A 57,485-nucleotide genomic window follows, 5' to 3' on the forward strand; every position below is an offset into this window, starting at 1 on the left:
GACAGCCCCCCACGCCCTCCCCACCGAGGGCCGTGGCTCCGCCGACCGTGCTTCCCGAGCCGACCCGACCGCACCCCTCGAAGGCGGCCGGTACGCCGAGCCAGAAGCCGAAACAGCCGGAGCGGGCGGCGCCGGCCCCGCAACAGGTCAAGCACCGGACGTACCAGGCCCCGCCGCGCAGAGCGAAACGCGGCGGGACCCCGTTGATGACCCTGGCCCTAGTGCTCATCGCTCCGGCGGTACTGGCCGCGGCGGCCCTGCGCACGCGTTCCTCGTCCGGGGGCGGCGGGCGCGGCCGTTAGGCGCCCACCCGGGTCCGCCCCCCTCACCACCGCCACAGGTTGACACGCAGCGACCGGACCAGGTCCCCGCTGCAAGCCCCACCGACCCTGCCGCTCTACGGAGGCTCCATGTCGCAATGGCTGGTCCTGGCCCTGGTGATGGCCTCGGCCTGCGTGGTGGTCCTGGCCATCACCCTGCTCAAGCACCGGCGTATCGCTGACGACGACGATCCCACCGAGACCCCCGACGTCATCGAGTACATGACCATGATGATCGGCGTTGTCTACGCGATCGTGCTCGGACTCGCCATCGCCGGTGGCTGGGAGGCGCGCAGTGCCGCGCATGACAACGTACGCGCCGAGGCCCAGGCCCTGCACGAGGTCAACGAACGTGCTCAGGCCTACCCGGCGGCCGTACGGGACCGCATCAAGAAGGACATCGACGCCTACGTGCGGTACGTGGTCGACGAGGAGTGGCAGGTCATGGCCGATCACGGCGAACTGTCCGACCGGGGAACCGAACTGTTCTCGCGGGTACGCAAGGACGTCGCCGGCTACGAACCGCGGACCGACCAGGAGGACCGGGCCTACCAGCCGATGGTCGACCAGGTCGCCGTTGCCGATGACGCCCGGGGTTCCCGGGGCGACAGCGCGGGTGGGGCGATGCCGGGCGTGGTCTGGTTCGGTCTCATCGCGGGTGCGCTGGTGACGATCGGCATGATCTTCACCCTGCAGATCCGCGCCTCGCCACCGGAATTGCTGCTCGCCGGCCTGTTCAGCGCCCTGATCGCCTTCCTGCTCTTCTTGATCTGGGAATTCGACTCGCCCTTCAGCCGCGACGCCGGCACGGCGGTCGGCCCCTTCCTCGACCTCTTCCCCGCCGTCGACTCAGCCGCACCCTGACCGCCGTCGACGGCGACGCCGTCCCGGACATCCCGTCGTCCGAAAGTCCGGAAGAGCGACGCATCCGGAAAGCAGCACCTCCACAGAGAGGAACGAGAGGCAGACCATGTCACAGCCCTTCAAACTTCCGGACTTCTACGAGCCGTACCCGGCACGGCTCAGCCCCCACCTGGAGACGGTGCGGCAGGACTCCAAGACCTGGGCCCGCAGAATGGGGATGATCGAGGGATCGGAGGTCTGGGACAGCCGTGACTTCGACTCCCACGACTACGCCCTGCTGTGCTCGTACACCCATCCCGATGCCCCGGCCGCCGAGCTGTCCTTGGTCACCGAGTGGTACGTGTGGGTGTTCTTCTTCGACGACGACTTCCTGCGGCGCTTCAAGCGCAGCCAGGACCTTTCCGGAGCCCGCGCCTACCTCGACCGGTTGCCGGCCTTCATGCCGATGGAGCCCGGGGGTGCGCCCGCGGAGCCGGCGAGCGCGGTCGAACGCGGCCTGGCCGACCTGTGGGCCCGCACCGTGCCGGCCATGTCCCAGGACTGGGGCCGCCGTTTCGCGACGAGCACGAAAGCCCTGCTCGAGGAATCCCTGTGGGAGCTGCGCAACATCTCCGACGGCCGTGTCGCCAATCCGCTGGAGTACATCGAGATGCGGCGCAAGGTGGGCGGTGCCCCCTGGTCCGCGGGTCTCGTCGAGTACGCCGCTGGCGCCGAGGTGCCGGAGCCGATCGCGGCCTGCCGTCCCATGCTCGTGCTCCGGGACGCCTTCTCCGACGCGGTGCACCTGCGGAACGACCTGTTCTCCTACCAGCGGGAGATCGAGGACGAGGGTGAACTCTCCAACGGCGTACTGGTCTTCGAGAGGTTCCTGGGCTGCGACACCCAGCAGGCCGCCGACGCCGTCAACGAGCTGCTCACCTCTCGGCTGCAGCAGTTCGAGCACACCGCGCTGACCGAGCTGGCACCGCTGTTCGCCGAGCACGGCCTGCCCCCGCAGTCCTGCGCCGACGTCCTGGCCTACGTCAAGGGACTCCAGGACTGGCAGGCGGGCGGCCACGAATGGCACATGCGCTCCAGCCGCTATATGAACGGTGCGGCCGGGGGCTCAACGACCGCAGGCTCAACGGCCGCAGGCTCACCGGTCACGGCGAGCGCGTCAGCCGTCCCGGGCGGTCTGGCGGGCGGCCTGGCGGATGTCCTGCACGGGCCGACCGGTCTGGGCACCTCCGCGGCCCGCATCACGGCCTCGGTTGCGGCAACGATGCCGAAGCGGCTGCGCAGCCACACCCATGTGCCGTTCCAGCGGGTTGGGCCGGTCCCCGTCCCCGAGCTGTACATGCCGTTCACCACAGAGCTGAGCCCTCATCTGGACGACTCACGCGAGCACGTCGTCGACTGGGCCCACACGATGGGGATGCTGGAGCCGCTGCCCGGCGTGCCCGGTCCCGGCATCTGGGACGAACACAAGCTGCGGGCCTTCGACTTCGCCCTGTGCTCGGCGGGCATCCATCCGGACGCCTCCCCCGAAGAGCTGGACCTGACGACGGGCTGGCTCGCCTGGGGAACGTACGCCGACGACTACTACCCCGCCGTGTTCGGGCCCAGGTCCGACATCACCGGCGCCAGGCTGTGCAACGAGCGGCTGTCCGCGTTCATGCCGGTGGACTCCACGGCGGTCCCCACCCCGGCGAACGCGCTGGAACGCGGGCTCGCGGACCTGTGGTCCCGTACGGCCGGCCCGATGACGACCGCCGCACGCCGCGCGTTCCGCGGCACCATCGAGGACATGACCGGCAGCTGGGTGTGGGAACTGTGCAACGCGGCGGAGAACCGCATCCCCGACCCGGTCGACTACATCGAGATGCGGCGCAAGACCTTCGGGGCGGACCTCACCATGAGCCTGTGCCGCCTGTCCCACGGGCGCACGGTACCGCCGGAGGCGTACCGGAGCCGTCCCGTCCAGGCGATGCAGAACTCGGCGGCGGACTACGCGGCCCTGATCAACGACCTGTACTCGTACCAGAAGGAGATCGAGTTCGAGGGTGAGATCCACAACGCCGTCCTCGTCGTCCAGGACTTCTTCTGCTGCGGCCGCACCGAAGCGCTCGGCATCGTCGCCGACCTGATGACCTCACGGATGCGGGAGTTCGAACGCGTGGTGTCCACCGAGCTGCCGGAGATGTTCGACCAGCTGAATCTCGACTCCGACACACGGGCCACGCTCACCGGGTACGCACAGGAGCTCAAGCACTGGCTCGCCGGAATCCTCATCTGGCACCAGCAGTGCCACCGGTACGAGGAGGCCGAGCTGCGCCGCCCGGTGGGTGGCTGGACCAGCCCGCCCACCGGTCCCACAGGTCTCGGCACATCGGCGGCTCGTATCCCGGCCTTGTCATGTGGGGGCAATTTCATGCCCGAAAAGAGCCCGTCAAATCGGAAGTAGCCCTCTGGGGAATGCTCGGTGGTGCCCGTTCGGTGGCATTTCATTCCCACTCGTTTGAGTTATGGCAAAGCGCCAGTTTCAAATGTCACGCTTTTCCAGCACGTCGAAAAGCTGTCGAAAAACTGATTCTCCATCACAAACGCTTGGGGGAAATACATGTCGGTCGAGGCGGGCAGCGAGAACCGCACGGAGCAGGACGGGAGCCAGCAGAGCCTGGCGACGTCGGCCGCGCGGAACCTGGCCACCACCACCAAGTCCGTCCCGCAGATGCAGGAGATCACCTCCAGGTGGCTGCTGCGGATGCTGCCCTGGGTCCAGGTGGAAGGTGGAACCTACCGGGTGAACCGCCGCCTGAACTATGCGGTCGGGGACGGGCGCGTGACCTTCGTGAAGACGGGGGACCAGGTGGAGGTGATCCCGGCCGAGTTGGGGGAGCTTCCGACGCTGCGGGACTACGGCGACCTCGAGGTGCTCGGCGAACTGGCGCGGCGCTGCCGGCAGCAGGAGTACGAGCCCGGGGAGGTCCTCGCGTCCTTCGGCAGCCAGGCGGACACGGTCTTCCTGCTGGCGCACGGCAAGGTCGAGAAAGTGGGCTCCGGGCCCTACGGAGATGACGCGGTACTCGGACTCCTGGCCGACGGGGCCTACTTCGGCGACCAATGCCTCACCGCCTCCGACGGCATCTGGGAATTCACGGCACGTGCCCTGACCCATTGCACCGTTCTCGCACTCACCCGGCAGGATGTCCTGACACTGGCGGACCGTTCCGCATCGCTTCACGCCCACCTGGAGCAGGTGCGGTCCGTTCCCGAGCAGCGCACCAACAAATACGGGGAGGCCGCGATCGACCTGTCGGCCGGCCACGTCGGAGAGGCCCTGCTGCCGCACACATTCGTGGACTACGAGTCGGCCCCGCGCGAGTACGAACTGAGCGTCGCGCAGACGGTGCTGCGGATCCACACCAGGGTCGCCGACCTCTACAACCAGCCGATGAACCAGACGGAGCAGCAGTTGCGGCTCACCGTGGAGGCGCTCAAGGAACGCCAGGAGCACGAACTCATCAACAACCGCGAGTTCGGCCTGCTCCACAACTGCGAGTACGACCAGCGGCTACAGCCACACGCCGGTGTGCCCAGCCCCGACGACATGGACGAACTGCTCAGCAGGCGCCGCGGATCCAAGCTGTTCCTCGCCCACCCCAGGGCGATCGCCGCGTTCGGGCGGGAATGCAGCAAGCGGGGTCTCTACCCGGACACGGTGGACATGCACGGCCACCAGGTGCCCGCCTGGCGCGGTGTGCCGATCTTCCCCTGCAACAAGATCCCGGTCTCCGACGCCCGTACGACATCGATCATCTGCATGCGTACGGGCGAGTCGGAAGCGGGCGTCATCGGACTCAGGGCTAGCGGCATCCCGGACGAGATCGAGCCGAGCCTGTCCGTTCGCTTCATGGGCATCAGCGAGCAGGCGATCATCTCGTACCTGGTCACGGCCTACTATTCGGCGGCAGTCCTGGTGCCGGACGCCCTGGGCGTCCTGGAGAACGTCGAAATCGGCCACTGGCGCTGACACAAGTACGAGTGCCAAGACCTGAAGCTGGACCGGACAGTCCTTGGACGATCGCGGATCGTCCAAGGACTGTCCGGCACCCCCAGCGGGTCCCTCGACGCCGGCTACGGCCACTCGCGGCCATTCACCCGCGGGGACGCGTTGGGCGATCGCCTCCCAGGGAGCGAGTTCTGGAGGTGGGGGCTGCCTCCACCTTGGTGGTCCTGCCGAGGGGACCCACCTCTGTGTCCGGGCGGGCTTGGACGGCTGCCTCGCACTGGCCGCGCAGTACTTCAGTCCGGCGCCGATGACGGGACCGTACATCCGTACTCCGCCCGGGAACTCGTCCACCCCGGGTATCTCCGCCGGTTGGCGGCGGTGGCCGGTGCGGCCCGTCGAAACGGGAGACTGGGGCATTGCCCCATCGTGCCTAGGTCAGGCCTAGAGGCGCGGCACGTGGTCCACCCACGCCATGTCGGCCGTATCGACGAGCGACTGGCCGGCCACGGTTGCGGGTGTCACACCGGTGAACGCCACGACGTCCCGGTGCAGGTGCGACTGGTCGGCGTAGCCGCAGTCGGCCGCGACCCTGGCCGCCTCCTGGCCCCCGGCCAGGCGGGTGGCGGCCCAGTCGTAGCGGACGAGCTTCACGGCGCGCTTGGGCGGCAGGCCGAGCTGCGCGTGGAAGCGGGACCACAGGCGCTTGCGGCTCCAGCCCAGCTCGTCGGCCAGCCCCTCGACCCGCACCTGGCCGTGCCCGGCGACGATACGGTCCCAGGCCCAGGCCAGCTCCGGCTCGATGGCGGGCCCCGTGGCGGTCAGCCGGGCGAGGAACGCTTCGACGAGTGCGAAACGTTCCTCCCACGAGGCGGCCTGGGCCAGCTGCTCGCGCAGCCGGGCTGTCCGCCGCTCTCCCCACAGGTCGTCCAGGGCCACCACGGAGCTCTCCAGCTCAGCAGGGCCCACGCCCAGCACGGCGCGCGCGATGGCGGGGGACAGGCGTACCTGCATCCACTCGACGTTCGCGGCCCGCACCCGCGCCGCACCGCCGGCGCCGAACCCGAGCCCGGTGACAAGGCTGCCGCGGTGCTGCCGCCCCGTCGGCTCGTCGATGCCGAGCGCCGCCTCGCCGCATGCCAGCGCCAGCGTCAGCACGGGGTGCGGGTCGAGCCGGTGGTCGACCGGAGCCGGGCCGCGGTCGCGCAGCCCCGCCAGGACGACGCCGGGTACGCGGCCGGGCCGGGCCGGGCGCGTGACCTGCCATACGGGGGCAATGACGCGCTGGCGCACGGCAGTTGACATGCGTCCATGCTACGGCGCCCGCCCGGACGGAACATTTCTTCAATCCAGCGGGCCGCAGCCGCGGCGAAGGTGAGCGCATGACTTCCACCGGAACCACCGCGCCGCCACCACCGGGCGTGGACCGTCTGTTGCGCCCGTACGCGGGCGGCTTCGCCGTCGTCGTCGTCCTGCAGGTCATCGGCGCTGTCGCCGGCCTGGCGCCGCTGCTCGCGGTCGTCGAGCTCGGCCGTACGCTGCTGGCGCCGGGGCCGGCCGACGACGGGCACGTGCGCAACGTCGTGCTCGCGGGCGCGGCAGGGCTGCTCGTACGGCTGCTGTTCACGGCCGCCTCGTCCGGCGTCGGACACCTCCTCGACACCCGGGTGCAGCTGTCGCTGCGCAGGCAACTCGCCGCGCGGCTCGGGCGGGTGCCGATCGGCCGGCTGGCGCGGCGGCGGACCGGGGAGCTGGCGAAGCTGGTGGGCGAGGACGTCAGCGCCGTGCACCCGCTCATCGCGCACACGCCGGGCGAGCTGGTCTCCGCCTTCGTGGTGCCACTGGTCTCGCTCGGCTACCTCCTCACCGTGGACTGGCGGCTGACGCTGATCACGCTGATCCCCGTGCTGCTGGCGGTCGCGCTGGTGCCGCTGATGATGACCCCCGCGCGGCTGCGCGAGCAGAAGGAGTTCGACGCGGCGATGGGGCGGATCTCGGCGTCGGTGGTCGAGTTCGTGCAGGGCATCGCGGTGGTGAAGGCGTTCGGCGGGTCGGAGCGGGCGCACGGCACGTTCCGTACCGCGGTGGGCGACTTCACCCGGAGCTTCTACCGGATGGTGCGCGGTCTCTCCAGGATCGCCGCCGGGATGCAGGTGGCGCTGTCGCCGCCGTTCGTGCTGCTGGCGGTGCTGGTCGGCGGCGCGTACCGGATCACCGGAGGCGGGCTCGCCCCGGCGGACCTGCTGCCTTTCATACTTCTCGGCCTCGGGCTGACCGCGCCCGTGGCCGCGCTCGGGCACGGCTTCGACGACCTGCAGGCCGCGCGGCGCGCCGTAGGCCGCATCCGGGACGTACTCGCCGAGCCCTCGCTGCCCGAGCCCGTACGGCCGGTGGCGCCCGAGGGACACCGGGTGGAGCTGCGGGACGTCCGCTTCGGGTACGAGGGGGCCGGGGCCGGGCGCGAGGTGCTGCGCGGGATCGACCTGGTGCTGGAGCCGGGGACGATCACGGCCGTGGTCGGGCCGTCCGGCAGCGGCAAGTCCACGCTGGTGCAGCTGCTGCCGCGGTTCTACGACCCGACGCACGGCTCCGTGCTCCTCGGCGGCGTCGACCTGCGTGAGGTGGGCAACCAGGAGCTGTACCGGCGGGTGTCCTTCGTCTTCCAGGACGTCCGGCTGCTGCGCGCCTCGGTCGCGGACAACATCGCCCTCGCCGTCCCGCACGCCGACCGCGACGCCGTTGTCCGCGCCGCCCGCCGGGCGAGCATCCACGACCGCGTTCTCGAACTGCCCCGCGGCTACGACTCGGTGATCGGCGAGGACGCCCGCCTCTCCGGCGGCGAGGCGCAGCGCATCTCGATCGCCCGCGCCCTGCTCGCCGACGCCCCCGTCCTGGTCCTCGATGAGGCCACCGCCTTCGCCGACCCGCAGACCGAGCAGGCGGTGCGCGAGGCGCTGGCGCAGACCCGGGAGAAGCGGACGACGCTGGTCATCGCCCACCGCTTGGAGACGATCGCCGACGCCGACACCGTCGTGATGCTGCGCGACGGCGAGATCGTGGAGCGGGGCACGACCGCGGAACTCCTCGCGCGGAACGGCGCGTTCGCCGAATTCTGGAAGATCCACGCCGGTGCCATGGAAGCCCGTGCCGCGGAAGCCGATGCCATGGAAGGGGAAGAGGCCCGATGATCAGCACACTGCTGCGTGTGCTCGGCCACGAGTACGCCGGGCCGGTGCGCCGCACCGTCGCCCTGATGACGGCGACCGCCCTCGCCGAGGGACTGTCGTACGCCCTGCTGGTGCCCGTGCTGCGCGCCCTCTTCGGCAGCACACCCGAGGACGCCCGGCCCTGGCTGGCCGCCTTCGGCGCGGCGGTCGCGGTCTACGCGGTGCTGCGGTACGTCAGCGACCGCTCCGGTTTCCGCGTGGGCACGACGATGCTGCACGGCATGTACGAGCGCCTCGGCGAACACCTCGCCCGGTTGCCCATCGGCTGGTATCAACCCGGCCGCACCGGCGAGGTGTCCGTCCTCGCGAGCCAGGGCGTGTTGCAGGCGATGAGCGTGATCGCGCACCTGCTGGCGCCCTTCATCTCCGCCTGTGTGACGCCGCTGACGATCGTCGCCGTGATGCTCGCCTTCAACTGGCAGCTGGGGCTTGCCGGCCTGGCCGCCGTGCCGTTGGTAGCCGCGGTCCAGCTGCGTACGGCCCGCGCGACGACGGCGACCGACGCGGAGCGTGTGGAACGCGAGCGCGCGGCCACCGGCCGCGTCATCGAGTACCTCCAGGCCCAGCCGGTGCTGCGCGCCGGCGGCCGCACCGGCGAGCGATTCGGTTTGCTGGACGACTCCCTGAAGGAACTGCGCCGCGCCTCGCGTCGCTCCACCCTTTCGGCGCTGCCAGGTGTGCTGGGTCTCGCGGTCACCGTGCAGGCGGTGTTCACCGCGCTGCTCGCACTCGGCGCGTACCTCGCCCTCGGCGGGGACATCGGCGCGGCCGAGGTGCTCGCAGTCCTGGTGCTCGCCGCCCGCTGCGCCGACCCGCTGCTGTCCCTCGCCGAGATGAGCGGCGGCATCCGCGCCGCCCGCGCCGAACTCACCCGCCTCGACGACGTCCTGAACACCAAGCCGCTGCCGGAGCCTCGCGCGCCGCGCGAACCGGCCGGTCACGACATCGCGTTCGACGCGGTCACCTTCCGGCACGGCGACCGCGCGGTCGCCGACGGGGTCACGCTGTCCGTACCCGAGGGCCGGCGGCTCGCCGTCGTCGGGCCGTCGGGCGCGGGCAAGACGACGCTGCTGCACCTGCTCGCCCGCTTCTACGACGTCGACGCGGGCGCGGTGCGGATCGGCGGCGTGGACGTACGGGAGATGGACACCGCGGCGCTGATGGCGCGGATCGCCATCGTCTTCCAGGACGTCTACCTCTTCGACGCCACGATCGAGGAGAACGTGCGCCTCGGCCGCCCGGACGCCACCGACACCGAGGTACGGGCCGCGGCCGCCGCGGCCCGTCTCGACGAGGTGATCGAGCGGCTGCCCGGCGGCTGGTCGACGGACGTGGGCGAGGGCGGGGCGCTGCTGTCGGGCGGCGAGCGGCAGCGCGTCTCCATCGCCCGCGCGCTGCTGAAGAACGCGCCGATCGTGCTGCTCGACGAGGTCACTTCGGCCCTGGACCCGGTGAACGAGGCGGCCGTGCACGCCGGCATCGAGGAGCTGATGGCGGGCCGGACCGTGGTGCTGGTGGCACACCGCATGGGGACCGTGCACCGGGCCGACCGCGTCGCCTTCCTGGACGCCGGGCGGGTGGTCGAACAGGGCAGCCACGAGGAGTTGCTGCGCCGCGCCGGACGGTACGCCGCGTACTGGGACCTGTCCCTGGCCGGGGCGGTGCGGGACTGAGACGGCCGTGCGGGTTGTCGCCCCGGCCGTGCGGGGCCTCGGTGGGAAGGCGGAGAAGACGACGCAACGGCCGACGAGGAAGCCCTCGGGATCCTTCAGCGGAGATCGGGCCACGGAGATCACCGGGCAGCGGCCCTGCCGTCCATCAGGACGGCAGGTGCCCCTGACCTGCTGTTGGAGGTGCGGGCTTACGCCTCCCGCGTTGTCCGATCAAGTGGCGCAGCAGGAGCGTAGCCCAGGTGGCGCAGAGCGCCTCCAGCCCCTCCCGAGCATGGTGATCATTCACAGGTAGCCGACGATGCCCGCCGGCATGGAGGCCAGCACGGCTCCCACGGTCCATCGGCCCCACAGGGTCACCGGGCCAGGCAGTGATCGCTGTCGTGCGCGGCGTATCGCCGTGACTCGGGGCCGAGGGCACGGATTGCCCGGGGGAGCCGACGAGTGGTCGTAGTGAGGTGCGGGTGGCGGCTCGTCAGACCTTCGACTCGTACGGAGTGACGGACCGCACTGCCCAGTTCCTCGGAGACGTTCTCGCTCCTGGGCGGCGAAGCCGTCCGGGGCATCCCCGATGACTGTGGAGGTTCCTGTCGAGTTGCTGTCTTCGACGTGTGAACTCTCAACAAAAGCAGGCCTCTTGTGCAAAGCTGGCGATCATTTTCCCGCCTGTCGGGGCGCCGACGGGGAGTGCTCGTTGGCGCCTCGACTTCTTCAGGTCAGCGCGCGCACGTTCCCGACGTCGTACTCGGCCACCGAGGCGGTGAGCATCGCAGCGCTCTGCTCGTCGCCGGGGCCGCTACCTCGGAACGCCTCGACTGCCGCCTGCGACTCCCAGCGCTCGAAGATGTTGATGCGACCGGCATCCACCAGACCAGCGGCGATGGTGAAGTCGAGGCAGCCGGGGCTGCGGCGGGCCTGTTCAACAACGCTCACGCAGTTCGCGAGATATGGTCCGCGCTGGTCCGGGGCGACGACGATGTGTCCCGCGACGATGACCATGTGCTGCTCCTCTGCTGGGTTCGGCCGGCTGTCGCGGAGTATGACCGTCGAACAGTGCCGAACTCATCTGTGGGAGCGGCGATGGATGGATGCGTCATTCTCCTTCCCGCTTCTTTCTCGGGCCGACGCACAGCAGGACGAGGAAGACGATGGCGCCGATCAGGCCGAGGTCACTCCAGAGCGCCGAAGGCTGAAGCGTGCTGGCCGGCATGTTCGCCATCTGCACGATCACGAGGCAAACGACAAGACCGATTGCGGACTTTCGACGTGTCATCATGCGGGCGAGCATCCCAGGCGCCGCCGGGACCCCTCCCGAAGCGAGGGGCATCCGCGGTCGACTTCTGGGGAACGCAGGGGTGCCTGATTCGTCCTCGTATTTGAGGAGCGTCGCCCCGTTCTGATCCGGCCATTTTTCTGAACCGCTGACGCGCTCCCGAATCGGGATTTGTCGTCGACGACCGCCGTCCGCAAGCAGATCAGTCCTTCGCTTCGCGGACGCCCTTTCCCAGCTCGGCGAACGCCTTGAAGTCCTGCATGTGCTGTTGCGACTGCTTGCGGAAGGCACCGGGCATCAGGACCCCTACCACCCGCATCAGCACGCCGCTGAACCGGTACTCGCTCTCGCTCACCCAGAGCGTCTTCTCCGGACCGGCTTCGGTCAGCCGGTCGCGCACGGCGCTCCACATGCCCTCGCCGACGATCTCGCGGTCGAAGTGAACGACGTTCCCTATCGGGATCTCGCGCAGGTCTGCAGGATCCCGGTGCGTGATGGTCTCGGTGCACTCGATCTTCTGCCGCCCCATCTGCATCACGACCCGCGACTTGGTACCGACCTGCCCGTGCACCCCACTCAGCGGCTCGTGCAGCACCAGGCCCCGCAGCCACTTCGGCAGGTGTGCCCGGTCGGCGAGCAGCTGGAAGGGCGGTGCGGGCGAAGGACTCGGTGCCGGCGAGCCTGACGCCGTCAGGACCGGGGCCTCGTCCATGGTGAAGCCGTGCGGCCCGGTGCCGTAGGCGACATGGAGGATTTCCTCCATCGGGTCCTGGTCGGCTTCGGGGTGGTGGTCGGGGTCCCAGCCGAGGGTGAAGGCGCCGATGCCGGTGATGGCGTAGACGGCTTGGCCGGTGTCGAAGTCGGCGAATTCGGTCGCCTCGAGGGCCGGTCCGCTGCCGAGGGTGAAGGTGAGCACAGAGGTGCCTTTCTCCTGGTTCAGGTATGGGTGAGGTAGGGGGCCGGCCAGCGACGTCGTGGGCGCGGCCCCCTGCGGTGCTGTGGTGTGGAAGGGCGGCGCTATCCGCCGTGTTCAGCGCGCCAGCCGCTGACGTAAGACGCCGTCGTCGTCGACGGACGGGGAATCCGGTTTGGGAACAAGTGACCGAATGCGGCCTTGCCCGCACCACTGGTCTCGGTCACCGTCGTGAGGCACCACCATCCACGTCAGCCACCCGATGACCTCCCACCATCGGAGACCCTCCATGCTGCGGGTTCACTTCACCAACGAAGACGTTGCGCGTGTCCGCGTCGCCGCCACCCCCGACCCCCTCTGGGAGATCACCAACAGCTTCCAGGTCCTGATCAGCGAGGACAGCGGCCCGGTGTTCGGGCAGTGGCGGCGGCTCGTCAGGCCCCGCCTCGGCCCGGCGGACGGTCTGCTCGGCGCGCTGCTGCCGCCCCACGGCTACTCTCCCGACTTCCTCACCCCGAACCTGGCCGGCGCGACCGACCTGGACTTCGCGGTCGACACTGTGCTCCGCACCCCGCGCTCCGCTCTCAGCGCCGACCTCGCCCTGCTCGCCGCGTCTCCCAGGCGCTCCCGCTCGCCGCTGCCCACCGAGGTTCGCGCCTTGGCCGACGGCGCGCCCGAGGACCTGCGCCGCCTGGGTACCGCCCTGCACGACTACCACCGGCGCATGCTCGCCCCCGTCTGGCGGCACGTCCGGGCCCAGGTCGACGCCGACCACTCGATGCGCGCCCGCGTGGTACTGGCGGGCGGCACCGAGGGGCTGCTGGCCGACTTCAGCCCGGTCCTGCGCTGGAATCCGCCGGTGTTGGAGGCGGATTACCCTGTCGACCGTGAACTCCGCCTGGGAGGAAGGGGCTTGGTGTTACAACCCTCCTTCTTCTGCCGTCGAAGACCCGTCATGCTCGCGCACCCCGCCGCCGACCGCACCCCAGTCCTTGTCTACCCCATCCAGCACACTCCCGGCTGGGCCCACCCCGGCACCCCCGCCCACGGCGCGGAACTCGGCGCGCTGCTCGGCCGGACCCGCGCCGCGATCCTTGCGGACGTCGTCACCGGCCGCACGACCGGCGAACTCGCTCAGCGCTTCGGCATCTCCGGCGCGGCAGCCAGCCAGCACACCGCCGTACTCCGCCGGGCGGGACTGCTGCTGAGCGTCCGCCGCAGCAAGTACGTCCTGCACACCATTACCCCCGTCGGCCTGGCCCTTCTCAACGGCGCCCCGGCTTCCGTTTAAGGCAGAGCTTCAACCTGTGGCGCCGGGGACGTTTCCGGCAACAGCGTGGGGAGGTCAACGCAGCGTTCTGGCAGGGGGTTTGACGGCATGTGCAACAAACAACGTTCCCTTCTCGGCGTCTTCGGCGCCCTGTTGCTGGCACTGGTGGCAGTGTTCGCGGCCGGTCCCGCACAGGCGGCGGTTCCGCCGGACCGTGACCTGAACCAGGTCCTGACGCTGCCGGCGGCGCCCGCGTCGACGCTGTCGGCAGCCGCGGTGTCCCCGACGATCACGCCGGCCGTCCGCACGGAGCACGGCCGGCCCGGCGACGACTACACGTGCCCCAGCGGAAACCTCTGCCTCGTCGTCTGGGATCCGACGACGGTGGACTACAAGGTGTTCTTCCTCTACACCTGCCAGTTGTACGCGCTGCACTACTGGCAGGGCTGGGGCAACTTCTACGACGCTCAGACGGGCGGTGTCACCTCGTACTTCTACGACCAGAACATGGGGGAGCTCAGACGCTTCACCCCGGAGGGGTCCCACAACATCGACCAGAACTGGGACCCGGTCTGGTACGTCCGTAACTGCTGACCCCGCTCACCGCGTACCGGCGGCTCGCACGTTCCACCGCTGCTCCACCTTCGCGACCGCCAGTACGCCAGCACGGTGTCAGGCCAGTCAGACGGTGGTGTCCGGATCCAGCCGCCCGTCGTCCGCGGTCGGGGTGCTGCGCCACAGCACCGCGCCCGGGATCAGCGCTTCGGACGTACGGTCATGGAGAAACCGGCGTTCAGGAGTTCCGCCGCGAACGCTGCGACATCCTCCGCCGAGTCCTGGCCGGTCCGGAACGTCCGCGCAGACCCAGGGGATCTCCGTCAGTCCGACGATGTCAGGCAGTTCGGCCGCGTCGACGACCTCGTAGCCGCCATCGATACCGACCTTGTGCTCCTTCAGCCGCCCCGGCAGGTACTCCCGTGCCCCGTCCCCGGCGAGCCCGAGCACGGTCGGCAGCAGCCAGTAGGGATTCCCGGAGATAACGGCTCCGGCTCTCCGAGCACGCGGTACGGGAAGCGCTTTGCCGCCATGCCCGACACCTCAAGATCCTCACGATCACCCGGTGTCCTGTCTCAGCGGGCTGGGGCGGTGGGGGGGGATACGCACGTTCAGCGGTCATTTATTCGATCTTCGTACGGCCTGTCCAAGCTGACACACAGCACGGGGGAAATGATGATCAGGACACTATTCCGGACCGATGACCTACCGTCGGCGGAGCGGTTCGAGGCGTGGCGTGTGATGTCCGACCAAGGGTCGGTGCCCATGGAGATCCGCTGCGACCACGAGGACGACTTCCGCGCAGCCGCAGGCAGCGTGCTCCTCGACGCTGTCGACGTCTCTCATACGTCCATTCCGTCCATACGGGCCTACCGAACACCAAGGCACATCCGGCGATCGGATCCGGAGCTGTACCACCTGCGGTTGAACTTGACCGGAGAGACGGACCTGTCCCAGGCGAACCGGGAGTCCACGATCGGCTTTCGGCAGTTCGCGCTCCTCAACACCTCGCGGCCCTACGAGGGAGCCAATACCCGTGGCAGGGTCGACGCGGTCGTCGTCCGCTTCCCGCGGGCGGTTCTGCCGCTCCCGGAGACCAGGGTCGACGAGTTGGTGGCCCGGTGCCTCTCCGGGCGTGCGGGAGTCGGGGCCATGCTCGCCGACCTCCTCACCCGCTTCATCAAAGAGACAGATACCTATCGGCCGGCCGATGCCTCCCGTCTGAGCATGGTCCTGCTCGACCTGGTCACCGCGCTGCTCGCCCACGAACTCGAAGCCGACAGCCCCGTGCCGCCCGAGAGCCGCCCGCGCGCCCTGCTTCTGCGCGTTCAGGCGTTCATCCAGCAGCACCTGGCTGACCCGGAACTCAGCCCGGCCATGATCGCAGCGGCCCATCACATCTCGCTCAGATACCTGTACCGCCTCTTCGAGCAGCAGGGGCACACCGTGGCCGCGTGGATTCGCTCCCAACGCCTGGAGCGGTGCCGCGCCGACCTCGCCGACCCCACGCAGTGCGCCACCGCCATCCAGACCATCGCCAATCGCTGGGGATTCACCCACCCGGCCGACTTCAGCCGCGCCTTCCGTACCGCATACGGCGTGCCACCCCGGGACCACCGCCGAGCGGCGCTCAGTTCGTCGGTGTGCAAGCAGGGTTAAGTACCTGTGCACGCCGTGCCGAGGACTTACACGCGGCGGGACGGAACCATGAATGACCACAGGAATTCGCCACAGGCAGTTGCTGGGAGACGGCGTATTCCGGAATTTTCACCAGGCACACCCTTTGAGGGGGAAAACCATGAACCTTCGCAAGACCCTGGCCACGGCGGCGTTGGGCTCCGCCCTGGTCGTCGGTCCACTCATGGCACCAGCGGCACAGGCCGCGGAAAAGCCCGAAACCGCTTCCGCGACCGTTGCGCAGAAGGCACCAGCCCCGCTCACCGCTCAAGGGCAGTGGGAATACCACAGTTGGTATTGGACTTACGCCAACTGCCATGAGGCCGGCAAGGACTTGGTGAACGACCCACGCTGGACGGACTACACGTGCACCGACCACTCCAGTGGCGTGACGGTGCTGCTCTGGATGTGGAAGCCGTAGACCAGTTCAGTTCGCCAAGACCCGAACGCAAAGGGCCGTAAGTGCCGCGTGAGCAGGGGCGGCTCGAAATGTGCCTCGTCAGCCGCCGCTGACATATCAGGGTCTGTCCCCCTGGCGGGGGACAGACCCTGACCGTGCGAGCCCCACGCGGTCGAGTGCGGCATCAACCGCCTGGAGATGCGCGTCCGCTCGAAATTCTCAGGACATCAGGATGCGCACCAGGAACCAGAGCGAGAAGCATGTCCAGGCGACCGTGAAGATCGCGCGTACAGGACGAATGTGGGCGCGGCACCAGTCGCGGATGCCGGTGTTGCCGTCCTCGGTGTCGACCAGGGTGTCCCTTGCCTCACGGCGTGTCGGACATCGGAGCCTCAGCTTCGTGTCGCTTCTTCGGCGGTCTGTCTTGATCGGAGCAGACCGCCGGGCTTGTGACCTGGGCTGTCGCGCACCTTCCGAGTCAGCAGCCCGCAGGTCTCCCACCTGTGCACGAGCGCGGTGTCGGGTCAGAAGTGCGGGCACGCCTCGACGCCGCCGGCGAGGGCCTGCCGACCTGGTCGCGGGCTGCCGGAGCGGAACTCGCGTGGACAAGTCTCCGGGTGTGTGACGCGCTCGATCGTGCCGTGCGGTCGATGAGCTTTCCCGAGCTCCGCTCCGGATGGGTGGATCAGCGCAGTCCGGCGAAAAGATCGTTCTCGGGTACGGCCGCGCCGGTGGCGTCCTGGACGCGTACGAAGGTCTCCATGCCCATCAACTCGCCGAACCTCTCCTTGCCCATCTTGAGGAAGAAGATGTTCTCGCCCTGACTGGCGTGCGCGGCCAGCGCGTCGAACTTCTGACCGCTGAACGCGATGGTGTCCACCCACGTGGTGATCTCATCGTCGGGGAGGCCGATCTCGGCCAGCGCGGCGGCCTCGGCAGGATCCGGCTCCGGCATGTCCGGATGAAACTCGCGCATGATCTCCCCGAACCGCTGCATCCCCGAGCGGGGCATCGTGGTCCAGTACACCTTCGGCGTCAGCGCGGTCATCTCCAGCGCCGCCATCGTGATGCGGTGGGCCTGGATGTGATCGGGATGGCCGTAGAAGCCGTTCTCGTCGTAGGTGACGACCACATCAGGTCGGTAGTGCCGCATGAGTTCCGCGAGTCGGGCCGCGCCTTCCTCCACGGGGGTCTGCCAGAAGGATCCGGGGACGTCGTTGCTCGGCCAGCCCATCATCCCGGAGTCGGCATAGTCCAGCATCTCCAGATCGCTGACCTTCAGGACGTCACAGCTCGCCTCAAGTTCTTGACGGCGCATCAAGGAGACGGCCGCCGGATCGTGTCCGGGGTCGCCCGGCTTGACGCCCCCCGGTCCGTCACCGCAACCGCCGTCGGTACACGTCACGAGAACCGTGCGGATGCCCTCCGCCGCGTACCGCGCGAGGACCCCTCCGGTTCCGGTGGCCTCGTCGTCGGGGTGGGCGTGTACTGCCATGAGCGTCAAGGGCCGGTCAGTCATCAAGCAGTCCTCCTGCAGAAATACGTCTTGGTCCGAGTGCGCAGCGGGCTACCGCACCCCGGGGCCCGGATCCTGGTGGGGCGGACGACCTTGTGGTCTCCGAGTCTCCCGCCCGTGCGGCGCCGGTCCCTCGATCGCTGCAACCGTGCCGACCGGACCGGCTGTTCCCGCCGCGGCCGCTTGTTCCAGGCGTCGGCGTTCAACCCGAACGAGGTACAGGCCGCCGATCGTCGGCTATGTTCCGCCCGCTTACCGGTCAGCGTCTGCGGCTGGAGTCGTTCACCGCGCTGGTCGCCGGTTGTGTGGTGGGCGCTGGGGACGGGGTGGACGGTCCTGACGGAGGTGGCGGTGTCGCTTGCACGATCGAGCTGAAGAACGAGCTGAGCGCCGCCCTCGACTACGCCAAGAACACCGAGAAGCTCATCAGCGAGAACTGGGCCCAGTACCTCGTGCTGCCGAAGTACACCCCGCCCAAGCCGCTCGTGTGGACCGACGAGCGCGTCGCCCGTTGGCAGGAGACGGGGGAGAGGGCGGGCCCGGTCATGGTCTGGACAGCCGAGCAGACCGGTGCCTTCCTCGACGGTGTCGCCGAGCACCGGCTCTACCCGATGTTCCACCTCATGGTCTTCCGCGGCACCCGCCGCGGCGAGTCCTGCGGCCTGCCCTGGCGCGAGACCGACATGGCCGCGGGCACCGTCCACATCAGGGAGTGCTCGTCGCGGCCTCCTACGACGTCTGGGAGGACACCCCGAAAAGCAGCAGCGGCGCGCGCACCGTACGACTCGACAGCCAGACCCACGAACTCCTCAAGTTCTGGCGGCGGCGCCAGCAGGTCGAGCGCGCGGAGTGGGAGGAGAAGCACCACAAGGAGCCGGAGAAGTACGACCCATATGTCGACTCCGGCCGCGTCTTCACCTGGAAGGACGGACGCCCGTACCACCCGGAGTACCTCTCCCAGATCTTCAACCGGCTCGTCCAGAAACTCGGCCTACCGCCCATCCGCCTGCACGATCTGCGGCACTGCGCCGCCACGCTGTCCCTCGCCGCCGGCATCCACATGAAGACCATCCAGGTCATGCTCGGGCACTCCTCGTACAGGCTCACCGCCGATACGTACACCAGCGTCCTTCCGCAGCTCGAATAGGAGGCCGCAGACGCGCCCGTGGCGATCGTCCCGCGCAAGGCGCAGCAGAAGCCCGGCCAGGGCGGGGACGAGGCGCCGCGACGTCCTCAGGTCGTCTCGGCCGCCGAGCCCCCAGCCACGGACGAGGAGTCCGCCGCGTAGCCAGATGGCAGGCAGCAGCGAGCAGCACACATTCAGCACACGCGCTGCCGCTGGCCTCGGTCCCACATTGGTCCCACTAGCCATGAAACAGCCCCCTCGAAGATCACTTCGAGGGGGCTGTTCGATTCATATTGCCTGGTCAGACCCTGTGCCCCCGGCAGGATTCGAACCTGCGACACCCGCTTTAGGAGAGCGGTGCTCTATCCCCTGAGCTACGAAGGCCGGGGCTTGTAGGAGACCTTGTTGAAAATCCAGGCTGTGGATCTTCGGCGAGGAGTACAAGCCCGCTGGTCAAGCGTGGTGCGACGCCCTCCGTGCCGTTGCCAGAGCGGACAACGCGACGTACCAACGATTGACCAGGGACAGCGTAGCGGATGTGTCAGCGAGGGGCCTCCGTATAGGGGGCAGGGGGAGGGCGGGCTGGTCAGCTTGTCACGCGGAACGTGGCGTCGCTGCGGGCCGTCGCGGTGGTGATCGGGTCGAGGCGGAGCTGGAAGCCGTAGTGGCGGATGTAGCGGTCGGGGTGGTTGTAGGACTGGAAGGACGACCATGCCGAGTCGGCTAGGCCGGCGACCCGGCGGAAGGTGGCGTCCTGGGCGAAGGTGCTGGTGCCGTCGTTGTGGACGAGTTGGAAGTCGGATCCGTTGTGGCGCAGGAAGTATCCGGGGAAGTTGACCGACTCGAAGGAGACGGTGCCGGAGCCGGTCAGGCCGGGCCTCAGGCGGAACTTGGCGTCGTCGGCGGGGCTGACGTTGGGGTCGATGCGTACGTCGAGGTTGGCGTGTCGTACGTACCGGTCTTGGTAGTTGAACGACTGGAGGCGGTTGGCCGGCGTGTTGGGCCAGCGGCCGAGTACGCGGCTTTCCTCGGCGGCCGTCAGGTTCAGGATTGAGCCGTGGCGCTTCTTGGTCCCGCCCATGTCGTAGCTGCCCGACGCCGGGAGGCGGTAGGTGCCGGAGGCGGACGGGTTGGTCGTGGTGACCGGCATGTAGCCGCGGCTTGAGGCGTACTGGTCGAGGTACAGGGCCCACTCGTTGCGGTCCCGGAACTTCATCCACATCGGGCCCTCGACCTGGGAGCCGGTCAGGCCGATGCCGGAGAGGTTGCCGAGGTTGGTCCACGTTCCGAGGATCGAGTTGCTGCCTTCGAGGGTGATCTGGCCGTCGCCGGAGGCCCGTACGTAGCGGTGGCTGCCGATGCCTGCCGGCATCTCCACGATCTGGGTGTCGATGAGGCCCTGGGTGCCGGGGCGGTCGATGTAGACCTGCGGGGTGGTGATGGAGCGGAAGTCCGTCGTGCGGGCGTAGTAGATGCGGTGCTTCAGTACGCCGTTCAGCGTCGCGTTCGTCGCCCAGTACAGGACGTAGTCGTTGGTGGCCGGGTTCCAGATCGCTTCCGGCGCCCAGGCGTTGCGCCCGTCGGGGATGGCGCCGGCGACGTTGAGCAGCCGTGGCGCGGACCAGTTGACCAGGTCGGTCGACTCCCACACCACGAGGTTGCGGCTGCCGCGGTTGATGGAGTCGTCCCACGACTGACCGCAGCCGATGCACAGGTCGGTCGCGATGATCCAGTACTTGTCGCCGCCCGGGGAGCGGACCAGTGCGGGGTCCCGCACGCCCTTCGTGCCCACCGTGGAACGCAGCGCCATCCCGCCGCCGTTGAGGTCGTTCCAGTGCAGGCCGTCCGTGCTGTGGGAGAAGTAGATCTGCTGACCGGTCGCCCCCTCACCGACGAAGTGCGTCATCAGGTAGCCGGGGTCGGCGGCATCGGCCTGTTGGGGTGCGGTCAGGGCCTGGCCTGTGAACAGCAGGCAGGCGGCGATCCATATCGCCGCCAGCCGTGCGAGAAACGCGGACATGTTGGCTCCTGTCTTTCTTCGGGTGCCCGCACGATGTGGGTCTCCGCGTCGATTCACCCTGCGAGCAAGGCGAGTGCGGGGCCGCGCCCGAGTGATTGAGCGGGCTCACGAACGACGCCGTGGCCGCTTGCACGCATACGGAGGCAGCTGAGGCAGCTACATGCCCATGACAGACGTACGGGCATATGGGCCGTTCCCGTCTTGGCCCGGAGATCGGTGGTGGTCGGCTCTTCGTGCGGTCGAGGAGGTAGAGAAGGTTGCGGACGAGAAGGCCGGCGCGGCGGCCGCTTACGCGCAGGCAAGAGCGGTGAGCGGGAGAGCGCCGGCGACCCCCATGTCCGATATATAGAACAGTGTTCGGAAAGTCGGCCAGACGCTATAGGTGGCCGCGAAAGGGTGTCAAGAGGTGGGACAAGGGCTGGATTGCGTGAGCAACGCAAATCCCATGAGGAACGCCAGAACCATTGACCTGCGATTGCCCCGGCTCTACCTTCTGATCGACTTCCCGAACTCGGTCCGGTATATCGGACGCCCGACGCTGGCTGTCCATGGCGTCACCCGCCGGGCCTTGGCTCTCCCGCTCTCCCCGACCGCCCGTTTTCCTTCCCCCCACGCCTCCTTGGAGAGCCGCATGTCCCGCACCGTTGCCAGAAGTTGGACCAGACGTATCACCGCCCGACTTCTCGCCGTCGTACTCCTCGCCGTGGGCCTGGCGACCCTCGACCGGCAGGAGCCGCCGGCGTCGGCGGCGCTGTCCGCCGAACCGGCCGCCGTGAGCACCAGTCAGATCGGCGTCACTCCGCCGCCGATGGGCTGGGCGTCCTGGAACAGCTTCTTCAGCAGCATCGACCACAACGTCATCAAGCAGCAGGCCGATGCCCTGGTCTCCTCCGGGATGGCCGACGCGGGCTACAAGTACGTCAACCTCGACGACGGCTGGTGGCAGGGCCAGCGCGACGCGAACGGGAACATCGTCGTGGACGAGGACCTGTGGCCCGGCGGCATGAAGGCGATCGCCGACTACATCCACAGCAAGGGCCTGAAGGCCGGCATCTACACCGACGCGGGCAAGCAGGGCTGCGGCTACTACTTCCCCACCACCCGCCCGGCCGCGCCCAACACCGGTATGGAGGGCCACTACCAGCAGGACCTGGAGACCTTCCAGCGCTGGGGCTTCGACTACGTCAAGATCGACTGGTGCGGCGGCCGTGAGGAGGGCCTGAACCAGGAGGCGACGTACAAGCAGATCGCCGCCGCCAATGAGGCCGCGTCGGCCGAGACCGGCCGCAAGCTGGTGCTGTCGTTCTGCGAGTGGGGCACCGGACTGCCCTGGAACTGGGCCACCGGCCACGGCGACCTGTGGCGCACCAGCCACGACGTGCTCCTGCACCAGGAGACCCCGGGCCTGACGAAGATGTACCGCAACTTCGACGAGGCCCTCCAACCCGCCGCCCAGCACACCGGCTACTACAACGACCCCGACATGCTGATGGTCGGCCTGAACGGCATGACCGCCGCACGCAACCGGCTGCACATGAGCCTGTGGTCGATCGCCGGCGCCCCGCTACTGGCCGGCAACAACGTGGCCACGATGACGACCGAGACCCGCGACATCCTCACCAACCCCGAAGTCCTCGCCGTCAACCAGGACCCGCGCGGTCTGCAAGGCGTCAAGGTCGCCGAGGACACCCGGAACTTGCAGGTGTACGGCAAGGTGCTCTCCGGCACGGGCAAGCGCGCGGTGATGCTGTTCAACCGCACCGGCTCCGCCGCGAACATCACCGTCCGCTGGGCCGACCTCGGCCTCACCCCGGCCTCCGCCAGCGTGCGCAACGCCTGGACCCGCACCAACGCCGGATCGCACGCCACGAGTTACACCACGTCCGTCCCAGCCAACGACGCGGTCCTGCTGACCGTCTCCGGCACCGAGGCCTCCGGCTCGACGTACGAGGACACCACCACGGCCGCCACCCCGACGTTCGGCAACGTCACCGCCGGGGCGGCGGGCACCAAGCTGGTGGACATCACCTACGCCAACGGCGGCAGCACGGCACGTAAGGCCACCATCCAGGTCAGCGGCCAGTACAGCTACCGCGTAGCCTTCCCGCCGACCGGCTCGGCCACCACCTACCGCACCGTCTCCGTGCTCGCACACCTGGCCAAGGGCGCCAACACCGTGAAGTTCGCGGCGGTTTCGGGCAGCACGGCCCCCGACGTCGACGCTGTCCGCGTCCAGGGCATCCCCGGCACCAACGGGGCAGCGCTCGTCGGCGGAGCCTCGGGCCGCTGCGCGGACGTCGACAAGAACACGTACATCAACGGCACCCAGGCACAGCTCTGGGACTGCTCCGGCGGACGCAACGAGACCTTCACCCAGACCTCGCGCGGTGAACTCGTCGTCTACGGCAACAAGTGCCTCGACGCCGACAACAACGGCACCACCAACGGCACCAAGGTCATCATCTGGGACTGCACAGGCGGCACCAACCAGAAGTGGACCGCCAACTCCAACGGCACCCTCACCAACAACCTCTCCGGCCTGTGCCTGGACGCCTCCAACGCGGCAACCGCCAACGGCACCAAGCTGATCCTGTGGACCTGCAACGGCCAGGCCAACCAGAGGTGGACGCTCACCTGACCCATCCATTGACCCATCCATCGAAGGAATCGAAGGACGGGTAGATCGCCCTAAGACGCGCTCTCCTGCCAGCCGGTAGTCGAACTGGCAGGAGAGCGCTGTCACTTACTCATGTCACCCCGACGTGCCCGTGCCCTACCCACGGACGCCGAAGCTGTACGAGCCCGACCCGACCTCGAACACGGAGGCCCCGTCCTCCATGCGCAGGAACCGAATGCCCTTCGCCGCGTCGACCGGTCGGCCGCCCTCGGTGACCGCCCCACGCGTCTTCGCCGGTACGTGGATCTCCGCGACGGTGTTGACCGGCACCGTCACCTTCAGGTCGAACTCGCCGTCGCGGGCGCTCCACTTGGACGACAGAAGGCCGTAGACGGTCTTGAGTGTTCCGGAGCCTTCCCTCAATTTGCCGCCGGGCATCGGCGCGATCCGCGAGCGCCTGTAACCGGGCTCGATCGCCGAGAGGCCGCCGATGTTCTGGAACATCCAGTCGCCCACGGCGCCGTACGCGTAGTGGTTGAAGGAGTTCATGTCGACGGGGCCGAAGCTGCCGTCGGGCATGATCGAGTTCCAGCGTTCCCACATGGTGGTGGCGCCGTTGGCGACCTCGTAGCCCCAGGACGGATAGTCCTTGTGCAGCAGCATCTTGTACGCCAGGTCGTCGCGGCCGATCTTGCTCAACGCGGGCAGCAGCAGCGGTGTGCCGATGAAGCCGGTCCTCAAGTGGTAGTCGGTGAGGGCCAGTTTGGCGACGAACTTCTCGCCGGCCTTCTCGACCAGTGCCGGATCCGAGATCAGGTCCATGCCGAGGGCCAGCGCGTACCCGGTCTGCGAGTTGCGTTTGACCGTGCCGTCAGCTGCGACGTAGGCCTTGGTGAAGGCGTCGCGGATGTCGGCGGAGAGCTTGCGGTAGTCGGACGCCGCGGCGTCATCGCCCAGGGCCTTGGCCACCTCCGCCATCATGCGGGCGTTCTCGGCGTAGTAGGCCGTGCCCAGGATGCCCTGCTCGGTCGGGTCGTCCAGATGCAGCCAGTCGTCGGTGAAGAATGTGGTGCGGCCGGGCTCGAGCAGATCCGCTCCGGCGCTGTCGCGCACGAACTGGAAGAACTTCCGCATGGCGGGGTAGTTCGCGCGCAGGATGCTGGTGTCGTCGTAGGAGCGCCACACGTGGTACGGCACGGTGATCATCACGTCCGACCAGCCGACACCGCTGTCGCCGAACTGGCCCTGAGGGGTCGGTACGACCGCCGGCAGATCACCGTTCGCGTACTGGGAGTTGCGCACGTCCGCCATCCAGTGGGACAGGAACGCGCGGGTGTCGACGAGGTAGTTGGCCGTCGGCGCGAACAGGCTGATGTCTCCTGTCCAGCCGAGGCGTTCGTCGCGGGCGGGCGTGTCGGTGGGGATGGAGAGGAAGTTGGCGCGCTGGCTCCAGGAGATGTTGCTCACCAGTTGGTTGAGCATGCTGTCCGAGGTCTTCAGCGTGCCGGTGGACGGGAGGTCGGATCCCCAGACGACGCCCTTGACGTCGGAGAGCGCGGGCGGCTCGTTGACCCCGGTGATCTCGATGTAGCGGAATCCGTGCTGGGTGAAGGTGGGTTCGTAGGTCACCGTTCCGTTCTTGGCGAAGGTGTAGCGGTCGGTGACCTTGGCGCTGCGGAAGTTGTCGGTGTAGAGGGTGCCGTTCTTGTTGAGGACCTCCGCGTAACGGATCTTGACGATCTGGCCGGCGGAGCCGGTGAGGGTCAGCCGTGACACGCCGACCATGTTCTGGCCGAGGTCGTAGACGTACGTTCCGGGGGTGGGCTCGGTCATCTTCCGGGCCTTGAGCACCTGGGTCCGGCGCACCGGCTCGTCGCTCTGCGGGACCAGCAGGGCAGTACGGGACTCAAGGCTCGCGGCGGGCTCCCACTCGGCGTCGTCGAATCCCGGCCGGCTCCAGCCCGACGGCTTCAGACGGGCGTCGTACGTCTCGCCGTCCTGCAGATCGGCCTTCACGTACGGCCCGTCCGCCGCCTTCCACGAACCGTCCGTGGCGATCCACTGGACCGTCCCGTCGGTGTAGGTGATGCGCGTCTTCGCCACGAGAGCGGGGGTGTCCCCGTACTGGCGGCTCCAGCCGAGCCCGACCTTGCCGGCCCACCAGCCGTCGGCCAGGGACGCGCCGATCACGTTGTCGCCGCCGGCGAGCTGCTTCGTCACGTCGTACGTCTGGGACTGGACGCGCTTGTGATAGTTCGTCCAGCCGGGGGCGAGCACCTGGTCGCCGACCGGCTTGCCGTTGAGCTCCAGCTCGTAGAGGCCGAGGGCGGACGCGTACACGCGCGCGGAGGCGACCCTCTTGCCGGTCTTGGTCGCGAAGTCCTTGCGCAGCAGCGGCTGCGGCCGGGCCGTGGGTTGGTACAGGGCGTCGGCGGTGCCGGACACGACCAGGGCGGAGTCGGCTATGTCGCCGCCGGTGAACGGGTTCCGGCCCGACGCGAAGTCGGTGTCGAGCAGGGTGTCGCCGTCGGCGCTGGTCACGACGGCTTCGTGGATGGTTCCCCGTTCGTCGCAGCACGCGTGGGTGCGGAAGCCGATGTAGCCCTTGGCGAACGTGGAGTCCGTGAAGGTGTTGACCAGCTTGCCGTCAAGGGTGGTCTTGATGGTGGTGCCCGCCACGTCGTAGCGGACGGTGTGCCGGCCGGCGAGGAGACCGGCGTTGGTGAAGCCGTGGGGCGCGAGATCCACCTGCTCCACCACGGAGTACGTGCCTTTGACCTGCTTGTGGAGTCGCAGCATCGGGGTGGAGCTCGTGACGCTGAACTGCCACATGTACCCGTTGCTCACATCCGGGGAGCGCAGGAACATGCCGAAGGCAGAGCTGTCGAGCTCGAACTCGACCGTGGCGGTGTAGTCGGTCCACTTGTCCAACTCGCTCGGAGCCGCCGGGCGGGTGATCCACTGGGCGCCGTCCCAGTCGCCGGCATCCAGCAGGCCCGTCTCGAAGTGCGCGGCCGCGCTCCATGGGCTCGCGACTCCCTTGTCGTCCCAGGCCCGCACGCGCCAGGAGTAGCGGGTGCCCGCCTCCAGGTCAGGACCGCCGTACCGCACGCCGACCTGACGGCCGGACGCCACCTTGCCGGACGACCACACATCGGCAGCCCCTGGCGTGCGCCCGACCTGGATCTCGTAAGCCTTCTGCGAGGTCGCCCGTCTGGTCGACGCCGACTGCCAGCCGAAGACCGGGTCCTCACCACCGATGCCCAGCGGGTTCACCCGGCCGTTGGTGGTCAGAGCCTTCACGGTGAATGGCGCGTCCGAGGCCGATGCCGCGGGGGAGGCGGCCGCCGGAAGGACCGCCAGGCCTCCGACCACGGCGAATACGACCAGGCCTCTCAGGAGTACGCGGAAAAGTGAGCGTTTACGAAGCATGCCATCTCCGTTTTGAATCGTTTCAGTCCGCGGGTGTTCGCGGTCGGCGTCGCCGCAAGGCGTAAGGGTGCCCGGTGTTGTGTGCAACGTTCTACGTCGAAACGACCCAACCCTGGGGTGGAGGTGTCCAGTGCGTCAAGAGGGGCGACAGGAAATTCCCGGCGGGCGGATGGGGCAGCGCCTGTTGATCAGGCGCCGGGCGGTGCCGTGCTGTCGCGCGTCACCAGGTGTGGTGTCGACGCCATGACGACCGCGCGGTCGCGCCGCTTCTCGAGGCGTTCCAGCAGCAGCCGGGCCGCGGTCTCGCCCATCATGGCGCCCGCCTGGTCGACGCTGGTCAGGCTCACGGGGGCGAGGGCGGCGACGGAGGTGTTGTTGTATCCGGCGAGCGAGAGATCGCCGGGGATGCGCAGGCCGAGCTCGGCGGCGGCCCGGAAGACACCGGTCGCGGCGACGTCCGCGCCGGCGAAGATCGCGGTGGGCGGGTGCGCGGAGGTGAGCAGTTCCATGGCACCGCGGTAGCCGCCCTCGTCTGAGTACCCGGAGTGCACCACCCGGGCCAGGTCCGCCAGACCGTGCCGGGCCATCGCCTCGCGGTAGGCGGCCCGGACGTGGTGCTCGGGCCGCTGCTTCCACTGGCTGCCGCGCACCGTCGGATGCGACAGATGGGCGATGTCCCGGTGCCCGAGGCCGACCAGATGGTCGATGACCAGGTCGACGCCCGCCCCGTCCTGGTTGACCACGCAGTCGTACGCCGGCGAGGGGTCATGGTGGCCGATCACCACCGTCGGCACCCCGGCGGCGATGCGCACCACCTCCGAGCGGGGAACGGCGGGCGCGATCAGGATCAGGCCGTCCATCTGCCGGTCCACCATGGCGTGGATCAGCTTGGTCTGATCCTCCATCTCGGAGGAGCCGCTGGAGCCGATGAACAGCGCGTACTCGGTGTCACGCAGCCGCGCGTCCACCCCTTCCAGGAGGTCGGCGTAGAAGGCGTTGCGGATGCTCGCGAGCAGAACGCCGATCGTGTAGGTGCGGCCCCGCATGCCGCGGGCGGCGGCGTGCGGTCGGTAGCCCAGCTCGGTCATGGCCGACTGCACCCGCTCCCGCATCGCGGGGCTCACTCCATACGCGTTGCGCAGCACCTTCGACACCGCGGAGGTGGACACACCCGCACTGCGCGCGACGTCGGTGATGGTGACCCTCTTCGAGCCGCCTGCCGGTTGCATGGGGTCCCCTCCGTTGTCATGCGCCGCACCCCCTCGTGGAACGTTATACGAACCCTGGATGCCGTTTTACGGAGCGACCGGGTCCCCCACCGCCCCACCCGTGGCGGTGCGAATGGCATGCGCGATGCGTTCCGGAGCGTCGGCGAACTCCCGGGGGTCGGTGCCGCCGAGGAGGGCGGCGCCGATGTGCTCGTTGATGACCCGTAGAGCGGCCGAGGCCGCCGCGCCGTGCAGGCGCACCTGGAGGTCGTCGGCCGGGAGCTGGAGTCGTACCGCGATGATCTCGGTCATCTCACGCTCCACCTGGTCGCAGGCCATCAGCCAGGCGGTGCGAATGGCCGGTTCCCTGTCGGCCAGCAGGATCATTTTCATCGCGAGCGTGTCGTCGGCCCGCCTGGCCTCGTCGGCTTCACGGCCGTATCGGATCGACTCCACGGAGACATGCTCTTCGAGGGAACGTTCCGGAGGCCAGCTGCGCAGCATGGACATCTCCCATTCCACGCCTTGCGTCACGATGGGCTCGGCACAGCTCTCCTTGCTGCGGAAGTGGCGCCAGATGGTGCGCGTCGACAGGCCCACGGCCTCGGCGATCTGGTCGCCGCTGGTCGCGTCCACGCCCTGCTCCCAGAACAGGCGGGCCGCTTCCCGCGAGATCTCCAGCCGCAGGCGGTGGCGCCGTTGGTCACTCATCCCGCCGCGCTTGGTCGATGCCACGCCGGCCATGTTCGCTCCTTGCTCTGTTCCTGCTCACGTCAGCATGCTCTGTCCCTGCTCACGTCAGCACATCAGCGTCACAATGACAGTAAGTGACTCCCGCGCGCCAGCCCGGTCCGGGCGGGCGCGAAGCTCAGCGGTTGATGCCCCACGGCATGACGAAGCCGTACTTCCCCACGTACACCGAAACGAGCGCCGCGCAGATCGCGACTCCTACCGCGGTCAGGGCGAGGTTCCGGCGGCGGACGCGCGGGTCCAGGGCGCGGTGGGCGGCTTCGGTGACCTTGCGCTTGGTCCAGCGGAGGATCCGCTGCGCCCAGGCGAACTCGGTGGCCCACAGCGCCATTCCGGCGAAGATCGCCAGCCAGCCAGCCAGCCAGCCGGGCCCGGGCAGCGGCAGCAGGATCACACCCACGACGATGACGGCGAGGCCGATCAGCAGGACACCGGCCCGCCAGCCGAGGTGCAGCGGCCGCGAGCGCCTGATGAACTCCGGCGCCCTGGATCCCAGCGGCTTCTCGTCCGTCACTTCTCCCACTTCACCGCCGGCCCTGTCTGCGTTCGGCACGTGGATCAGCCCCTTGCGCGTGGATCAGCTCCTTGATGGACGCCGCAGCTGTCATTTCATGGTGCGACCTATGGCGTCGTCCGGCTCAGGACGCCGGTACGCGGGTGAACCGCCCCGCCACCCGCAGGTCCGCCTCGATCGCGTCCACCGTCGTACGCAGCTGAGGCAGCACCTCCGCGACGCACTGCTCCGGAGTGCGTCGCGAGCTGTGCATGGCGACGTTCACCGCGGCCACCACCGTGCCCGTGCGGTCGCGGACCGGGACGGCGATGGAGCGCAGGCCCTCCTCCAGTTCCTCGTCGACCAGCGCGTAGCCGTCCTGTCGTACGTGGTCCAGGACGGCCGTCAGCGAGGAAGGGTCCGTGATCGTGCGCGGGGTCAGCTGCGGCACGGCGGGGCTGGGGCGTTCGGCGGGGGACAGGTCCGCGAGCATGACGCGGCCCAGTGAGGTCGCGTACGCGGGCAGACGGGTGCCGACCGTGATGTTGACGCTCATGATGCGGCTGGTGGCGACGCGCGCCGTGTACTGGATCTCGTCGCCCGCCAGGACCGCCAGTGACGCCGAGTCGTGCAGCCGGCCCGCGAGTTCGGCCAGGTACGGTGCCGCGATCTGGGGGAGCGTGGTGCGGGACAGCGGCGGAAAGCCGAGGCCCAGGACGCGGGGCGTCAGCGCGAAGGTCCGCCCGTGCGCGGTGACGTACCCCAGGTGCTCCAGCGTGATCAGCGCCCGGCGAGCCGTCGCCCGCGCGAGCCCCGTGGCCCGCGCGACCTCCGTGAGCGTCAGCTCGGCCCGCCCCTCACCGAACGACGTCAGCACCGTCAGCCCCCGCGCCAGCGACTCGACGAACTCCCGGCCCAGCTCCTGCTTCGACGCCCCCGTCCAGACGGCGAGCCCCGACGGAGCGGCCGGAGGAACGGCCGTGGCCACCCGCGGACCGGCGCGCAGATCCCCTTCCATCGCGCGCACGGTCTCCCGCAACCGAGGCAGCAAGGTCTCCCGCAACGAGTCCGCCGTATGCCGGCTGGTGTGACTCACCACGCTCACCACACACGCGATACGGCCACTGCCGTGATCGCGTACGGGCATGGAAAGGGCGACCAGCCCCGGCTCGATCAACTGGTCGTCCAGCGCCCAGCCCCGCTCGTCCGCCTCCCGCGCCCGCTCCCCGAACTCCCCGTCCGCGGTGGGACGTTCAGCAGGCGGCAAGGCCGGGAAACCCCGGTCCTCGGGATCCGCGGCCCGCCGCTCGCGCCACCGCGCCCAGTCCTGCTCGCTCCACTCCGTGGCGAACAGCGGTCCCGGCGCGGTGCGTTCGGCCGGCAGCAGATCGCCGATCCGGAAGCTCAGCGACATCGCCCGCCGCCGGGTCGCCTGGTGGATGAACCGGATCCCGTCCCGGTCGGCGACCGCCAGCGACACCGACTCGTCCAGCTCGTCCGCGAGCGCGTCGGCCCGCCCGTCCAGCAGCCGGGGCAGCCGCAGCGCGGCCAGATACGCGTTGCCCAGCTCCATCAGCCGCGGCGCGAGCACGGCGTCCCGCCGATCGAGACGTACGTACCCCATGCGCTCCAGCGTCGCCACGATCCGGTCGACGGTGGACCTGGCGAGGCCCGTGGACCGCTCCAGTCCGCTGAGACTCGACGTCCCGCCCGCCTCGGTGAGCCGGCGCAGCACGGCGATCCCGCGCATCAGCGGGGCGACGGCTTCCGCGGGCACGGGCGCGCCGGCATCGGGGGTGCCGGGCGCCGGCGTGAGGTCTGTCGATGACATGGGTTCTCGGGTTCTCGGCTTTCCGTGGCGGTGTCCGGAACACGGTAACCACCGCCCAGTACCCACGAGCCCCGCACGAACCACCCGAGCCCGAACCGGAACCGCCCCACCTCACCGCCGCGTGACGTACACCCGCTGATTCCCGTCCCCGTCGGCCTCCCCGACCCGGATCCGGATCCCCTCCCGTACGTCCTTGAACTGCCGCCCCGGACCGAACGCCGCGTCCGACAACTCCGCGTGCACGTTCGGACCGGGAGTGCACCCGCCGCTGTCCTTGGTGGCGTCGACCACGTGGATGGGGCCGTGCCCGGTGTCGACGTCCGCGTCCACCTTGTAGACGAGTACGCCCGGCTTGCAGACGTCCTCGTCGTTGCCGCCGGGGGTACGCAGCTCGACCGCGTACCCCCGCTTCGCGCCGATCGGCAGGAAGACCAGCTTGTCGCCGCCGCGTTCGGGCAACGGGGTCAGCACATGCTCGGTGGAGCCGGGCGCGGCCACGCAGGCGACCTGGGCGTCGTCGAGCCAGCCGAGCTTCCACTTGTGCCAGGCCAGCAGATCGTTACCGGCCCCCCAGTCCTCGCTCATGATGTCCCAGTGCCCGACGGCGCCGCCCCCGTCCCGGGTGTAGAGGTCGGGCAGGCCGAAGACATGGCCGTTCTCGTGGGGGAGTACGCGATAGCCGGTCTTGCCGTACGAGCCGGAGCCGTCGTCCTGGCGGCTGTAGATGAAGGACGCGTTGGCGACGGGCACACCGTCGGCGACCGGCGCCTCCGCGTTGCCCGCGAAGGTCACCGACAGGACGGTGTCCAGGGCGGAGGGGCCCGCGTTCGGGGTGACCAGGACGTTCAACAGGTCGTACGCCTTGAAGTCGACCATCGGATCGGCCACGGCGACGAGGTCCTCGACCAGCTTCCGGTACGCGGGATCGAAGGGGGCGCCGCGTTCTATCCCGTACGCCTTGAAGGGCTTGGGCATCCGCAGCCAGTCGCGGACGGGGGCGACGGGGCGGTAGTCGAGACGGCCGTACGAACTGGTGCGGAACCAGCGGGTGGTCTGCGGGAAGAACTCCCGATAGCGGTCGAGCGCGCTTCCCCTGCCGGGTGCGTCGGAGAAGTCGACCATGAGGTTCAGGGCCCGGACGGTGCCGGTGGAGCGGGCATAGCCGGGCGGGGTCGGGATGCCCTCCGAGAGCTGTACGTCCACCGCGCCGCTGAGCCTGCACGGGCCGAGCGCCGCCGGGCGAGCCGTCGCGACCGGTCCCGCCGCCGTCGCCGAACCGGCCGGCAGCCGGCCGCTGTCCGCCGAGGTGCTGACCACCAGCGTCAGCAGGGTCATCGAGGCGAGGGTGGCGGCACGGCGGCACGAACGTATCCGGCGGCTGGCGGGCTGCATGCAGGGGGCCTTTCGCTCCAGGCAGCCTGCTGTTTCCGGCTGCACCCTGTGCGATCACCCTGTTCCGTCTCCTGGGAGGGCGCGCGCTGGAGGAGACCGAACGTGGGTCTCCCGAGGGGCTGTGACCCGGATCACAGGGAATTTCCTCAGGTGGGAAATATCCGGGGAGCGTCTCCCCGTTTAGACCTGTGTCCGAGCGAAGCGGGGAGTCCTTCCCCGGATCGCCAGCCATCAGCACTCAGGAGTACGCCGTGCGGACCGCAACCCCCGAGCAGCGCAAGGCAACCCGGCCGCGGGCCGATGCCCTGCGCAACCGGGAGCGGATCGTCACCGCCGCCCGGGAGATGTTCGTCGAGTTCGGCCCCGATGTGCCGCTCGACGAGATCGCCCGCCGGGCCGGCGTCGGCAACGCCACGGTGTACCGCAACTTCCCGGACCGCGACGCACTGGTCCGGGAGGTCGTCTGCTCGGTCATGGACCGCACGTCGGAGGCGGCCGAGCGCGAGCTCGCCGAGACCGGCGACGCGTTCGAGGCGCTGTCGCGCTTCGTGCACGCCGCCGCCGACGAGCGGATCAGCGCGCTCTGCCCGATGGTCTCCAGCACCTTTGACCAGCACCACCCGGATCTGGAAGCCGCGCGCCGGCGCATCGAGGACCTGACCGAGCGATTGATGGAGCGCGCCCGCCTGGCCGGGCAGCTCCGCCCCGACGTGGGCGTCGGCGACGTCATGATCGCCGTGGCCCAGCTCAGCAGGCCCCCGGCCGGCACCGGATGCCTGAGCCACGACCGGTTCGTCCACCGACACCTGCAGCTGTTCCTGGACGGTCTGCGGGCGCCGGCCCGCTCCGAACTGCCGGGCACGGCCGCGACCATGGAGGACCTGCGACGAGCCTGACCGATTAGTCCCGACCGATTAGTTCGGCGCCCCAAACCAGTCACTAGAGCACCAAGCTTCCGGCCGCCACCGGCAAAGACGTCGACGGGGACGTCACCGCCGGGGAGCCGTCCTTTTTCGACACTTTTTCCGTCACGAAGTCCAGAAGTGGGTACCCCCATGTCTGAAACAGACCAGGCCACCGCCGCCAAGGCGCCGGCTTCCGATCCCAACCGCTGGAAAGCGCTCGTCTTCATCGCGCTGGCCCAGCTCATGGTCGTACTCGACGCGACCATCGTGAATATCGCCCTGCCCTCGGCCCAACAGGACCTGGGGATATCGGACGGCAACCGGCAGTGGGTCGTCACGGCCTACGCCCTCGCCTTCGGCGGTCTCCTCCTCTTCGGCGGCCGGATAGCCGACCTGTGGGGCCGTAAGCGGGCCTTCGTCGTCGGCCTCATCGGCTTCGCCGCGGCCTCCGCTCTCGGCGGCGCGGCCACCAACGAGGCCATGATGTTCGGCGCCCGTGCCCTCCAAGGCGTGTTCGGCGCGCTGCTCGCGCCCGCCGCGCTCTCCCTGCTCGCCGTGATGTTCACGGACGCCAAGGAGCGCGCCAAGGCGTTCGGCATCTACGGTGCGATCGCCGGTGGCGGCGGCGCCGTCGGCTTCATCCTCGGCGGCGTCCTGACCGAGTACATGGACTGGCGCTGGACGTTCTTCGTCAACATCCCGTTCGCGATCATCGCGGCGCTCGGCGCGTACTTCGTCATCCGTGAGCCGGAGGGCGGCCGCAACCGCAACCCGCTCGACATCCCGGGTGTCCTGCTGTCCACCCTCGGCCTGGTCGCGCTGGTCTACGGCTTCACCCGCGCCGAGTCCGACGGCTGGGGCGACTCCGTGACCGTCGGCATGTTCGTCGCCTCCGCGGTCCTGCTGCTCGCGTTCGTCGTCACCGAGGCCAGGGTCAAGGCCCCGCTGCTGCCGCTGCGCGTGGTCACCGACCGCAACCGCGGCGGGGTGTACCTCTCGCTCGGTATCGCGATCATCGCGATGTTCGGCACGTTCCTGTTCCTGACCTACTACCTGCAGATCGTGAAGGGCTACTCGCCGATCAGCACCGGCTTCGCCTTCATGCCGATGATCGTCGGCATGATGGTCGGCTCGACCCAGATCGGCACGCGTCTGATGACCCGCGTTCCCGCGCGGCTGCTGATGGGCCCCGGCTTCCTGGTCGCCGCGGTCGGCATGCTCCTGATGACGCAGCTGGAGATCGGCTCGTCGTACGCCTCGATCATCCTGCCGGCGATGCTGCTGCTCGGTCTCGGTATGGGTACGGCGTTCATGCCGGCCATGTCCCTGGCCACCCTGGGCGTCGAGCCCCGGGACTCCGGTGTCGCCTCCGCGATGGTCAACACCTCGCAGCAGGTGGGCGGTGCGATCGGCACGGCCCTGCTGAACACGATCGCCGCGTCGGCCACGACCTCCTACATCGCGGACAACATCGGCTCCGCGACCTCCCGCTCCCAGCAGCAGCTGGTCCAGCTTCAGGGCCAGGTGCACGGCTACACCAACGCGATCTGGTTCGCCGTCGGGATGCTGGTGCTCGCCGCGGTCATCGTCGGCACCCTCGTCAACGCCGGCCGCCCCGACATGTCGGAGACGACCACCGGAACGGGTGACGAGGCCGAGGACGAGCTGCGCGTCCCGGTGATCGCACACTGACGGGACGGCACGGGGTCTCCCACTGACCCTCGTACGTACGCAGTGGTGGGGACGACTTCGTACGTACGAATCCGGGATCTGCCCCGGCTCCATGAGCGGTGGAGCCGGGGCAGATCCATGCCCGGAGCGGGCGTGCGCTCAGCGCAGCCAGGGCAGATCCGCGCTCGCGTCCTTGGGCTCGAGGCCTTCGGCGATGATCTGCAAGGCCTCGCCGAGGGCCTTCTGCTGGTCCGGGGAGAGCCGGTTGAAGACGGCCTGGCGTACGGCGTTGACGTGACCGGGCGCGGCCTGCTTCAGAACCGACATGCCCTGGTCCGTCAGGATCGCGAACTGTCCGCGCTTGTCCGAGGGGCAGTCCTCGCGCCGGACCCAGCCGTTCTTCTCCAGCCTGGCGACGGCGTGTGAGAGCCGGGACCGCGTGATCTTCATCGTCATCGCGAGTTCGGTCATCCGCAGCCGCCTGTGCGGTGCCTCACTGAGGCATGCGAGCAGGACGTAATAGATGTGCGGCATACCCGCGTCGCGCTGCAGCTGACGGTCGAGATGGTCCTCAAGGAGGGCGGTGGCGTGCACATACGCACGCCAGACGCGCTGTTCCTCATCGCTGAGCCAGCGCGGCTCTTCAACGTGTGCCGTATCCATGTATCTACTGTAGACGACCCCTCCTTGAATTTTAAACGAAAGAGAGGTATTGTCCTTTTCAGATAAGTTGAGGATTCAAGTACAAGGTCAAGTGCTGAAGCCACGAGGTCCCGGAGGGGAGCCGCCGTCATGTCCGCCGCCACCGAGGAGCGCACCGTTCCCGAGCGCATGCCCGCGCTCTACCTCTCGCACGGAGCCCCGCCGCTGGCCGACGACCCCATCTGGCCCGGCGAACTGGCCGCCTGGTCGGCCGGCCTGCCGCGCCCCAAGGCGATCCTCATGGTCTCCGCCCACTGGGAGGAGGCCCCGCTGGCCCTCGGCGCGGTCGAGACCGTCCCGCTCGTCTACGACTTCTGGGGCTTCCCCGAGCACTACTACCGGGTCCGTTACGAGGCTCCCGGCGCCCCCGAACTCGCCGAGTCCGTACGCAAGTTGCTGCGCGCCCCCGGCATCCCGGTGCAGGACATCCCCGACCGCGGCCTCGACCACGGGGCGTACGTCCCGCTCGTCGAGATGTTCCCGGCCGCCGACATCCCCGTACTGCAGATCTCGATGCCCACGCTCGACCCGGTCCGTCTGATGGACATCGGCCGCAAGCTGGCACCGCTGCGCGACGAGGGCGTCCTGATCGTCGGCTCCGGCTTCTTCACGCACAACCTCGCGGCGCTGCGGCACACGGGCGGCGGCGTGCCCTCCTGGTCGAGCGAGTTCGACGACTGGGGACGCGACGCCCTGGACGCCGGTGACATCGACGGACTGCTCGACTTCGAGCGCAAGTCCCCGGCCGGCCGCCTCGCCCACCCCCGCACCGAACACTTCGCCCCGCTCTTCGTGACCATGGGCACGGCGGACGCGGTGGGCGAACTGAAGGGCCAGAGGTCCGTCATCGAGGGCTTCTGGATGGGCATGGCGAAGCGGTCGGTGCAGTTCGGCTGAGGACCCCTGTTCGGGTAAGGACCCCGAAAGGCTGTTCCCGGGGCGGCGAGCGCCACTAGAGTTTCTTCTCGTACCAGGCCACGTCCCAGTACTGTCCGAACTTCCGCCCGACCTCGCGGTACGTGCCGACGTAGCGGAAACCGAAGCGCTCGTGGAGTCGTACGGAGGCCTCGTTCGGCAGGGCGATCCCCGCGTACGCCCGATGCAGGTCCTCGCGAGCCAGATCCTCGAACAGGGACTTGTAGAGCAGCGTGCCGATGCCCCGGCCGCCCGCATCCGGGGCGAGGTAGACGGTGACCTCGACGGAGGTGCCGTAGGCGGGCTTGGCTCGGTAAAGGCTGGATGTGGCGTAACCCAGAATCTCCTGTGAGTCCACGTCCGCGGCAACCTTCAGGCGGTGCGGACCGTCTTCAGGGTGGGAGAGCAGCCAAGGGCGGCGTTCTTCCGCAGTGAAGACCGCGGTATCGAAAGTGATGGGCGTCTCGCGTACGTAGTGGTTGTAGAGGTCGGTGAGAGCGACGAGGTCACCCTCGACTCCTGGCCTGACCAGCACCTCTGTACGTTCCGACGACATCTGGCCTCCCTTTGTGGCGGCACAGGGTACTGCAAGATCAGAAAAATTGAGGGGCGGGTTGGGAATTCTGTCCGGATTCCAGTCGTTGATTCCATTGGATGCCGGGCACCCGGAAGGGTGGCCGAACCCCCACAGATGACCCGCAAGCCCACCACGCAAGGGAGCACGCATGGCAACCCGTGCCGTCGCCCGTCACAAGTCCGCCACTGGCGAGACCGACGCGGTACGCAGCGTTCGCGCGGGCGAGATCGCCGACCGGGACCTGGTCGGCATGTACCTCGACGAGATAGCGCGTACACCGCTGCTCGACGCCGCCAAGGAAGTCGAGCTGTCCCAGATCATCGAGGCGGGTGTGTTCGCCCAGCAGATCCTCGACGGTGAGGTGACCGACGCCAAGGCCGACGCCTCCCGTGAGGAGCTGGAGGCGCTGGTGGCCGACAGTGAGCGGGCCAAGGACATCTTCATCCGCTCCAACCTGCGCCTGGTCGTCGCGGTCGCCCGCCGCTACCCCCGTAGTGGCCTTCCGCTCCTCGACCTCATCCAGGAGGGGAACGCGGGCCTGGTGCGCGCGGTCGAGAAGTTCGACTACCGCAAGGGCTTCAAGTTCTCGACGTACGCGACCTGGTGGATCCGTCAGGCCATCACGCGCTCGATCGCCGACCAGTCGCGGACCATCCGGCTCCCCGTCCACCTGGTGGAGGAGCTGGGCCGGATCCGCCGAGTGCAGCGCGAGTTCAACCGCGAGCACGGGCGCGAGCCGGAGCCCGCGGAGATCGCCGCGGAGCTGGGTTCGAACCCGGAGCGCGTCATCGACGTGCTGGACTGGGCCCGCGACCCGGTCTCGCTGAACATGTCGGTGGACGACGAGGGCGAGACGCAGTTCGGCGACCTGCTCGAGGACACCTCGGCGGTCTCGCCCGAGCAGTCCGTACTCACGCTGCTGCGCAGCGAGGAGCTGGACGACCTGATCGGGCGGCTAGACCAGCGCACGGCCTCGATCATCAAGATGCGGTACGGCATCGAGGACGGCCGCGAGCGCACGCTCACCGAGGTCGGCAAGGAGCACGGCCTCACCCGCGAGCGCATCCGCCAGATAGAGAAGCACGCACTGCTGGAGCTGAAGAAGCTGGCCCGCCAGACCGGCTTCGACGCGGCGGCGTAACGCCCGGCCACCGCCTCGCGATGAGTCGCACACCACACGCTTCAGATCCGCATCAACCGCCCGAGCCCGGGCACCAGCCCCCAGGGCTCCCAGGACCAAGTCCCGACGCTATCCCCCCCCGGCGCCGGGACTTCCCCAGAGCCGAGCCTCCGGCGCCTCTCCCCCTGGCGCCGGGGCTCGGCTCCATCTTTTCGGGGCGCGACCCCTGCACCGAACGTCACCAGTCCCCCTCCTCCGGTAGGGGCCGCGGGACCTCCCCTCGTGACACAATGTGTCCACAGGGTCACCCCGGGGTTCAGGTCCGGGGTGGCCCTTCGTCTGCCGCCCGGCTGAGGCGACCCCCCAAGTCCCGTACACACTGCACAAGTTCCGCCGGTTCATGAACCGTGAACTCGCAGTCCACCATCGCCAGCCGCACCGCCATCCACTCCACCGAGTCGCCCACGGCGGCCCGGAGCCGGCAGCTCTGGTCGTCCAGCGGCTCAGGTGCACCGAGCCACTTGGGAAGGCGGGCCGCGATGAAGTCCGCGGGCGCCGCGAACGTCACGTCCAGCTCGTACGTCTGCTGCCGCCCGTACATCGACTGCCGCAGATACTCGGCCGCATCCCCCGTCGGCAGCTCGCGCGGCGCGAACCGGGCGCCCGTCGCGAAGGGGTCGGAGACCCGGTCGACGCGGAACGTACGCCAGTCCTCGCGGTCGAGGTCGTATGCGACGAGGTACCAGCGGCGGCCGGTCGACACCAGACGGTACGGCTCGGTCAGGCGCTTCGAGGGTGTGCCGTCCCCCGAGCGGTAGGCGAACCGCAGCCGTTCATGACCCGCGACCGTCGAGGCCATCACGGTGAGCGTCTCGGGCGCGATGCTCGCCCCGTCCCCGCTGGTCAGAGGAGTCGTGGCGGCCTGAAGTGTGGAAACGCGGTGGCGCAGCCGGCCCGGCAGGACCTGCTCCAGCTTGGCGAGCGCCCGTACGGATGCCTCGTCGACGCCCTCGAGGGCGTGCCCGGCCCCGGCCCGCAGCCCGACCGCGATCGCCACCGCCTCCTCGTCGTCGAGCACGAGCGGCGGCATGGCCTTCCCGGCGACCAGCCGGTATCCGCCGTCCGCGCCCATCGTCGCCTGCACGGGATACCCCAGCTCCCGCAGCCGGTCCACATCCCGCCGTACGGTCCGCCGTGACACCCCGAGCCGGTCGGCGAGCTCGCCGCCGGGCCACTCGCGCGGGGTCTGGAGCAGGGAGAGGAGCGTGAGGAGCCGGGCCGGTGTGTCGGTGGTCATGAGTTGTCTCCCTCTCAGCGGTCCCGTTTTCTCGGCTACTTCGAGGATGCCCGACCACTAGGACATGACCTGACCTACTAGCCCCCTAACTTCGAAGCATGACCTCAACCGAGACCCCTCCCAACAGCCCGGCCGCCCAGGCCGACCGGCGGCGATGGATCGCCCTCGCCATCGTGATGACCGCGGCCTTCATGGATCTGGTCGACGTCACGATCGTCAATATCGCGATCCCGTCGATCCAGCGGGAGGCCGGCGCGTCGTACGGCCAGATCCAGTGGATCACGGCCGGATACGCGCTCGCCTTCGCCGCGGGCCTGATCACCGGCGGGCGGCTCGGTGACATCCATGGCCGTAAGCGCCTCTTCCTCATCGGCATCGGCGGATTCACGCTCGCGTCGGCCCTGTGCGGATTCGCCGCGAATCCCGAGATGCTGGTCGCCTCCCGCATCCTCCAGGGCGGTATGGCCGCGCTGATGGTGCCGCAGGTGCTGTCGATCGTGCACGCCACCTTCCCGGCGCACGAACGCGGCAAGGTGTTCGGCCTGTTCGGCGCGGTCGTCGGGCTCGGGGCGGTGTCCGGCCCGCTGCTGGGCGCGCTGCTGACCGAGTGGAACCTGTTCGGGCTCGAGTGGCGGCCGATCTTCCTCATCAACCTGCCGGTGGGCATCGCGGGCCTGATCCTGGGCCGCCGCTACATCACCGAGTCCAAGGCCCCGCACGCCCTCAAGCTGGACCTCGTCGGCGTCGCCCTCGTCACCCTCGGCCTGCTGATGCTGCTCTACCCGCTGATCCGCGGTCGTGAGCTGGGCTGGCCGATGTGGGGTTACGTCTCGATGGGCGGCGCGCTTGTCGTGTTCGCCGCGCTGGTGGCGTACGAGAAGAGGAAGACCGTGCGGGACGGTTCGCCGCTGGTCGAGCTCTCCCTCTTCAAGGTGAAGAGCTTCGCGGCGGGCATCGCGGTGCAGACGGTCTTCGGGATCGCGCTGGGCATCTTCTTCCTGGTGTGGACGTTCTACATGCAGGCCGGCCTCGGCTGGGGCGAGCTGCGGGCCGGCCTGACGGGCGTCCCTTTCTCGATCGCGGTGTCGATCGCGGCCGGGCTGTCGGTGCAGAAGCTGACGCCGCGGTTCGGGCGGAAGGTGCTCCAGGCGGGCGCGCTGATCATGGCCCTGGGTGTCGTGATCTATATCTGGGAGTCCGAGAGGTACGGCCTGTCCATCGCGCCCTGGCAGATGGCGCTCCCGCTGGTGGTCATGGGTGTGGGCATGGGCCTGATCGTGGCCCCGCTGACCGACGCGATCCTCTCCGAGGTGCCCCGCGAGCACTCGGGTTCGGCGTCCGGCCTGATCAGTACGGTCCAGCAGATGGGTAACGCGCTCGGGCTCGGCCTGGTGTCCGTGGTCTTCTTCGGCACGATGTCCGACCATCTGCCGCGGGCCGAGGTGGGCGCGGCCTTCGTCGACGCCTTCCAGAACGCGCTGATCTGGGTCGCCGCGGTGATGACGGCCATCTTCCTGCTGATGTTCGCCCTGCCGAAGCGGCCGGCCCAGCATGTGGAGGGCGCCGAGCCGACGCCCGCCGACGCGGACAAGGAGCCCGAACTCGTGGGCTGAGACCACGAGTTCATGCCGGCCCGGTTTGTCCTCAGGCCTGGTCCCACTGGGGACCGGGCCTGACGGCTGTCCCGGGGACCGGCTCTCCCCGACTCACGCCCAGCCTTTCTGGGTCCTTCCGATCGATGTCCGTTCGTGCCCACTTTTACGTCCGCCCCCGTTTACATGGCTGAAATTCGGGCGTACTCTGCCGAGTGAAACCACACGTTCGGGCATGGACGGAGGCGAACGGACATGTACGCACCGGAGCGGCAGCAGGAGATTCTCCGGCTGGCGCGTGACGGTGGCCGCGTGGACGTGGTGTCGTTGGCCGAGGAATTCCAGGTCACGGCCGAGACGATCCGACGCGACCTCAAGGCGCTGGACCGCGCCGGCCTCGTACGCCGAGTCCATGGCGGTGCCATCCCGGCCGGCCGGCTCGACTTCGAGCCCGATCTGGCCGAGCGGGAGACCACCGCGGCCGACGAGAAAGACCGCATCGCACGCGCCGCACTCGCCGAACTGCCCAGCAACGGCACGATGATTCTCGACGCGGGCACGACCATCGCCCGGCTCGCCGGGTCCCTCCCGCTGGAGACCACGCTCACCGTCGTGACGCACAGCCTCCCCATCGCGGCCCGCCTCGCCGATCACCCGGGCATTCAGCTCCACCTCGTCGGGGGGCGCGTACGTCACCGTACACGCGCCGCTGTCGACGCCTGGGCGCTGCGGGCGTACGGCGAGATCCGCGCCGATGTCGTCTTCCTCGCCACGAACGGCTTCTCCCTCGATTCCGGACTGACCACGCCCGACCTCGCCGAGGCCGCCGTGAAGCGCGCGGCCCTCGGCGCCGCGCGCCGTGTGGTGCTGCTCGCCGACTCCGCCAAGCACGGCCAGGAGCACTTCGCGCGCTTCGGCGCCCTCGACGACGTGGACGTCCTGATCACCGACAGCGGGCTGAGCCCTGAAGACGCGACCGCCCTCAAGCGGGGCGGCACGGAAGTGGTGCGTGCATGATCCTCACCGTCACCCCCAATCCCTCGCTCGACCGGACCTACGAGGTCCCGTCGCTCGACCGCGGCGAGGTCATCCGGGCCACCGGCGAACGCATGGACCCGGGCGGCAAGGGCGTCAACGTCTCACGGGCGGTCACCGCCGCCGGCCGGCGCACCGTCGCCGTACTGCCGCTCGGCGGCGCCCCCGGCTCCCTCGTCGCGGACCTGCTTCACGCGCAGGGCATCGAGGTCGCGCCGGTCCCGGTCGCCGGGCCGACGCGCTCCAACATCTCCCTCGCCGAGGCCGACGGGGTACTGACGAAGATCAACGCACCCGGACCCGAACTCACCTCCACCGAGGAGGAGTTGCTCCTGGAGACGGTACGGGCCCAGTCCCGCGACGCCTCCTGGATCGCCTGCTGCGGCAGCCTGCCGCGCGGCCTCGCCCCGTCCTGGTACGCCGCACTGGTCGCCCGGGCACACGCCGCCGGCACCCGCATCGCCCTGGACACCTCAGGACCGGCACTGCTCGCGGCCCTGCGGGAACGACCCGACGTCGTCAAGCCGAACGCCGAGGAACTGGCGGAAGCGGTCGGCCGCCCCCTCGCCACCATCGGCGACGCGGTCAAGGCCGCCGAGGACCTGCGGGAACAGGGCGCCGGAGCGGTGCTGGCCAGCCTCGGCGCGGACGGGCAGCTGCTCGTCGAGGCCTCGGGCGTGTGGTTCGGCAGTGCGCGGGTCGAGACGGTTCGCAGCAATGTGGGCGCGGGTGACTCCTCGCTCGCCGGTTTCCTGATCGCCGGCGGTAGCGGCCCCGACGCCCTCGCCTCCGCCGTCGCGCACGGCGCCGCGGCCGTCCAGCTCCCCGGCAGCGTGATGCCGGGCCCGGCCGACCTCGACCCCGACGCCGTGACCGTCACGTCGGCGGTTCCGGTGGACCGCGTACTCACGGAGCCGGTGTCATGAACTTCCGTACCGCTAACGCTGGTTCGGCCTCCGCAGCCCGTACGTCTCGTACGGCCCCTGGATCGGCCCTGAAGCGGTGGGGCCTGCCCCTCCCCGCCGCAGCCACGGGGAGGCGGGGCTTCCCCGGCCCCGCCTCCGCCTTCCCCCTCGACCTCGGCGTGTGTGACACTTCCGGCAATTCGGTCACGGTCGAGTCCGGTTCATCTGTACGCAGCCTGTCTGAACGCAGCCTGTCTGAACGCAGCCTGTCTGAACGCAGCCGGTCTGAATGCAACACCCCCGTCCCCGCCCATGACATCCCCCGGGCGATACGCGTGCGAAGGAGCCCGCGATGAGCGAGATGATCACCGCGGACCTGGTCGACCTCGACCTGTCCGCCGATACGAAAGAAGCGGCGGCGCGCGCCCTCGCCGAGCGCATGGTGGCCAAGGGTCGGGTGACCGACCTCGAGGGCTTCCTCGCCGACGTGGCCGCCCGCGAGGCACAGATGCCGACCGGCCTCGACGGCGGCATCGGCATCCCGCACTGCCGCAGCGAACACGTCACCGAGCCGACGCTGGCCTTCGGGCGCAGCGCCGCCGGGATCGACTTCGGCGCTCCGGACGGGCCCGCCGACCTGATCTTCCTGATCGCCGCCCCGGCCGGTGCCGACGACGACCACCTCACGATCCTGTCGTCGCTGGCCAGGCAGCTGATGAACACCGAGTTCACCTCCGCGCTGCGGGCGGTGGACGACGCGGAGGGGGCCGCCGCCCTGGTCCGTGGGAACGAGCCCGCGGTGGCCGCTCAGGTCGCCACCACGGTGGGCACCACCGAAGACTCCGCAGACACCACAGACTCCGCGGCGGCCCCGGCAGGAGCGGCCTCCGCCGATGCCGCCGCGGACAACTCGGCCCCTGGGACGACGACCGCCGAGGACGACGGCTCCGCCCCGGCGCAGGTCGCGGAGGCTTCCGCAACCGGCACGGCGGCTGGGGCGCCGAGCGCCGACGGCACCGGCTCCGCCCAGTCCGGCGGCCGGCCGTTCCGTATCGTCGCTGTCACCTCCTGCCCCACCGGCATCGCGCATACGTACATGGCGGCCGAGGCGCTGGAGAATGCGGGCCGCGACAACCCCGACGTCGAGGTAGTCGTCGAGCCGCAGGGCTCGGCGGGCTTCAACCGGCTCGACCCGGCCGTCATCGCCGCCGCGGACGGCGTGATCTTCGCCCACGATGTGCCCGTACGGGAGAAGGACCGCTTCGCCGGGAAGCCGACGGTGGACGTCGGCGTGAAGGCGGGCATCAACCGGCCCGCCGAGCTGATCGCCGAGGTCCGGGCCAAGGCCGAGCGCGGCGAGGCCACCGCGGCCGCGAGGCCCGGCGGTACGCCGGTCGAGCGGGCCGGAGAGCCCGGCGAGGGCTACGGCACCAAGCTCCGCAAGTGGCTGATGACCGGCGTCAGTTACATGGTCCCGTTCGTCGCAGCGGGCGGTCTGCTCATCGCCCTCGGCTTCGCGATCGGCGGCTGGGAGATCGACAAGGCCAAGCCGGTCATCGAGCACTTCGACTGGGGCCAGGTGGACAGCTGGGGCGCCCTGCTGTTCCAGATCGGGGCAGCGGCCTTCGGCTTCCTGGTGCCTGTCCTCGCCGGATACATCGCGTACGGCATGGCGGACCGACCGGGTCTCGTGCCCGGCTTCGTAGGTGGCGCGATCTCCCTGACGATCGGCGCGGGCTTCCTGGGCGGTCTGGCTGCTGGTCTGATCGCCGGTGGTGTGGTCCTCGGAATCCAGCGGATAAACATCCCGCCAGCACTGCGCGGCATCATGCCAGTGGTGGTGATCCCGCTGATCGGCTCGGCAGTCGTCGGATTCCTGATGTTCGTCGTCATCGGCAAGCCGATCTCCGAGGTACAGAAAGGCCTGACCGACTGGCTCAACGGCCTCTCCGGCACCAACGCCATCCTGCTCGGCATCCTGCTTGGCCTGATGATGTGCTTCGACCTCGGCGGCCCAGTCAACAAGGTCGCGTACACCTTCGCGACGTCCGGTATCTCGGTCGCGGACCCCAGTAGCTCGGCCATGAAGATCATGGCGGCCGTGATGGCGGCCGGCATGGTGCCCCCGCTTGGCATGGCCCTTGCGACGATCGTCCGTAAGAAGCTATTCACGACGGCGGAGCGGGAGAACGGCAAGGCAGCTGTGGTGCTGGGTGCTTCCTTCATAACTGAGGGCGCGATCCCGTTCGCGGCCGCCGACCCCCTGCGTGTCATCCCCGCCTCCATGGCGGGCGGCGCGGTTACCGGCGCGCTGAGCATGGCCTTCGGCTCGACCCTGCGGGCCCCGCACGGCGGCGTCTGGGTCACCTTGCTGATCGGCAAGCCGGTCCTGTACCTGCTGGCCATCGCGATCGGTACGGCGGTCACGGCAGGCCTGGTCATCATTCTGAAGGGCATGCGCAAGACGGGCCCGGCGACTGCGGAGTCCTCCGATGCCACGGCACCGGAGACGAAGCAGCCGGTGGCGGCGTAGGCCACGAGGATTCGGGACACGCATCGGGACAGGGCCTGAACCCTGTCCCGATGCGGGAAATTCTCCACGGAAATACCGCACGGGCCACTCCCGAGCATGACGAGGGCCTGTACAACCGCAATCGGGTTGTGCAGGCCCTCGTCATGCAGGTCCGGAGTTCACCGACAGCGCTCGGAAAAGCGGTCGATAGGGACTTCTGCTGGTGGGGCGGGAGTCGTTTCTTGCCCTCCTGCTGTTACTGCCCCGTGAAGTCTCACGAGCATCCCCAGAGTGCCACAGCCACGCCGAGAACGGTGACGCCGACCGGTCCGCCGCCGAAGCCGAGCGCACCGAGCCACGAAACGCCGAGAGAGGCGCCACATTTACGAGCCAGAGTCTTCTGCGCCTCCGTCGGCTTCGGACCCCCGGTGTAGAAGTAGTTCTTCCCCTCGTAGGTGACGCAACCAACCGAGGGAGAGCAGTACTCCCCAGGGCGTGCCTCTCGGTACATCTGCCTCCCGCACCCCTCCTTGGCGGGATAGCAGTACTCGGACTTCTTGACCGTGACGCACTTTCCGGACGGGGCGCAGACGCGCTTCGTCGAGGCGGCCTCGGCCGGGGTCGCCTGCCCCACGGTAACCATGAGCGCTGCGAGGACCGCAAGCAGAGCGATCACCCAACGATGACGTGGCGCCTTGGCGGCTGCAGCCGTTTGTATGTGCTGATGGTGAGTCACAATATCCTTCCCCCAGATAGGTTCGTTCTCCCCACGGCGCAGATCAGCGGTCAGTCTGCGTGCGCCGGAGTGTCCATGTTGCAAAGCCGGATCACCGTATCGCCCACGTTGATCTAGAGGATGGGGGTTATGTGACCGGAGCGAAACGCTTCGGGGGAATTCAAAGGGGAGGTTTCGGCGAACCGCGCAAAGAAAGCCACCCGGCCGCGGCGAGCGTAGCGCTCGCCGAATGTATCGACGGCTTTCTGTGACCGTGGCGGTATAGTCCCCCGGCGCGAGAAGCGGGGCGGCCGAGATTGCCGCCCGCTTGTCTCAATTGGGACATTTTGAGTTCTTCGTGGTACCCGCGAGACGTGTCACAGTCCGCGCCCAAAGGCAGTCCAAAGGCCTGGGTCGGCGTTACGACTCCCGCGCAGCCCGTCGCTCCATGGCATCCCGTGCAGCGTCCTCGCTCGTGTACACCTCGCACACGTGCCGCCCGTCAGGCGTAGCCGTGTGCTCGACCTCCCAGAGGGACAACTCCCGCCCGTCCAGCAGCAGGAACGCGTGCTCGTAGAGCGAGAAGCCCACCCCCCGGCCCCCATACGGCCGGCCAAACGCCTGAGTGATCTCGTGCGCGAACGCCATCCGCAGCAACTCGGCCATCTCTTCGCCCGGCCGGTCCACGTTCTCGGCCCGCCGCAGCAGCCGGCGCCCATGATCCGCCGAGTTGTCGAGCACGTACACATGCCGAGGCTCAGTAACCGGTGCGTGCAGTGCCATGATCGGCACCTCGAACTCCGGCTCGTCTGGCGGCAGCGGCAACCGTGCGGTTGCGGTCCGCAGCTCCTCCCGATCCTCGTACACCTCGTGCTCCACATGGCTGCCGGACCCGGTGTTGTGGACTAGCTCCCACAACGTGAGCGCCGAACCGTCGGCGAGCAGCCACGTGTGCCGGTACGTCTCGCGGTGCAGCCCTGCGCTGTGGTGCGCGGAGTGCAGCGAACTGTCGTGCGCCAGCGCGCAGTCGAGCCGCCCTATCGTCTCGTCGGAGAGCTCGAAGGAGTTCAGGGCGCGGCCGAGGAGTCGCGCGAGATGCTCCTCAGGAGACTCGGGCGACTCGGGTGGCTCGTACGCTGCCGTCTCGTACGGAACGCTCAAGGTTTCTCCCGGCGTTGCTGCATGTCACCTTGTGGGTGCATACCGTAGCCCCTCAGTCGGACATCATGTCCGGGAACCGAGAAAACGTACGCACAGAAAACGTCGAACCCACGTGAAAAGTTCCCACCCGCCATGACCCAGCCTCAAACACCCCTGCTCAGAAGGGGGCGGACGCCCCTTCCGGCGCGCCCCCGCTCACAGGCCGCTCCCTTCCGGACTCCACTGCAACTCGCCATACAGCTCCCCGTACGCCGGCCACACCCCACCCGGCCCCTCCAACGACTCGGCGGCCCGCACCGCCCTCACGATCGCCTGCGTCACCAGATCCGCCCCGGCCGCGAGGATCTCGTTCAATGCGAGCGGGTTCTCCTCCGCCAGCGGACGCGCCCCCGTGGCGAGCGCGAACACCGTGTCCCCGTCGTTGAGCAGATGCACCGGCCGTACGGCGCGCGCGATCCCGTCGTGCGCCGTCCCCGCCAGCTTCTGCGCCTGCGCCTTCGACAACTCCGCGTCGGTGCCGACCACTGCGAGCGTGGTGTTCAGCGGGGGAGCACCGTTCCTCGCCGCGGTCTCGGCCAGCCGCGCCCGCGCCGCTTCATGCACCTCCTTCGCCGGATACGTCATACGTCCCTGAAGCAGCTCCCCGTACAACGCCCCTGTCAGTGGATCCACCGCCGACCCCGCCGCGTTGGCCACCACCAGCGCCGCCACCGTGACTCCCGAGTCGAGCACGGCACTCGCGCTGCCGACCCCTCCCTTCATGCTCCCGACCGCCGCTCCCGTGCCGGCGCCCACGCAGCCCTCCCGGACCGGCGCGCCGAGCTCGCTCGCGGCTGCTGCCGCCACCGCCTCGCGTCCGGTCGCCGCGTCGGGCCTGGCCCGGAAGTCGCCGCCGCGCCCCAGGTCGAAGACACAGGCTGCCGGGACGACCGGCACCACGTGCGCCGGATCGGGCCCGACGCGTACCCCGCGCCCCCTCTCTTCCAGCCAGGCCATCACGCCCGCCGCCGAGTCCAGCCCGTACGCACTGCCGCCGGTCAGGACCAGTGCCTCGACCTTCCGCACCACGTTGCGTGGATCAAGGGCATCGGTCTCCTTGGTGCCGGGTCCGCCGCCGCGCACGTCCACGGCTGCGACGGCACCGCCCTCCGGGGCCAGGACGACCGTCGTACCGGTCAGCCAACCACCGCCGGTCCGCGTGGCGTGCCCCACGCGCAGTCCGGCCACATCTGTCAGAGCGCCAACTGTCATGGCACTGTTCCTAGGGTTGTTGGCCGGTGTTGGTCAACTCGCCGTAGTCCGGATGTCTGGTCCGGTGGCCCTCCGAACGGTGTTGAGGGCCGGGGAACAGCGCGAGCTGGTCACCTTGGCGCAGTCGGGTCTTGCCGCCCGGGTTGGGCGTGCCCGCTGTCCTGGGTGGGCTCGCGGTCCCGCAGGCCCGCGGTTGGGATGCGGCGCCCGGCGTGATACGCCATGCCGCGCAGCCGTTCGCGGAAGCGGGCGGTGGGGATACCGGCCACGGTGCGGCGGAACGCCTTCCCGCGCCGCCCGCGGCCCATGGTCTCCCGCCCGGCCCGGCGGGCGTCAGTGAAGCCCAGGTTCTCGATGGCGATTGCGGCGCAGCCCTGCTCGCGGGCGAGGGTGATCAGGGCGCTGATCGCGGCGCGTAGCCTGCCGTCCCGGGCGGCGGTCGGGCCGGTCAGGTGAAGCGGGATGCTGAGGGCTGCGCCGATGGGGTTGCCGTGCGCATCGAGGACGCAGGCGGCGAGGTGGTCGGCGTTCAGGTCGACGCCCAGCAGCCGTGTACCGAGTGCCGTGAACTCGTGCGGGGTGGGCGGCACGGTGGTGTCGGCGGACCAGTTGGCGTCGAGGTACCAGCGGTCGCGGGCCGGGTCGCAGGTGATGTCGTAGCGCACGGCCCGGTGGGCGGTGACGCGGTCCAGCCACTCGCCGCGGCGGTGGTGGAAGGTGACGGTGCAGCCCAGCCGGTAGCGGCCGCGGGGTTCGTTGGCCAGGTGCCGCAGCGGCTCGGGCAGCACGATGCTCACCGTGCCCTCGCCGGGGTCGACCGCGATGGTGTAGTTGCCGTGCGGGGCGCCGGACTCGCCGTCGGCGGTCAAAAACAGCCTCGCCGCCTCCCACCACCGGCGCCACTGGGCCTCGGTGAGTTGGGCGTCGGCCAGGTGGTGCCGCTGCCTGGCCAGGCGCCGTCCGCCGACGGTGATGGACGGCCGCCCGGAAGCGATCTGCTGCTCCACCACGGCGAGTCGGGCCTGCAGCAGGTGCAGGCGGCGCTATTTGTGTGCCCGTTCACTCTGGTCGGCGTAGCCGCGCGCCCCGCTCTTCGAGCGCCGGCCACAGGAGACGGCCAGACGGCGGCTGATGGTGCCGATGGCCCGACGCAGGCTCGCGCGCTCGTCGAACAGGCAGCGCATCGCCAGCTGGTACTGATCCTCGCTGGCCCGGGTCATCGCCCCCGCCCAGCGGGAGGAGGACACCGCGGTGAGCTTCTTCTTCCGCTCCGCCCGCCGGGCATCCTTCCCGGCAACCTGGCCGATCCCGACCCGCTCGGCCAGATCCGCCCGCTGATGACGACCCAGGTGCTCACCCACCAGCCGCAGCACCTTCTCATCGGCCGCATCCAGCCGCAGCCGGTCCCGGATCCGCGCCCCCGACGGAGCGGCCACGGTGAACGGAGCCGCCAGCACACGCAGCTCCCGCCTCCTCCCGTGCCTGCGCGCCACGACTGCCCCTCCCCGGTCGCTGCGAACTCAGCTGCCAGCACCGATCATGCGTTCCCGGTGCGCACGCAATCCACAAAACCAGCCCCGTTCACCCGCACGAGGGACACAACAGCCAACCATGGCCAAACAACCCAACCAACAGCTGTCCACCCAGCGTCGACGAGACGCCCGAGCCCGCACGAGTGGGGACGCATACGAGACGAGCACCCCAGGGAACGCACGTAAAGGGAATCCGGATATGCCACCCGAACCCGGCCCATCCCCAGGGCCGTACCCTGAAGCCATGAGTAGCACCCCCGCCCCCGAACCCCGCCCCGAGCCTTCGCAGGGGGTAGGCCAGACACCCAGGGACTCCCGCAAGCCCGCGCTGGTCTTCGACGATCCGTTGAGCCGGCAGTCCGAGGACGACACGGACGGCGGGTGGGGCGAGCGGCCCAGCGGTGACAGCGCCGGGGACCTGGCCCGCTTCCTGGACGAGAAGCCGCCCCACCACCTCTGAGCCGACCACCTCTGAGCCCACCACCTTTGAGCCTGGCCGGCCTGACGAGCCGTTGGCGCTATCGCTCGGTATGCCCGGACCCGCGCTGCGCCACCAGGGCGTCGCGGATCTCCTTCAGGACCTCCAGCTCGGTCACCTCGATGACCTCGTGGGTGCCCTCCTTCTCCTTCTGGCGGGCCGCCTGCCGGGCCAGGTACTTGGACATCGGCAGCACCATCAGGAAGTAGACGACGGCAGCGGTGATCACGAACGAGAGCGTCGCGCCGAGCACCGAGCCCCACATGATCCGGACGCCTTCCGCGGTGGCGCCGGTGCCTCTGCAGGGCTCCTTGATGCAGGAGCTGTAGTTGTCCAGGTTCTTTGTGCCGATCGCGCCCACCAGGGGGTTGATGATCCCCTGCACCACGGAGTTGACGATGTTGGTGAAGGCCGCGCCGATGACCACCGCTACTGCCAGATCGACGACGTTCCCGCGCATCAGGAAGGTCTTGAAGCCCTCCCAGGCTCGGATCCTTCTTGTTCTCGCTCACCAGGGAGCCCCTCTTCAGCCGTACGAATTGTGGAACGAACAGCTCCGCAACCTACGGCAGGGCGTGGCGGGCCTGCCCAATACCCCAGCTCCAACGAGCGACTTGACAGCCAGCCGGTGATCCTCTTGAGCAGGCTCAGCACAGGGTCACCGCCAATCGCGAGGTCGCCCCGGCTCCCGCCAGCCGCACCGCCGTCTGCCGTGGCACGGACAGCACGACCAGCGCACCGCCCTCGGCCACACCGTCCAGGGCCTGGGGCACCTTCGTCACCCGCACCCCGCGCGCGACCACCCGCGCATTGCCGCCGCCCGCCGCCGACTCCTCAGCCGCGACGACATCGACGCGATCGCCCGGCCGCAACAGCCGTACCGTCGCGCCGTCGGCGATCCGCACCGGCGCCGTCACCATCTCGCCAGCCCGCCGCTTCCGTACGGGATCGTCCGCCACTCTCGACTCCGCCGCGACAGACGGTGTACCGGCGGAGGGGGCCCGCGCCCGGCCGGCGTCCCGTGGCCCCGCGGCAACCAGCGCGGCAGCGGTCACGGCGAGTCCCGCGGCCACGGCCCGCCTTTTGTGCCGTACGAGCCGCCGCAGTTGATACCGCCCGCCACGCACCCGCACGGGAGTGAAGTGCGGCACCTCGCAGGTAACGGGCGCGTCCGTGCCCAGCGGGCGCGGAAAGGAAGGGAGTAGCGACACGAGAACCACCACCAGCGGTCGGGATTTCGGCTTGCGATGCCAGACTGCGGCCTCGCGCCGAATCCCGCTGCGGCCCGTGGACTACCGACCGGTTGTGGACAACTCGCTCACCCGAAGGGGGAGTTCCGCCCCCCAAAAAAACCGATCCGGTCACGGAGCCACCGAGCGGCCACGAAGCAACCGAGCGGTTCACGGAGCCACCGGGCGGTCGCGGGGACCGTGTCTCCGCCGAGAGCCACCGAGCCGCCAACAGAGCCGGCCCGGGCGCAGATGGCCGCCCGACCGAGTTTCCCACGCCCGCCCTACGGAAGTTCGAACCCCGGATCCATCCCGCCCAGTGCTTTAGCGCACAGGCAGTCCCGCGCCCCGTTCTCGGGCAGTCCGGCCACCGCGTCGAACAGCACGCCCCGCAGCCGTTCCACATTCGCCGCGAACACCTGCAGCACCTCCTCGTGCGAGACGCCCTCGCCGGTCTCGGCCCCCGCGTCGAGATCGGTGACCAGGGTCAACGACGTGTAGCAGAGCTCGAGTTCACGGGCGAGCGTCGCCTCGGGGTGCCCGGTCATGCCGACCACCGACCAGCCCTGCGCCTGGTGCCACAACGATTCGGCACGGGTCGAGAACCTCGGCCCCTCGACCACCACGAGCGTCCCGCCGTCCACCGGCTCCCAGTCCTGGCCGCGGGCCGCCTCCAGCGCGGTCTCGCGCCCGACGGGGCAGTACGGGTCGGCCAGGGATACATGCACCACGTTCGGCACCTGGCCGCCGGGCAGCGGCATCCCGTCGAAGTACGTCTGGTCCCGGGACTTCGTACGGTCCACCAGCTGGTCCGGTACGAGCAGCGTGCCCGGGCCGTACTCCGGACGCAGCCCGCCGACCGCGCAGGGCCCGAGCACCTGACGCGCCCCGACGGAGCGCAGCGCCCACAGGTTCGCGCGGTAGTTGATGCGGTGCGGCGGCAGATGGTGGGCGCGGCCGTGGCGGGGGAGGAAGGCGACCCGCCGCCCGGCGATCTCGCCCAGGAAAAGGGAGTCGCTGGGCGCCCCATAGGGCGTGGCCACCTGTATCTCGGTCACGTCGTCGAGGAAGGAGTAGAAGCCCGAGCCGCCAATGACGCCGATCTCGACGTTCTCCGTGTTCGCCATGACCGCACCCTAACCGGGCCCGAAAACACCGCGGACCCCGCCGTCGTACGACGACAGGGTCTCGTAAGGAAGCCTTACGCGGCCGAGCTGCTGCTCGAGGAGGTGCCGGCGCCGGACGACGACGAAGACTCGGAGGAAGACGACGTCGTGGAGGACGAGGTCGAGGTCGTGGGGGCGGCGTTCGACGAGGAGGACGACTTGGCCGTCGAGCTGCTCGACGAGGAGCCGCGGCTGTCGTTGCGGTAGAAGCCGGAGCCCTTGAAGACGATGCCGACCGCGGAGAACACCTTCTTCAGGCGGCCATCACAGCTGGGGCACTCGGTCAGGGCGTCCTCGGTGAACTTCTGCACCACCTCGAGGCCCTCGCCGCACGCGGTGCACTGATACTGGTAGGTCGGCACTTTGTCTTCCTCCTGGCACTCTCACTCGATGAGTGCTAACGACCATCAATAGTGACCTATTCCCAGCGTTCAGTCCACTGCCAGCGGTACGCGGTGACCGACGCCACGTGCGACGGTCCGTCCGGCCGGCCTGGGTACGAGCCGCGAGCGCAAGGCCACGAGCGTCGCCAGAGCCAGCAGCGTTCCGCCCATCGGGACGAGGAAGCCGGCGCCGTCCCAGAGACGGTCCTCCAGTTGTCCGGCGGCGGTGACGGCCGCCGCCTGCCCGAGCGCCACCGCGCCGGTCAGCCAGGTGAACGCCTCCGTGCGGGCGCCTGCCGGCACCAGGCCGTCGACCAGCGTGTAGCCGGTGATCAGGGCGGGGGCGACGCACATGCCGACCAGGAAGCCGACGCCGGCCAGGGTGAGCACGGAGTGCGCGGCCAACAGACCGGTCGCGGTCAGGGCCAGTGCCGCATACCCGATGACCAGACGGCGCCGCGGGGCCCTCTTCCAGGCGATGGCGCCGCAGATGATCCCGGAGAGCATGTTGCCCGCGGCGAACGTGCCGTACAGGACGCCGTTCAGGCCGGGCTCGCCGATCGACTCGGTGAACGCGGCGAGCGAGACCTGAAGACCGCCGAAGACGGAACCGATGCCCAGGAAGGCCACGATCAAGACGCGTATCCCAGGGACCGACACAGCGGAAGCGTGCTCCACGCGCGCGTGCCCCTCGCGACGTACAGCGGGCTGAGTGCTCTTCTGTGACGCGAACAGCAGACCGCCGACCAGGGTCAGCGTGGCCTCGGTGAGCAGGCCTGCCGCCGGGTCCACGGTGGTGCACAGCGCGGTCGCCAGCAGCGGGCCGAGTACGAAGGTCAGCTCGTCCGTGACGGACTCGAAGGCCGCCGCGGTCGTCATCAGGGGCGAACCTTGGAGCCTGACGCCCCAGCGGGCCCGCACCATGGGCCCGACCTGTGGCACGGAGGCGCCGGTGGGGACGGCCGCCACGAACAGCGCCCACAGAGGAGCGTCCGTGAGCGCGAGCGCTGTCAGGGAGACGCCTGCCAGGGTGTGGCCTAGGACGCCGGGCACCAGGACGGTGCGCTGCCCGTGACGGTCGGCGAGACGACCGGTGAGGGGTGCGAACAGCGCCATGGAGACACCGGTCACGGCGGCGACGGCACCGGCAGCCCCGTACGAGCCGGTGGTGTGCTGCACGAGCAGCACGATGGAGAGGGTCAGCATCGCGAACGGCTGCCGTGCGGCGAAGCCGGGGAGCAGGAACGTCCAGGCGCCTCGGGTGCGCAGCAGTTGCCCGTATCCGGGGCGGGAAGTGACCGATGTCCTGGCGGACTCGGAGGTGACCGTGGATGCCACGGCCGTGCCTTTCTGCCACCTGGTAGCGCGCGCCCGTGCGGGGGGCGCGCCGAGAGCTGTCCTCTTGCGCGGAACTGCGGTAGATACCGGGCCCCTGGGAGGGCAGCGGCCGCCATACGGTCGCGCCAGCTCTGCGTCAGGCAGAGGTGGGTCGATCTGAGTGCGCCTTCATCGTACAGGCATCAATAAGCGTGGCCCTGGGAAAGCGAGAACCCGAACCGCATTCCCCTACGAAGTGCCGTTGCCGCCCGTTCCGAGCCACCCCGCCAGCTTTCCGCCCTGCCCGACCGCCCGCAGTCGCCGCTCGGCCGCGTCCCGGACCGGGTCCGTGGCCACCACGAGGAGTTCGTCGCCGCGTTGCAGGATCGTCGTCGGCAGAGGCACGAACGATTCACCGTCCCGGACGACCAGCGTGACCGCTGCCCCCGGGGGCAGCCGCAGCTCGTTGATCTCGACGCCGTGCATTTTCGACCCCTCCGGGATGGCTACGGACAGCAGATGTCCGCGCAGTCGCTCCAGGGGTGCCGATTCGATGCCCAGGTCGGCCGCCTCGGTGGCGGACTTGTCCAGGCTCAGCTTCCGGCCCAGCCAGGGGAGAGTCGGGCCCTGTACGAGGGTGTAGACGACGACCAGTATGAAGACGATGTTGAAGATGCGACGGCTTTCTTCGATGCCGCTCACCATGGGGATCGTGGCCAGGATGATGGGCACGGCGCCGCGCAGCCCAGCCCAGGACATCAGGACCTGCTCCCGCCACGGCAGCCGGAACGGCAGCAGCGCGACCACGACGCTCAGGGGGCGCGCCACCACGGTCAGCACCAGGCCGATGGCCAGCGCGGGCCAGAAGTCGTCCTTCAGTTCATGCGGCGTGACCAGCAGGCCGAGCAGGACGAACATGCCGATCTGGGCGATCCAGCCGAGCCCGTCGGCGAAGCCGCGGGTGGCGGGCCAGTGCGGCAGCTTCTGGTTGCCCAGCACCATCGACGCCAGATACACGGCGAGGAAGCCGCTGCCGTGGGCGAGCGCTCCGCCCGCGTACGCCATGACGGCGATGGCCATGACGGCGATCGGGTAGAGGCCGGAGGCGGGCAGTGCCACATGGCGCAGCCCGTACGCCCCGACGAAGCCCACCGCGAGCCCGATGGCCGCTCCGATGGCCAGCTCCAGGATTATCGTGCCGATCAGCGCGTACCAGTCCTCCACCGGACCGGCCGTGGAGAAGGCGACGACGAGGATGACCACCGGAGCGTCGTTGAAGCCGGATTCGGCCTCCAGCATGCCCGTCAGGCGCGCGGGCAGGGGCACTCTGCGCAGCACCGAGAAGACCGCCGCCGCGTCCGTCGAGGAGACCACCGCGCCGACGATGAGCGCCTGCCGCCACTCCAGATCGATCAGGTAGTGGGCCGCCGTGGCGGTGACGCCGACGCTCACCGCGACGCCCACCAGCGCCAGTGACGAGGCGGCCGGAAGCGCCGGCTTGATGTCTTTCCACTTCGTGCCGAGACCGCCCTCGGCCAGGATCACGACCAGGGCCGCGTACCCGAAGACCTGGGTCAGTTCGGCGTTGTCGAAGTGGATGCCGCCGACGCCGTCCTGCCCCATGGCGACGCCGATGCCCAGGTAGACGAGCAGGCTGGGGAGCCCGCTGCGCGAAGAGATACGAACCGCTGCCACCGCGACGAGCAGAACGAGAGAGCAGACGAGCAGGAGCTGGTTGAGGTGGTGGACAGTCAGCGGGTGCTCCCCTCTCGGCCATGCAAGTACTTCGTTACTTTACCTAACTCTTGACGCTTTCTTGACGATCGAGGATGTGGCCCCGATCGCCTGAAGCAGCCCGTTCCGGACTCCGCGTCAGGGAGCCTGGAGCCCTGACCTATGGTTGCTCCTGCGTTCAGTCAAAAGCACGGCCCCGCCTGCCGCTCGCGTGAGGACAGCAAGGACAGCGATGCCCCCCAACACCACCTCTTCTTCCGGTCAGAAGCGCGGCAAGTCCGGCAGGAAGAAGGGGCGCAGAGCCCGTCTGATCTTGATCGTCCTGGTCCTGGCCATCATCGGGGGCGTCGGTTTCGGGGCGTTCTGGTCCATCGGCACCGTGCGCGCGTCCTTCCCGCAGACCAAGGGATCGATCGAACTGGACGGTCTGTCAGGACCCGTGGACGTCAAGCGCGATGGCAACGGCATCCCGCAGATCTACGCGGACACCGAAGAGGACCTGTTCATGGCGCAGGGCTACGTCCAGGCGCAGGACCGGTTCTACGAGATGGACGTACGTCGCCACATGACGTCCGGCAGGCTCTCGGAGATGTTCGGCAAGGGCCAGGTCGACAACGACGAGTTCCTGCGCACCCTCGGCTGGAAGCGGGTCGCGGAGGAGGAGTACGAGACCAAGCTGTCGGCCGAGACGAAGAAGTACCTCCAGGCGTACGCCAAGGGAGTCAACGCCTACCTCCAGGGCAAGG

Annotated in this window: 49 protein-coding genes, 1 tRNA gene and 1 pseudogene (1 of these 51 running past the window's edge); 23 read left to right on the forward strand and 28 right to left on the reverse strand. The window is 69.3% G+C overall.

The window, feature by feature from the left end:
• The 4 genes and pseudogenes from G6048_RS48555 to G6048_RS02935 form a co-directional block, all read left to right on the forward strand.
• A pseudogene (locus G6048_RS48555) lies at positions 1–302 on the forward strand (hypothetical protein); the annotation flags it as partial.
• Between the two features lie 108 nt (positions 303–410).
• The gene (locus G6048_RS02925) at positions 411–1,184 is read left to right on the forward strand and encodes a bestrophin-like domain (protein WP_165337819.1); all 774 of its coding nucleotides are present in this window, start codon (positions 411–413) and stop codon (positions 1,182–1,184) included.
• 106 nt (positions 1,185–1,290) lie between these two features.
• The gene (locus G6048_RS02930) at positions 1,291–3,627 is read left to right on the forward strand and encodes a family 2 encapsulin nanocompartment cargo protein terpene cyclase (RefSeq protein ID WP_165337820.1); all 2,337 of its coding nucleotides are present in this window, start codon (positions 1,291–1,293) and stop codon (positions 3,625–3,627) included.
• 156 nt (positions 3,628–3,783) lie between these two features.
• Entirely contained in the window at positions 3,784–5,196 is a 1,413-nt protein-coding gene (locus tag G6048_RS02935) for a family 2B encapsulin nanocompartment shell protein (RefSeq protein ID WP_165337821.1), read from the forward strand.
• Between the two features lie 420 nt (positions 5,197–5,616).
• On the opposite strand, the gene G6048_RS02940 is transcribed toward G6048_RS02935, so the two are convergent.
• Entirely contained in the window at positions 5,617–6,477 is an 861-nt protein-coding gene (locus tag G6048_RS02940; protein ID WP_165337822.1) for a helix-turn-helix domain-containing protein, read from the reverse strand.
• Positions 6,478–6,554: 77 nt separating this feature from the next.
• Here G6048_RS02940 and G6048_RS02945 point away from each other — a divergent pair, with 77 nt between their 5' ends.
• Positions 6,555–8,360 (forward strand): ABC transporter ATP-binding protein, encoded by a 1,806-nt coding sequence (locus tag G6048_RS02945; protein ID WP_165337823.1) that lies wholly within the window; start codon positions 6,555–6,557, stop codon positions 8,358–8,360.
• Positions 8,357–10,072: an ABC transporter ATP-binding protein gene (locus G6048_RS02950; RefSeq protein ID WP_165337824.1), complete on the forward strand. Its 1,716-nt coding sequence runs from the start codon at positions 8,357–8,359 to the stop codon at positions 10,070–10,072. The genes G6048_RS02945 and G6048_RS02950 overlap by 4 nt, the downstream gene beginning before the upstream one ends.
• 708 nt (positions 10,073–10,780) lie before the next feature.
• Here G6048_RS02950 and G6048_RS02955 read toward each other — a convergent pair.
• The 3 genes from G6048_RS02955 to G6048_RS02965 all read right to left on the reverse strand — a co-directional run bounded on the left by G6048_RS02955 (position 10,781) and on the right by G6048_RS02965 (position 12,258).
• Positions 10,781–11,068, reverse strand: coding sequence for a putative quinol monooxygenase (locus G6048_RS02955; RefSeq protein ID WP_165337825.1), 288 nt, complete (start codon positions 11,066–11,068; stop codon positions 10,781–10,783).
• A 94-nt stretch (positions 11,069–11,162) separates the two neighbouring features.
• Positions 11,163–11,300: a hypothetical protein gene (locus G6048_RS02960; protein ID WP_165337826.1), complete on the reverse strand. Its 138-nt coding sequence runs from the start codon at positions 11,298–11,300 to the stop codon at positions 11,163–11,165.
• 244 nt (positions 11,301–11,544) lie between these two features.
• On the reverse strand, positions 11,545–12,258 hold the full coding sequence (locus tag G6048_RS02965) for an SRPBCC family protein (RefSeq protein ID WP_206341097.1): 714 nt from the start codon (positions 12,256–12,258) through the stop codon (positions 11,545–11,547).
• Between the two features lie 286 nt (positions 12,259–12,544).
• Here G6048_RS02965 and G6048_RS02970 point away from each other — a divergent pair, with 286 nt between their 5' ends.
• Positions 12,545–13,546 (forward strand): ArsR/SmtB family transcription factor, encoded by a 1,002-nt coding sequence (locus tag G6048_RS02970; protein WP_165337827.1) that lies wholly within the window; start codon positions 12,545–12,547, stop codon positions 13,544–13,546.
• A gap of 87 nt (positions 13,547–13,633) precedes the next feature.
• The gene (locus G6048_RS02975) at positions 13,634–14,119 is read left to right on the forward strand and encodes a hypothetical protein (protein WP_165337828.1); all 486 of its coding nucleotides are present in this window, start codon (positions 13,634–13,636) and stop codon (positions 14,117–14,119) included.
• A gap of 87 nt (positions 14,120–14,206) precedes the next feature.
• Here the strand turns inward: G6048_RS02975 and G6048_RS02980 are convergent, their stop codons facing one another.
• Positions 14,207–14,530 carry a hypothetical protein gene (locus G6048_RS02980; RefSeq protein WP_165337829.1) on the reverse strand — a complete coding sequence of 108 codons (324 nt, stop codon included), beginning with the start codon at positions 14,528–14,530 and terminating at the stop codon, positions 14,207–14,209.
• Between the two features lie 291 nt (positions 14,531–14,821).
• Here G6048_RS02980 and G6048_RS02985 point away from each other — a divergent pair, with 291 nt between their 5' ends.
• A complete protein-coding gene (locus G6048_RS02985) occupies positions 14,822–15,739 on the forward strand; it encodes an AraC-like ligand-binding domain-containing protein (RefSeq protein ID WP_235989436.1) in 918 nt (305 codons plus the stop codon).
• Positions 15,740–15,878: 139 nt separating this feature from the next.
• Positions 15,879–16,178: a hypothetical protein gene (locus tag G6048_RS02990; RefSeq protein ID WP_165337830.1), complete on the forward strand. Its 300-nt coding sequence runs from the start codon at positions 15,879–15,881 to the stop codon at positions 16,176–16,178.
• Between the two features lie 664 nt (positions 16,179–16,842).
• On the opposite strand, the gene G6048_RS02995 is transcribed toward G6048_RS02990, so the two are convergent.
• The gene (locus G6048_RS02995) at positions 16,843–17,676 is read right to left on the reverse strand and encodes a PIG-L family deacetylase (RefSeq protein WP_165337831.1); all 834 of its coding nucleotides are present in this window, start codon (positions 17,674–17,676) and stop codon (positions 16,843–16,845) included.
• Between the two features lie 709 nt (positions 17,677–18,385).
• On the opposite strand from G6048_RS02995, the gene G6048_RS03000 reads away from it, so the two are divergent.
• Both G6048_RS03000 and G6048_RS50825 read left to right on the forward strand, forming a co-directional pair.
• A complete protein-coding gene (locus G6048_RS03000) occupies positions 18,386–18,820 on the forward strand; it encodes a tyrosine-type recombinase/integrase (RefSeq protein ID WP_165337832.1) in 435 nt (144 codons plus the stop codon).
• Positions 18,821–18,838: 18 nt separating this feature from the next.
• Complete coding sequence (locus G6048_RS50825) at positions 18,839–18,961, forward strand: hypothetical protein (protein ID WP_268978546.1); 123 nt, start codon at positions 18,839–18,841, stop codon at positions 18,959–18,961.
• Between the two features lie 149 nt (positions 18,962–19,110).
• Here G6048_RS50825 and G6048_RS03005 read toward each other — a convergent pair.
• Positions 19,111–19,183: transfer RNA gene (locus tag G6048_RS03005), tRNA-Arg, on the reverse strand.
• 202 nt (positions 19,184–19,385) lie between these two features.
• Complete coding sequence (locus G6048_RS03010; RefSeq protein ID WP_165337833.1) at positions 19,386–20,819, reverse strand: glycoside hydrolase family 43 protein; 1,434 nt, start codon at positions 20,817–20,819, stop codon at positions 19,386–19,388.
• 631 nt (positions 20,820–21,450) lie between these two features.
• On the opposite strand from G6048_RS03010, the gene G6048_RS03015 reads away from it, so the two are divergent.
• Entirely contained in the window at positions 21,451–23,457 is a 2,007-nt protein-coding gene (locus tag G6048_RS03015) for an RICIN domain-containing protein (RefSeq protein WP_165337834.1), read from the forward strand.
• Between the two features lie 135 nt (positions 23,458–23,592).
• Here G6048_RS03015 and G6048_RS03020 read toward each other — a convergent pair whose 3' ends face one another.
• The 6 genes from G6048_RS03020 to G6048_RS03045 all read right to left on the reverse strand — a co-directional run bounded on the left by G6048_RS03020 (position 23,593) and on the right by G6048_RS03045 (position 32,542).
• On the reverse strand, positions 23,593–26,868 hold the full coding sequence (locus G6048_RS03020; RefSeq protein ID WP_165337835.1) for an alpha-L-rhamnosidase: 3,276 nt from the start codon (positions 26,866–26,868) through the stop codon (positions 23,593–23,595).
• Between the two features lie 188 nt (positions 26,869–27,056).
• A complete protein-coding gene (locus tag G6048_RS03025; protein WP_165337836.1) occupies positions 27,057–28,097 on the reverse strand; it encodes a LacI family DNA-binding transcriptional regulator in 1,041 nt (346 codons plus the stop codon).
• Positions 28,098–28,163: 66 nt separating this feature from the next.
• The gene (locus G6048_RS03030; RefSeq protein WP_235989438.1) at positions 28,164–28,820 is read right to left on the reverse strand and encodes a TetR/AcrR family transcriptional regulator; all 657 of its coding nucleotides are present in this window, start codon (positions 28,818–28,820) and stop codon (positions 28,164–28,166) included.
• Positions 28,821–28,944: 124 nt separating this feature from the next.
• On the reverse strand, positions 28,945–29,379 hold the full coding sequence (locus G6048_RS03035) for a TIGR02611 family protein (protein ID WP_328825658.1): 435 nt from the start codon (positions 29,377–29,379) through the stop codon (positions 28,945–28,947).
• Between the two features lie 85 nt (positions 29,380–29,464).
• Positions 29,465–31,150 (reverse strand): IclR family transcriptional regulator domain-containing protein, encoded by a 1,686-nt coding sequence (locus tag G6048_RS03040; protein ID WP_235989439.1) that lies wholly within the window; start codon positions 31,148–31,150, stop codon positions 29,465–29,467.
• A gap of 111 nt (positions 31,151–31,261) precedes the next feature.
• Entirely contained in the window at positions 31,262–32,542 is a 1,281-nt protein-coding gene (locus G6048_RS03045; RefSeq protein ID WP_165337837.1) for a M6 family metalloprotease domain-containing protein, read from the reverse strand.
• A 251-nt stretch (positions 32,543–32,793) separates the two neighbouring features.
• Between G6048_RS03045 and G6048_RS03050 the strand changes: the two genes are divergently transcribed.
• Both G6048_RS03050 and G6048_RS03055 read left to right on the forward strand, forming a co-directional pair.
• Positions 32,794–33,438: a TetR/AcrR family transcriptional regulator gene (locus tag G6048_RS03050; RefSeq protein ID WP_165337838.1), complete on the forward strand. Its 645-nt coding sequence runs from the start codon at positions 32,794–32,796 to the stop codon at positions 33,436–33,438.
• A 159-nt stretch (positions 33,439–33,597) separates the two neighbouring features.
• Entirely contained in the window at positions 33,598–35,139 is a 1,542-nt protein-coding gene (locus G6048_RS03055) for an MFS transporter (RefSeq protein ID WP_165337839.1), read from the forward strand.
• Positions 35,140–35,277: 138 nt separating this feature from the next.
• Here the strand turns inward: G6048_RS03055 and G6048_RS03060 are convergent, their stop codons facing one another.
• Positions 35,278–35,781: a MarR family winged helix-turn-helix transcriptional regulator gene (locus G6048_RS03060; protein ID WP_165337840.1), complete on the reverse strand. Its 504-nt coding sequence runs from the start codon at positions 35,779–35,781 to the stop codon at positions 35,278–35,280.
• A gap of 129 nt (positions 35,782–35,910) precedes the next feature.
• On the opposite strand from G6048_RS03060, the gene G6048_RS03065 reads away from it, so the two are divergent.
• Positions 35,911–36,717: a dioxygenase family protein gene (locus tag G6048_RS03065; protein WP_206341098.1), complete on the forward strand. Its 807-nt coding sequence runs from the start codon at positions 35,911–35,913 to the stop codon at positions 36,715–36,717.
• A gap of 55 nt (positions 36,718–36,772) precedes the next feature.
• On the opposite strand, the gene G6048_RS03070 is transcribed toward G6048_RS03065, so the two are convergent.
• A complete protein-coding gene (locus G6048_RS03070) occupies positions 36,773–37,291 on the reverse strand; it encodes a GNAT family N-acetyltransferase (RefSeq protein WP_165337841.1) in 519 nt (172 codons plus the stop codon).
• 169 nt (positions 37,292–37,460) lie between these two features.
• Here G6048_RS03070 and G6048_RS03075 point away from each other — a divergent pair, with 169 nt between their 5' ends.
• A complete protein-coding gene (locus tag G6048_RS03075; protein ID WP_165337842.1) occupies positions 37,461–38,453 on the forward strand; it encodes a sigma-70 family RNA polymerase sigma factor in 993 nt (330 codons plus the stop codon).
• Between the two features lie 295 nt (positions 38,454–38,748).
• Here the strand turns inward: G6048_RS03075 and G6048_RS03080 are convergent, their stop codons facing one another.
• On the reverse strand, positions 38,749–39,729 hold the full coding sequence (locus G6048_RS03080) for a helix-turn-helix transcriptional regulator (protein ID WP_165337843.1): 981 nt from the start codon (positions 39,727–39,729) through the stop codon (positions 38,749–38,751).
• A gap of 98 nt (positions 39,730–39,827) precedes the next feature.
• Between G6048_RS03080 and G6048_RS03085 the strand changes: the two genes are divergently transcribed.
• From G6048_RS03085 to G6048_RS03100, 4 genes are all read left to right on the forward strand, one after another.
• On the forward strand, positions 39,828–41,342 hold the full coding sequence (locus G6048_RS03085; RefSeq protein ID WP_165337844.1) for an MFS transporter: 1,515 nt from the start codon (positions 39,828–39,830) through the stop codon (positions 41,340–41,342).
• 234 nt (positions 41,343–41,576) lie between these two features.
• Positions 41,577–42,338, forward strand: a complete 762-nt coding sequence (locus G6048_RS03090) for a DeoR/GlpR family DNA-binding transcription regulator (protein ID WP_165337845.1) — start codon at positions 41,577–41,579, stop codon at positions 42,336–42,338.
• Entirely contained in the window at positions 42,335–43,282 is a 948-nt protein-coding gene (pfkB, locus tag G6048_RS03095) for a 1-phosphofructokinase (protein WP_165337846.1), read from the forward strand. The genes G6048_RS03090 and pfkB overlap by 4 nt, the downstream gene beginning before the upstream one ends.
• 331 nt (positions 43,283–43,613) lie before the next feature.
• Positions 43,614–45,794: a PTS fructose transporter subunit IIABC gene (locus tag G6048_RS03100; RefSeq protein WP_165337847.1), complete on the forward strand. Its 2,181-nt coding sequence runs from the start codon at positions 43,614–43,616 to the stop codon at positions 45,792–45,794.
• Between the two features lie 253 nt (positions 45,795–46,047).
• Here G6048_RS03100 and G6048_RS03105 read toward each other — a convergent pair whose 3' ends face one another.
• From G6048_RS03105 to G6048_RS49165, 5 genes are all read right to left on the reverse strand, one after another.
• Positions 46,048–46,449 (reverse strand): hypothetical protein, encoded by a 402-nt coding sequence (locus G6048_RS03105; protein ID WP_165337848.1) that lies wholly within the window; start codon positions 46,447–46,449, stop codon positions 46,048–46,050.
• Between the two features lie 459 nt (positions 46,450–46,908).
• Positions 46,909–47,649, reverse strand: coding sequence for a DUF6227 family protein (locus G6048_RS03110; protein WP_165337849.1), 741 nt, complete (start codon positions 47,647–47,649; stop codon positions 46,909–46,911).
• A 195-nt stretch (positions 47,650–47,844) separates the two neighbouring features.
• On the reverse strand, positions 47,845–48,900 hold the full coding sequence (locus G6048_RS03115; RefSeq protein ID WP_165337850.1) for a P1 family peptidase: 1,056 nt from the start codon (positions 48,898–48,900) through the stop codon (positions 47,845–47,847).
• Positions 48,901–49,010: 110 nt separating this feature from the next.
• Entirely contained in the window at positions 49,011–49,907 is an 897-nt protein-coding gene (locus G6048_RS03120; protein ID WP_235989440.1) for a hypothetical protein, read from the reverse strand.
• 36 nt (positions 49,908–49,943) lie between these two features.
• Positions 49,944–50,393: a hypothetical protein gene (locus G6048_RS49165; RefSeq protein WP_235989441.1), complete on the reverse strand. Its 450-nt coding sequence runs from the start codon at positions 50,391–50,393 to the stop codon at positions 49,944–49,946.
• 283 nt (positions 50,394–50,676) lie between these two features.
• Between G6048_RS49165 and G6048_RS03125 the strand changes: the two genes are divergently transcribed.
• Positions 50,677–50,892, forward strand: coding sequence for a hypothetical protein (locus G6048_RS03125; protein WP_165337851.1), 216 nt, complete (start codon positions 50,677–50,679; stop codon positions 50,890–50,892).
• Between the two features lie 58 nt (positions 50,893–50,950).
• Here the strand turns inward: G6048_RS03125 and G6048_RS03130 are convergent, their stop codons facing one another.
• From G6048_RS03130 to G6048_RS03160, 6 genes are all read right to left on the reverse strand, one after another.
• Entirely contained in the window at positions 50,951–51,370 is a 420-nt protein-coding gene (locus G6048_RS03130; protein ID WP_165337852.1) for an MscL family protein, read from the reverse strand.
• A 187-nt stretch (positions 51,371–51,557) separates the two neighbouring features.
• On the reverse strand, positions 51,558–52,121 hold the full coding sequence (locus G6048_RS03135; protein WP_165337853.1) for a CpaB family protein: 564 nt from the start codon (positions 52,119–52,121) through the stop codon (positions 51,558–51,560).
• 302 nt (positions 52,122–52,423) lie between these two features.
• Positions 52,424–53,266, reverse strand: coding sequence for an S-methyl-5'-thioadenosine phosphorylase (locus G6048_RS03140; RefSeq protein WP_165337854.1), 843 nt, complete (start codon positions 53,264–53,266; stop codon positions 52,424–52,426).
• Positions 53,267–53,340: 74 nt separating this feature from the next.
• Entirely contained in the window at positions 53,341–53,667 is a 327-nt protein-coding gene (locus G6048_RS03145) for an FmdB family zinc ribbon protein (protein ID WP_165337855.1), read from the reverse strand.
• Positions 53,668–53,736: 69 nt separating this feature from the next.
• Positions 53,737–55,026, reverse strand: a complete 1,290-nt coding sequence (locus G6048_RS03150) for an MFS transporter (protein WP_165337856.1) — start codon at positions 55,024–55,026, stop codon at positions 53,737–53,739.
• A 228-nt stretch (positions 55,027–55,254) separates the two neighbouring features.
• Positions 55,255–56,760 (reverse strand): potassium/proton antiporter, encoded by a 1,506-nt coding sequence (locus G6048_RS03160; protein WP_165337907.1) that lies wholly within the window; start codon positions 56,758–56,760, stop codon positions 55,255–55,257.
• A gap of 211 nt (positions 56,761–56,971) precedes the next feature.
• Here G6048_RS03160 and G6048_RS03165 point away from each other — a divergent pair, with 211 nt between their 5' ends.
• Positions 56,972–57,485, forward strand: partial view of a penicillin acylase family protein gene (locus tag G6048_RS03165; protein WP_165337857.1) — the beginning only. It continues 2,258 nt past the right edge of the window; 514 of the gene's 2,772 nt are visible here — the first part of the coding sequence; its start codon is at positions 56,972–56,974; its stop codon lies off the right edge, out of view.

It is taken from the genome of Streptomyces ureilyticus (assembly GCF_011045025.1).
GTDB lineage: Bacteria > Actinomycetota > Actinomycetes > Streptomycetales > Streptomycetaceae > Streptomyces > Streptomyces ureilyticus.

Excerpts from the sequence above, each read along its gene's own strand:
- G6048_RS02925 (WP_165337819.1), top strand. The coding sequence starts at position 411 with ATGTCGCAATGGCTGGTCCTGGCCCTGGTGATGGCCTCGGCCTGCGTG.
- G6048_RS02930 (WP_165337820.1), top strand. The coding sequence starts at position 1,291 with ATGTCACAGCCCTTCAAACTTCCGGACTTCTACGAGCCGTACCCGGCA.
- G6048_RS02935 (WP_165337821.1), top strand. The coding sequence starts at position 3,784 with ATGTCGGTCGAGGCGGGCAGCGAGAACCGCACGGAGCAGGACGGGAGC.
- G6048_RS02940 (WP_165337822.1), bottom strand. The coding sequence starts at position 6,477 with ATGTCAACTGCCGTGCGCCAGCGCGTCATTGCCCCCGTATGGCAGGTC.
- G6048_RS02945 (WP_165337823.1), top strand. The coding sequence starts at position 6,555 with ATGACTTCCACCGGAACCACCGCGCCGCCACCACCGGGCGTGGACCGT.
- G6048_RS02950 (WP_165337824.1), top strand. The coding sequence starts at position 8,357 with ATGATCAGCACACTGCTGCGTGTGCTCGGCCACGAGTACGCCGGGCCG.
- G6048_RS02955 (WP_165337825.1), bottom strand. The coding sequence starts at position 11,068 with ATGGTCATCGTCGCGGGACACATCGTCGTCGCCCCGGACCAGCGCGGA.
- G6048_RS02970 (WP_165337827.1), top strand. The coding sequence starts at position 12,545 with ATGCTGCGGGTTCACTTCACCAACGAAGACGTTGCGCGTGTCCGCGTC.
- G6048_RS02975 (WP_165337828.1), top strand. The coding sequence starts at position 13,634 with ATGTGCAACAAACAACGTTCCCTTCTCGGCGTCTTCGGCGCCCTGTTG.
- G6048_RS02985 (WP_235989436.1), top strand. The coding sequence starts at position 14,822 with ATGTCCGACCAAGGGTCGGTGCCCATGGAGATCCGCTGCGACCACGAG.
- G6048_RS02990 (WP_165337830.1), top strand. The coding sequence starts at position 15,879 with ATGAACCTTCGCAAGACCCTGGCCACGGCGGCGTTGGGCTCCGCCCTG.
- G6048_RS02995 (WP_165337831.1), bottom strand. The coding sequence starts at position 17,676 with ATGACTGACCGGCCCTTGACGCTCATGGCAGTACACGCCCACCCCGAC.
- G6048_RS03010 (WP_165337833.1), bottom strand. The coding sequence starts at position 20,819 with ATGTCCGCGTTTCTCGCACGGCTGGCGGCGATATGGATCGCCGCCTGC.
- G6048_RS03015 (WP_165337834.1), top strand. The coding sequence starts at position 21,451 with ATGTCCCGCACCGTTGCCAGAAGTTGGACCAGACGTATCACCGCCCGA.
- G6048_RS03020 (WP_165337835.1), bottom strand. The coding sequence starts at position 26,868 with ATGCTTCGTAAACGCTCACTTTTCCGCGTACTCCTGAGAGGCCTGGTC.
- G6048_RS03025 (WP_165337836.1), bottom strand. The coding sequence starts at position 28,097 with ATGCAACCGGCAGGCGGCTCGAAGAGGGTCACCATCACCGACGTCGCG.
- G6048_RS03030 (WP_235989438.1), bottom strand. The coding sequence starts at position 28,820 with ATGGCCGGCGTGGCATCGACCAAGCGCGGCGGGATGAGTGACCAACGG.
- G6048_RS03040 (WP_235989439.1), bottom strand. The coding sequence starts at position 31,150 with ATGTCATCGACAGACCTCACGCCGGCGCCCGGCACCCCCGATGCCGGC.
- G6048_RS03045 (WP_165337837.1), bottom strand. The coding sequence starts at position 32,542 with ATGCAGCCCGCCAGCCGCCGGATACGTTCGTGCCGCCGTGCCGCCACC.
- G6048_RS03055 (WP_165337839.1), top strand. The coding sequence starts at position 33,598 with ATGTCTGAAACAGACCAGGCCACCGCCGCCAAGGCGCCGGCTTCCGAT.
- G6048_RS03060 (WP_165337840.1), bottom strand. The coding sequence starts at position 35,781 with ATGGATACGGCACACGTTGAAGAGCCGCGCTGGCTCAGCGATGAGGAA.
- G6048_RS03065 (WP_206341098.1), top strand. The coding sequence starts at position 35,911 with ATGTCCGCCGCCACCGAGGAGCGCACCGTTCCCGAGCGCATGCCCGCG.
- G6048_RS03070 (WP_165337841.1), bottom strand. The coding sequence starts at position 37,291 with ATGTCGTCGGAACGTACAGAGGTGCTGGTCAGGCCAGGAGTCGAGGGT.
- G6048_RS03075 (WP_165337842.1), top strand. The coding sequence starts at position 37,461 with ATGGCAACCCGTGCCGTCGCCCGTCACAAGTCCGCCACTGGCGAGACC.
- G6048_RS03080 (WP_165337843.1), bottom strand. The coding sequence starts at position 39,729 with ATGACCACCGACACACCGGCCCGGCTCCTCACGCTCCTCTCCCTGCTC.
- G6048_RS03085 (WP_165337844.1), top strand. The coding sequence starts at position 39,828 with ATGACCTCAACCGAGACCCCTCCCAACAGCCCGGCCGCCCAGGCCGAC.
- G6048_RS03090 (WP_165337845.1), top strand. The coding sequence starts at position 41,577 with ATGTACGCACCGGAGCGGCAGCAGGAGATTCTCCGGCTGGCGCGTGAC.
- pfkB (WP_165337846.1), top strand. The coding sequence starts at position 42,335 with ATGATCCTCACCGTCACCCCCAATCCCTCGCTCGACCGGACCTACGAG.
- G6048_RS03100 (WP_165337847.1), top strand. The coding sequence starts at position 43,614 with ATGAGCGAGATGATCACCGCGGACCTGGTCGACCTCGACCTGTCCGCC.
- G6048_RS03115 (WP_165337850.1), bottom strand. The coding sequence starts at position 48,900 with ATGACAGTTGGCGCTCTGACAGATGTGGCCGGACTGCGCGTGGGGCAC.
- G6048_RS03125 (WP_165337851.1), top strand. The coding sequence starts at position 50,677 with ATGAGTAGCACCCCCGCCCCCGAACCCCGCCCCGAGCCTTCGCAGGGG.
- G6048_RS03130 (WP_165337852.1), bottom strand. The coding sequence starts at position 51,370 with ATGCGCGGGAACGTCGTCGATCTGGCAGTAGCGGTGGTCATCGGCGCG.
- G6048_RS03140 (WP_165337854.1), bottom strand. The coding sequence starts at position 53,266 with ATGGCGAACACGGAGAACGTCGAGATCGGCGTCATTGGCGGCTCGGGC.